The organism is Brevibacillus sp. NL20B1 (assembly GCF_018195675.1).
Taxonomy (GTDB): domain Bacteria; phylum Bacillota; class Bacilli; order Brevibacillales; family Brevibacillaceae; genus Brevibacillus; species Brevibacillus aydinogluensis.
This window is the reverse complement of record NZ_JAGTPT010000003.1, coordinates 115,344-173,014: the sequence shown is the minus strand read 5'-3', so window position 1 is coordinate 173,014 and position 57,671 is coordinate 115,344. Positions and strand designations below refer to the sequence as shown.

Annotated in this window: 55 protein-coding genes and 2 riboswitches (2 of these 57 cut by a window edge); of the genes, 42 read left to right on the top strand and 13 right to left on the bottom strand. The window is 57.3% G+C overall.

Annotation, left to right across the window (positions count from 1 at the left end):
* Positions 1–231, bottom strand: partial view of a hypothetical protein gene (locus KDN35_RS03910; RefSeq protein ID WP_212132130.1) — the 5' portion only. 45 nt of this gene lie to the left of the window's left edge; the window shows 231 of its 276 coding nt (coding positions 1–231); its start codon is at positions 229–231; its stop codon lies off the left edge, out of view.
* 175 nt (positions 232–406) lie between these two features.
* Complete coding sequence (locus KDN35_RS03905; RefSeq protein ID WP_171567462.1) at positions 407–1,417, bottom strand: NAD(P)/FAD-dependent oxidoreductase; 1,011 nt, start codon at positions 1,415–1,417, stop codon at positions 407–409.
* A gap of 334 nt (positions 1,418–1,751) precedes the next feature.
* On the opposite strand from KDN35_RS03905, the gene KDN35_RS03900 reads away from it, so the two are divergent.
* From KDN35_RS03900 to KDN35_RS03880, 5 genes are all read left to right on the top strand, one after another.
* Positions 1,752–2,942, top strand: coding sequence for an NAD(P)/FAD-dependent oxidoreductase (locus tag KDN35_RS03900; protein WP_212132129.1), 1,191 nt, complete (start codon positions 1,752–1,754; stop codon positions 2,940–2,942).
* 9 nt (positions 2,943–2,951) lie between these two features.
* Positions 2,952–3,203 (top strand): hypothetical protein, encoded by a 252-nt coding sequence (locus KDN35_RS03895; RefSeq protein WP_171567464.1) that lies wholly within the window; start codon positions 2,952–2,954, stop codon positions 3,201–3,203.
* Positions 3,204–3,466: 263 nt separating this feature from the next.
* Positions 3,467–3,613, top strand: coding sequence for a YuiA family protein (locus tag KDN35_RS03890; RefSeq protein WP_171567465.1), 147 nt, complete (start codon positions 3,467–3,469; stop codon positions 3,611–3,613).
* Between the two features lie 349 nt (positions 3,614–3,962).
* Positions 3,963–4,223 (top strand): YuiB family protein, encoded by a 261-nt coding sequence (locus tag KDN35_RS03885; RefSeq protein ID WP_171567466.1) that lies wholly within the window; start codon positions 3,963–3,965, stop codon positions 4,221–4,223.
* Positions 4,224–4,390: 167 nt separating this feature from the next.
* Positions 4,391–5,008, top strand: coding sequence for a 3D domain-containing protein (locus tag KDN35_RS03880; protein ID WP_171567467.1), 618 nt, complete (start codon positions 4,391–4,393; stop codon positions 5,006–5,008).
* An 87-nt stretch (positions 5,009–5,095) separates the two neighbouring features.
* On the opposite strand, the gene KDN35_RS03875 is transcribed toward KDN35_RS03880, so the two are convergent.
* Together KDN35_RS03875 and KDN35_RS03870 are read right to left on the bottom strand one after the other, a co-directional pair.
* A complete protein-coding gene (locus tag KDN35_RS03875) occupies positions 5,096–5,875 on the bottom strand; it encodes a cobalamin-binding protein (protein ID WP_212132128.1) in 780 nt (259 codons plus the stop codon).
* 72 nt (positions 5,876–5,947) lie between these two features.
* A complete protein-coding gene (locus KDN35_RS03870) occupies positions 5,948–6,424 on the bottom strand; it encodes a divergent PAP2 family protein (protein ID WP_171567469.1) in 477 nt (158 codons plus the stop codon).
* A 149-nt stretch (positions 6,425–6,573) separates the two neighbouring features.
* Here KDN35_RS03870 and KDN35_RS03865 point away from each other — a divergent pair, with 149 nt between their 5' ends.
* From KDN35_RS03865 to KDN35_RS03765, 21 genes are all read left to right on the top strand, one after another.
* Positions 6,574–6,945: a DUF309 domain-containing protein gene (locus KDN35_RS03865; RefSeq protein WP_171567491.1), complete on the top strand. Its 372-nt coding sequence runs from the start codon at positions 6,574–6,576 to the stop codon at positions 6,943–6,945.
* A gap of 53 nt (positions 6,946–6,998) precedes the next feature.
* Positions 6,999–8,507 carry a leucyl aminopeptidase gene (locus KDN35_RS03860; protein WP_212132127.1) on the top strand — a complete coding sequence of 503 codons (1,509 nt, stop codon included), beginning with the start codon at positions 6,999–7,001 and terminating at the stop codon, positions 8,505–8,507.
* 15 nt (positions 8,508–8,522) lie between these two features.
* Positions 8,523–8,951 carry a CoA-binding protein gene (locus tag KDN35_RS03855; RefSeq protein WP_171567471.1) on the top strand — a complete coding sequence of 143 codons (429 nt, stop codon included), beginning with the start codon at positions 8,523–8,525 and terminating at the stop codon, positions 8,949–8,951.
* Between the two features lie 238 nt (positions 8,952–9,189).
* On the top strand, positions 9,190–9,786 hold the full coding sequence (locus KDN35_RS03850) for a sulfite oxidase-like oxidoreductase (RefSeq protein WP_171567472.1): 597 nt from the start codon (positions 9,190–9,192) through the stop codon (positions 9,784–9,786).
* 401 nt (positions 9,787–10,187) lie between these two features.
* A complete protein-coding gene (locus KDN35_RS03845; RefSeq protein WP_212132126.1) occupies positions 10,188–11,360 on the top strand; it encodes an RCC1 domain-containing protein in 1,173 nt (390 codons plus the stop codon).
* Between the two features lie 824 nt (positions 11,361–12,184).
* Positions 12,185–13,009 carry a MetQ/NlpA family ABC transporter substrate-binding protein gene (locus KDN35_RS03840; protein ID WP_212132125.1) on the top strand — a complete coding sequence of 275 codons (825 nt, stop codon included), beginning with the start codon at positions 12,185–12,187 and terminating at the stop codon, positions 13,007–13,009.
* Between the two features lie 36 nt (positions 13,010–13,045).
* Entirely contained in the window at positions 13,046–14,083 is a 1,038-nt protein-coding gene (locus KDN35_RS03835; protein WP_212132124.1) for a methionine ABC transporter ATP-binding protein, read from the top strand.
* Positions 14,083–14,745: a methionine ABC transporter permease gene (locus tag KDN35_RS03830; protein WP_212132123.1), complete on the top strand. Its 663-nt coding sequence runs from the start codon at positions 14,083–14,085 to the stop codon at positions 14,743–14,745. The genes KDN35_RS03835 and KDN35_RS03830 overlap by 1 nt, the downstream gene beginning before the upstream one ends.
* A 261-nt stretch (positions 14,746–15,006) precedes the next feature.
* Positions 15,007–15,990, top strand: a complete 984-nt coding sequence (locus KDN35_RS03825) for an acyltransferase family protein (protein WP_249178894.1) — start codon at positions 15,007–15,009, stop codon at positions 15,988–15,990.
* A 147-nt stretch (positions 15,991–16,137) separates the two neighbouring features.
* Positions 16,138–16,860, top strand: coding sequence for a stalk domain-containing protein (locus tag KDN35_RS03820; RefSeq protein WP_212132122.1), 723 nt, complete (start codon positions 16,138–16,140; stop codon positions 16,858–16,860).
* A gap of 214 nt (positions 16,861–17,074) precedes the next feature.
* A complete protein-coding gene (locus KDN35_RS03815) occupies positions 17,075–17,869 on the top strand; it encodes a hypothetical protein (RefSeq protein ID WP_212132121.1) in 795 nt (264 codons plus the stop codon).
* 204 nt (positions 17,870–18,073) lie between these two features.
* On the top strand, positions 18,074–18,760 hold the full coding sequence (locus KDN35_RS03810) for a response regulator transcription factor (RefSeq protein WP_171567480.1): 687 nt from the start codon (positions 18,074–18,076) through the stop codon (positions 18,758–18,760).
* Complete coding sequence (locus tag KDN35_RS03805; RefSeq protein WP_212132120.1) at positions 18,753–20,024, top strand: sensor histidine kinase; 1,272 nt, start codon at positions 18,753–18,755, stop codon at positions 20,022–20,024. Before KDN35_RS03810 ends, KDN35_RS03805 begins: the two co-directional genes overlap by 8 nt.
* A 206-nt stretch (positions 20,025–20,230) precedes the next feature.
* The gene (locus KDN35_RS03800) at positions 20,231–20,650 is read left to right on the top strand and encodes a tripartite tricarboxylate transporter TctB family protein (protein ID WP_230077842.1); all 420 of its coding nucleotides are present in this window, start codon (positions 20,231–20,233) and stop codon (positions 20,648–20,650) included.
* Positions 20,651–20,665: 15 nt separating this feature from the next.
* Positions 20,666–22,183, top strand: coding sequence for a tripartite tricarboxylate transporter permease (locus KDN35_RS03795; protein WP_212132118.1), 1,518 nt, complete (start codon positions 20,666–20,668; stop codon positions 22,181–22,183).
* 39 nt (positions 22,184–22,222) lie between these two features.
* On the top strand, positions 22,223–23,263 hold the full coding sequence (locus KDN35_RS03790) for a tripartite tricarboxylate transporter substrate binding protein (RefSeq protein WP_171567483.1): 1,041 nt from the start codon (positions 22,223–22,225) through the stop codon (positions 23,261–23,263).
* A gap of 314 nt (positions 23,264–23,577) precedes the next feature.
* Positions 23,578–24,597: a sulfonate ABC transporter substrate-binding protein gene (locus KDN35_RS03785; protein WP_212132117.1), complete on the top strand. Its 1,020-nt coding sequence runs from the start codon at positions 23,578–23,580 to the stop codon at positions 24,595–24,597.
* Between the two features lie 18 nt (positions 24,598–24,615).
* Positions 24,616–25,761 carry an FMNH2-dependent alkanesulfonate monooxygenase gene (gene ssuD, locus KDN35_RS03780; protein ID WP_171567485.1) on the top strand — a complete coding sequence of 382 codons (1,146 nt, stop codon included), beginning with the start codon at positions 24,616–24,618 and terminating at the stop codon, positions 25,759–25,761.
* Between the two features lie 30 nt (positions 25,762–25,791).
* Positions 25,792–26,574, top strand: coding sequence for an aliphatic sulfonate ABC transporter permease SsuC (gene ssuC, locus KDN35_RS03775; protein ID WP_212132116.1), 783 nt, complete (start codon positions 25,792–25,794; stop codon positions 26,572–26,574).
* A gap of 20 nt (positions 26,575–26,594) precedes the next feature.
* Complete coding sequence (locus tag KDN35_RS03770; RefSeq protein WP_212132115.1) at positions 26,595–27,368, top strand: ATP-binding cassette domain-containing protein; 774 nt, start codon at positions 26,595–26,597, stop codon at positions 27,366–27,368.
* Between the two features lie 289 nt (positions 27,369–27,657).
* On the top strand, positions 27,658–28,308 hold the full coding sequence (locus KDN35_RS03765) for a hypothetical protein (RefSeq protein ID WP_212132114.1): 651 nt from the start codon (positions 27,658–27,660) through the stop codon (positions 28,306–28,308).
* A 169-nt stretch (positions 28,309–28,477) separates the two neighbouring features.
* Here the strand turns inward: KDN35_RS03765 and KDN35_RS03760 are convergent, their stop codons facing one another.
* Positions 28,478–28,771, bottom strand: a complete 294-nt coding sequence (locus tag KDN35_RS03760; RefSeq protein ID WP_212132146.1) for a L,D-transpeptidase — start codon at positions 28,769–28,771, stop codon at positions 28,478–28,480.
* A gap of 172 nt (positions 28,772–28,943) precedes the next feature.
* Here KDN35_RS03760 and KDN35_RS03755 point away from each other — a divergent pair, with 172 nt between their 5' ends.
* Positions 28,944–30,173, top strand: a complete 1,230-nt coding sequence (locus KDN35_RS03755) for a branched-chain amino acid ABC transporter substrate-binding protein (protein WP_171567489.1) — start codon at positions 28,944–28,946, stop codon at positions 30,171–30,173.
* A gap of 113 nt (positions 30,174–30,286) precedes the next feature.
* Here KDN35_RS03755 and KDN35_RS03750 read toward each other — a convergent pair whose 3' ends face one another.
* A complete protein-coding gene (locus KDN35_RS03750) occupies positions 30,287–30,661 on the bottom strand; it encodes a DUF779 domain-containing protein (RefSeq protein ID WP_171565876.1) in 375 nt (124 codons plus the stop codon).
* A 7-nt stretch (positions 30,662–30,668) separates the two neighbouring features.
* Positions 30,669–32,189, bottom strand: a complete 1,521-nt coding sequence (gene adh, locus KDN35_RS03745; protein WP_212132113.1) for an aldehyde dehydrogenase — start codon at positions 32,187–32,189, stop codon at positions 30,669–30,671.
* A gap of 234 nt (positions 32,190–32,423) precedes the next feature.
* Here adh and KDN35_RS03740 point away from each other — a divergent pair, with 234 nt between their 5' ends.
* The 3 genes from KDN35_RS03740 to KDN35_RS03730 all read left to right on the top strand — a co-directional run bounded on the left by KDN35_RS03740 (position 32,424) and on the right by KDN35_RS03730 (position 38,498).
* On the top strand, positions 32,424–34,211 hold the full coding sequence (locus KDN35_RS03740) for a sigma-54-dependent Fis family transcriptional regulator (protein ID WP_212132112.1): 1,788 nt from the start codon (positions 32,424–32,426) through the stop codon (positions 34,209–34,211).
* 192 nt (positions 34,212–34,403) lie between these two features.
* Positions 34,404–35,342 (top strand): NAD(P)-dependent oxidoreductase, encoded by a 939-nt coding sequence (locus tag KDN35_RS03735; protein WP_268255219.1) that lies wholly within the window; start codon positions 34,404–34,406, stop codon positions 35,340–35,342.
* Between the two features lie 270 nt (positions 35,343–35,612).
* Positions 35,613–38,498, top strand: coding sequence for a WG repeat-containing protein (locus KDN35_RS03730; RefSeq protein ID WP_212132110.1), 2,886 nt, complete (start codon positions 35,613–35,615; stop codon positions 38,496–38,498).
* 168 nt (positions 38,499–38,666) lie between these two features.
* On the opposite strand, the gene queF is transcribed toward KDN35_RS03730, so the two are convergent.
* Genes queF through queC form a run of 4 tightly spaced genes read right to left on the bottom strand, consistent with a single transcriptional unit; the run spans position 38,667 to position 41,088 of the window.
* The gene (queF, locus tag KDN35_RS03725; RefSeq protein WP_171565881.1) at positions 38,667–39,164 is read right to left on the bottom strand and encodes a preQ(1) synthase; all 498 of its coding nucleotides are present in this window, start codon (positions 39,162–39,164) and stop codon (positions 38,667–38,669) included.
* Between the two features lie 39 nt (positions 39,165–39,203).
* Complete coding sequence (queE, locus tag KDN35_RS03720) at positions 39,204–39,932, bottom strand: 7-carboxy-7-deazaguanine synthase QueE (RefSeq protein ID WP_212132109.1); 729 nt, start codon at positions 39,930–39,932, stop codon at positions 39,204–39,206.
* Positions 39,929–40,417 carry a 6-carboxytetrahydropterin synthase QueD gene (gene queD, locus KDN35_RS03715; RefSeq protein WP_212132108.1) on the bottom strand — a complete coding sequence of 163 codons (489 nt, stop codon included), beginning with the start codon at positions 40,415–40,417 and terminating at the stop codon, positions 39,929–39,931. Before queD ends, queE begins: the two co-directional genes overlap by 4 nt.
* Positions 40,417–41,088, bottom strand: a complete 672-nt coding sequence (gene queC, locus KDN35_RS03710; RefSeq protein ID WP_268255203.1) for a 7-cyano-7-deazaguanine synthase QueC — start codon at positions 41,086–41,088, stop codon at positions 40,417–40,419. Before queC ends, queD begins: the two co-directional genes overlap by 1 nt.
* An 82-nt stretch (positions 41,089–41,170) precedes the next feature.
* A riboswitch (PreQ1 riboswitch) is annotated at positions 41,171–41,214 on the bottom strand.
* A gap of 169 nt (positions 41,215–41,383) precedes the next feature.
* Between queC and KDN35_RS03705 the strand changes: the two genes are divergently transcribed.
* The 9 genes from KDN35_RS03705 to KDN35_RS03665 all read left to right on the top strand — a co-directional run bounded on the left by KDN35_RS03705 (position 41,384) and on the right by KDN35_RS03665 (position 51,961).
* Positions 41,384–42,094, top strand: coding sequence for a copper homeostasis protein CutC (locus KDN35_RS03705; protein ID WP_171565885.1), 711 nt, complete (start codon positions 41,384–41,386; stop codon positions 42,092–42,094).
* A 129-nt stretch (positions 42,095–42,223) separates the two neighbouring features.
* The gene (locus KDN35_RS03700) at positions 42,224–42,565 is read left to right on the top strand and encodes a hypothetical protein (RefSeq protein WP_171565886.1); all 342 of its coding nucleotides are present in this window, start codon (positions 42,224–42,226) and stop codon (positions 42,563–42,565) included.
* Positions 42,566–42,769: 204 nt separating this feature from the next.
* Positions 42,770–43,966: a galactokinase gene (locus tag KDN35_RS03695; RefSeq protein ID WP_212132106.1), complete on the top strand. Its 1,197-nt coding sequence runs from the start codon at positions 42,770–42,772 to the stop codon at positions 43,964–43,966.
* 54 nt (positions 43,967–44,020) lie between these two features.
* Positions 44,021–45,019, top strand: a complete 999-nt coding sequence (galT, locus tag KDN35_RS03690; protein WP_212132105.1) for a galactose-1-phosphate uridylyltransferase — start codon at positions 44,021–44,023, stop codon at positions 45,017–45,019.
* Entirely contained in the window at positions 45,019–46,014 is a 996-nt protein-coding gene (galE, locus tag KDN35_RS03685; RefSeq protein WP_171565888.1) for a UDP-glucose 4-epimerase GalE, read from the top strand. Before galT ends, galE begins: the two co-directional genes overlap by 1 nt.
* Before the next feature lie 24 nt (positions 46,015–46,038).
* Entirely contained in the window at positions 46,039–47,754 is a 1,716-nt protein-coding gene (locus KDN35_RS03680; protein WP_212132104.1) for a phospho-sugar mutase, read from the top strand.
* Entirely contained in the window at positions 47,744–48,826 is a 1,083-nt protein-coding gene (locus KDN35_RS03675; protein ID WP_171565890.1) for a M24 family metallopeptidase, read from the top strand. The genes KDN35_RS03680 and KDN35_RS03675 overlap by 11 nt, the downstream gene beginning before the upstream one ends.
* Positions 48,827–48,937: 111 nt before the next feature.
* A complete protein-coding gene (locus KDN35_RS03670; RefSeq protein ID WP_171565891.1) occupies positions 48,938–50,158 on the top strand; it encodes an ROK family transcriptional regulator in 1,221 nt (406 codons plus the stop codon).
* 174 nt (positions 50,159–50,332) lie between these two features.
* Positions 50,333–51,961: a long-chain fatty acid--CoA ligase gene (locus KDN35_RS03665; RefSeq protein ID WP_171565892.1), complete on the top strand. Its 1,629-nt coding sequence runs from the start codon at positions 50,333–50,335 to the stop codon at positions 51,959–51,961.
* A gap of 71 nt (positions 51,962–52,032) precedes the next feature.
* On the opposite strand, the gene KDN35_RS03660 is transcribed toward KDN35_RS03665, so the two are convergent.
* Together KDN35_RS03660 and KDN35_RS03655 are read right to left on the bottom strand one after the other, a co-directional pair.
* On the bottom strand, positions 52,033–53,061 hold the full coding sequence (locus KDN35_RS03660) for a ribonucleotide-diphosphate reductase subunit beta (protein ID WP_212132144.1): 1,029 nt from the start codon (positions 53,059–53,061) through the stop codon (positions 52,033–52,035).
* A gap of 23 nt (positions 53,062–53,084) precedes the next feature.
* Positions 53,085–55,304 (bottom strand): ribonucleoside-diphosphate reductase subunit alpha, encoded by a 2,220-nt coding sequence (locus tag KDN35_RS03655; RefSeq protein WP_371808899.1) that lies wholly within the window; start codon positions 55,302–55,304, stop codon positions 53,085–53,087.
* A 191-nt stretch (positions 55,305–55,495) separates the two neighbouring features.
* Positions 55,496–55,695, bottom strand: a riboswitch (cobalamin riboswitch).
* Between the two features lie 197 nt (positions 55,696–55,892).
* Between KDN35_RS03655 and KDN35_RS03650 the strand changes: the two genes are divergently transcribed.
* The 3 genes from KDN35_RS03650 to nagB all read left to right on the top strand — a co-directional run.
* Positions 55,893–56,246, top strand: coding sequence for a YisL family protein (locus tag KDN35_RS03650; protein WP_230077342.1), 354 nt, complete (start codon positions 55,893–55,895; stop codon positions 56,244–56,246).
* 273 nt (positions 56,247–56,519) lie between these two features.
* Entirely contained in the window at positions 56,520–57,416 is an 897-nt protein-coding gene (locus tag KDN35_RS03645; protein ID WP_171565895.1) for a MurR/RpiR family transcriptional regulator, read from the top strand.
* Between the two features lie 23 nt (positions 57,417–57,439).
* On the top strand, positions 57,440–57,671 hold the beginning of the coding sequence (nagB, locus tag KDN35_RS03640) for a glucosamine-6-phosphate deaminase (protein ID WP_212132101.1). 527 nt of this gene lie beyond the right edge of the window; only the first 232 of its 759 coding nucleotides appear in the window; it begins with the start codon at positions 57,440–57,442; its stop codon lies off the right edge, out of view.

The following is a 57,671-nucleotide window of genomic DNA, read 5'->3' as shown; positions in this document are numbered from 1 at the left end:
GACCGACAGATGCTCCTGCCGGCAGGCGGGACACCAGCCCACATGCAGACAGTGGTGGTGGAGCCGATCGGGAAAGCCGTTGCTCAGCTTGGCGTCGTCGATCTCCCGGTACGGGCTGTAATCGCCGTAGTAGTCATACAGCCGTCCGGCATCGTCCAACGGGCGGCCGCAGCGGGGGCACGTCTCCTGGTAGGGCACGAGGCCATTGCAGATAGGGCAGAGGTGGTCCATGGCCTGTTGTATCCCTCCTTCTCTTGTGGTGTGGTTCTTTCCCTACTGTGCGCCGGGGCCGCATCCCCTATGCAGACCGGCTGGAGCTGCAGCACAGGCAGTCCCGCGCAGATGGATGACAAAAAAGCCCTGTCCAGCCGAAGATGACGGCTGACAGGGCGCTTTTGGCCATGGATTACGATTTGAAATTGTCCATGCTGGAGGAGTGGCCGGGCTGCAGTTTCGCATCCGGATTAATGTAGGCGACCGCGTTGTTTACAGCGGTAGGCGCTTCGCCGAAGCCGACGGCGATCAGTTTGACCTTACCCGGATAGGTGGCGATGTCGCCGGCCGCGTAGATTCCCGGGATGTTGGTCTCCATGCGGGAGTTGACGAGGATGGCTCCCTTTTCCAGTTCCAGTCCCCAGTTCTTGATCGGTCCCAACGAAGAGATGAAGCCGAAGTTGACGATGACGGCGTCCACTTCCAGCTCGCGTTCTTCCTTGGTGACGTTGTTGACGATCGTGAGCCGTTCAATGCGTTCGTCGCCGTGCAGGGCGGCGATTTCATACGGCGTGGTGACTTTTACGCTGGAGGACATCAGCATTTCGACACTGTGTTCGTGAGCGCGGAACTTGTCGCGGCGGTGGATGAGGGTGACTTCCTTGGCAATCGGTTCGAGCATCAGCGCCCAGTCCACGGCGGAGTCTCCGCCGCCGACGACTGCGACGCGCTGTCCCTTGAAGGAGTTCAGATCGGTGACGAAATAGTGCAGGTTGGCATTTTCGTACTTGGCTGCGTCAGGATGTTCCAGTTTGCGGGGCTCAAACGCGCCCACGCCGGCGGTAATGATGACCGCCCGCGAGTAGTGAATGCCTTTGTCGGTGGTAATTTCAAAAATGTCATTCGGTTTCTTCTCGACGTTTTCCACCTTTTCCTCCAGGCAGACAGTCGGTTGAAACCGGGAGAGTTGTTCTTTCAGATTGTTGATCAGGTCTTGGGCAAGCACTTTCGGAAACCCGGCCACATCGTATATGTATTTCTCCGGGTACAGAGCAGAAAGCTGTCCGCCAAGCTGCGGCATGCTTTCGATGATCTTCACGCTAACTTGTCGCATCCCGCCGTAAAATGCGGTAAACAAACCGGCAGGTCCGCCGCCGATAATGGTAATGTCATACACCTGCTCGTCCTTTTGCAGAAGATTCAATCTCAAGCACCTCCGAAATATTCTGAAAGCATCTTTTCCTATTATAACCATACCTGTAAACGAAAAAAAGAAGGGAAAAAAGTGGGATAGGTCAGAAATCACTTGAAAATCTTGTCGACTCCTTTTAATATGAGTGTGAATGTAACGAATTTGACAAAATTTTTTGTTTCCTGGATTGTGCATTTTTTCACAGATTGGGGCAGCAGATCTGACAGGGCAATTATTCCGTTCATACTGGAGCAGCCGCATAGGGCATCTTAAGAGTATCCAATCACGTGAAATTTCGCACAAACTTCCAGGAAATGACTATCACCACACGAATGGAAGGGATACCATGAGCACACCCAAAATTCTCATCCTCGGCGCCGGGTACGGAGGCCTGCTGACCACGCTGAAGCTGCAGAAAAAGCTGAATTACAACGAAGCGGAAATCACGCTGGTCAACAAGCACAATTACCACTACATCACCACCTGGCTGCACGAGCCGGCTGCTGGCACCGCCTCTGCTGACCACGCCCGCGTCAACCTGGATCAGATCATCGACATGAACAAGGTGAACTTTGTAAAAGGCACCGTTCAGTCCATCCAGCCGGAAGAACAAACTGTCACCCTGGAAAGCGGTGAAGTGCTCAGCTACGACTACCTGGTGATTGGTCTGGGCAGCGAACCGGAAACGTTCGGCATCCAGGGCTTGAAAGAACACGCGTTCAGCATCCGCAGCATCAACGCTGTGCGCCAGATCCGCGAGCACATCGAGTACATGTTCGCCAAGTACAAAAATGAGCCGGAGCGCACCGATTACCTCACCTTTGTGGTGGGCGGCGCAGGCTTCACCGGCATCGAGTTCTGCGGCGAGCTGGCCGACCGCGTTCCGGAGTTGTGCCAAGAGTTTGACGTCGATCCGGAACTGGTCAAAATCTACTGCATCGAAGCGGCACCGACCGCCCTGCCTGGCTTTGATCCGGAATTGGTCAACTACGCGATGGACGTCCTGAGCCGCAAAGGCATCGAATTCAAGATCGGCACGCCGATCAAGGAATGCACCGAAAATGGCGTCCTGCTGGCGAACGGCGAAGAGATCAAGTCGAAAACCGTCGTCTGGGCGGCGGGTGTGCGCGGCAACAGCATCGTGGAGAAATCCGGCTTTGAAGTTATGCGCGGCCGCGTGAAGGTTGACGAGTACCTGCGCGCGCCGGGTTACGAAAACGTGTTTGTCGTCGGCGACTGCGCGCTGATCTTTAACGCTGAGGGTCGTCCGTATCCGCCGACCGCCCAGATCGCTGTCCAGGAAGGTGAATGCTTGGGCGACAACCTGGCGGCCCTGATTCGCGGTGAAGTGATGCAGCCGTTCGTTCCTGCGCTGCAGGGTACCCTCGCATCGCTCGGCAAAGGCGAAGGCATCGGCATGGTCGGTTCGAAAAAGCTGTTCGGCAGCACCGCCGCCCTGATGAAGAAGGCGAGCGACCTCCGCTACCTGTGGAAGATCGGCGGAGTTGGCCTGGCCATGAAAAAAGTGCGGTTGTAAGAGGCAGCCATGCGTCACGCCAGTGTTCAGGTCAGAGGACTGCTGACGAGGGATGAACTGGAGCGCTACAACGCGCTGATGGAAGTAGGCGCCTATCTGGAGGAACAGGGCCGCTACGATCTGTCCAAGCACGTGCAGCGCGAAGTCGACATCCTGATCCTGCCCGCGATTGAGCGTCTGAAAGAAAAAGGGCGGGAGCGGGACAGGGAAAACCTCCGCTACATGATCGACAACGGACTGCTCGACGCAGACGACGAGTAGCGCGAAAACAAGAGCGAAGAAACGCGGGCAGTGTAAAATGCGGGGCAGACGTGCACGCTGCCACGCCCGCGCTATCCATCTTCACGCATTTGTGAGAATGAGCAAGAAAAACCGGGATGCAGCCGCTTACATCCCGGTTTTTTTCTGTTTTCCGAGTGATTTTCCCGTTGTCGAGGCTGCGAATTCTCTGCTATAGTAAGACACATCAAAAAAATCAGAAAATACAATTTATTTCCCGAATGGATGGGAAAGGAGAGATCACCATGAGAAGCGAACAAGAACAATGCCCGTACTGCAAGGGACAGGGGTATTTCCAACTGCTGCTGGGCGGCACTGAGAACTGTCCGGGCTGTGACGGCACCGGGACTCTATCTGCACCGATGCCGACCGCTTCTGCCGTCAAGGCATAGCTGAGCCGACCAAAGTCGGCTCTCAGCATGCAGACAAAGTCCGAGGTGCATGGGAGATCGGGCCCGCTCGCTCGCTTGACGCCCAGCATAGAAAAGGAGCGCCACCTCTAAATGGGCTGCGTAGCGATGCGGCTTTGGCGATCCCCGCAATCGATGCGGAGCGTGCAGTTTGTGCTTCCCTGCTGGGCGAGCACGGGCCGCGCCGAACGCGAGCGTTAGAGCCAACCATAGTGGTTCCGCCGCTTTTCCAATTGACCTCATCCTGCGATTGGGCTACACTAAAAAACGGAAACGGACGTGTTTGAGATGAAATCCCGATACGTCAGAAGGCTGGAGGATTGAACGGTCAATGGATTTGCTGCAATTTATGGTGTCAATTGTGCTGTTTGCCGTGCTCGGCTTTGGCATCGGCTTTATCATAAACATGATATTGCGGACGACCTGGCTGCCTGTGGTGCTCGTCGGCGGCGTAGTGGTCGGGGCGTTGGTGTACAAAAAAATCGTTCCCGGCCCCTGGGACGCGATCATTCTGGGATGCGGCATGGCGGGAACCGTGCTCAGCGGTTGGACGATTCAAACGCTGCGCAAAAAAGGATATCGTATGTTTTAACCGTTGGTTTGGCGGGCCTGTTGCGGGCCTGCCTTTTTTAATGCGTCTCCTGAACAGGCCGGCTGATTGTGCCGCAAGATGCAGAATATTTTTGTAATCAGGTCATTTTGTGTATAGTTTCCTTCTCTTCGGGACAAGACTAGTACCGAGAGGAGGTTTATATCAGAATGATTGGTAAGCGATTGGTGAGTATGATCGTCCTGGGCGTTACCGTACTGACCGGATTCGCGACCGACGGATTGGGGTACAATGTGATGGCAGACCATTCTGTTAAGACAGTGTTCGGCGTCTCGGAGATGAGAGATGGCCGGCAGGTCGTCAAGAAACGGACGGTTTCCACCAGCTCCTTCACCCCGATGACCGACAAGAACGAACTGATGCTGGAGCAGTATCCCAAGGTGCGCGTCGTGGCGACCGGGTATTACGCCGGGTATGAGTCGACTGGCAAACACCCGTCCCATCCGTCTTACGGGATTACGTACTCGGGCGTAAGGGTTCGCCGGGATGAATACTCCACCATTGCCGCCGACCTGCGCGTGTTTCCGCTGGGAACGGTCCTCTACATACCCGGTTACGGTTACGGCGTAGTTGCGGACAAAGGCGGGGCCATTCGCGGCCACAAGATCGACCTCTATTTTGAGACAAAACAGGATGTGTACAAGCAGTGGGGCAAAAAAGCCCTGGACGTGTACGTCATCCGCCGCGGCGACGGCAAGGTGACGGAAGCGATGATGACCCAACTCAACGAAAAAGGAATCGCGGCAATGGCCGACCCCATCAACTGACTGCAGCGGGTTGGAAACACAAAAAGGATTTGCCCCGGAGTGAGCCGGCGGCAAATCCTTTGCTTGTGTACAGGAGAAATCATACGGTCAGGTGCGATCGTCCGGGTACAGCAGTTTGACCAGGTGTTCCAATCCGTCGAGAATACGGGGGGACGGGCGGCAATAGAGTCCTTCTTCCAGCAGATGGACGTGCCCATGGCGGATGGCGTCCATCTCTCCCCACCCGGGCCGATCGGTGATCATTGCCGGTTTGATTCGGCGCAGCTCGATGCCGCACCAGACGACGCAGACGTGATCAGGATTCCGCTCCCGCACCATGTCAGGGGTTGCTTTGACATTGGCACAGGGAAAGTCGGCGAACACATTGACGCCCCCGACAATTTCGCTTACATCGGTCAGCCAGTTGTCCCGTCCTGGGGTGTAGATTGGATTGGGCCACCATTCCCAATACAGCTTCGGCCGGGTGCTCTGCTTCGCTGCCGTCTGACGGATTATTTCCACTCTTTCGGCAAATTGCTGCGCCAGCCGTTCGGCGGCTTGTATCGTACCGGTGGCTTCGCCCACCAGCAGGATGTCGCGGGGAATGTCGGCGATCCGCGACGGATTCAGCACGATGTGGGGAATCCGACGAGCCGCCAGTTCCTCCACGTTTTTTTCCATACCGGGAACGCTGAGCGAGGCGACAACCAGATCGGGCTGCAGCGCCTCCACTTTCTGCATGTCAATTGACAAGTCGGGGCCGACGCGCGGCAGGTGCTGCCATTCATCTGGCCAGTCGGAGTGGTCGTCCAGACCGACCACCTGATCGCCCAGTCCCAGGTAATAGAGGATTTCCGTATTGCTCGGACAAATGGAAACGATGCGCATGCTCTCCCTCCCCGAAACGTCGCTGTCCGGCTCCGTTTCCGGTGCGGGACAACTCTGTCCGTCTCTTTTCGTCTACAGCAGCCGATGCGTAATCAGCGCGACCATGACACCCAGCCATCCGCCGACGAATACCTCGATCGGCTGGTGGCCGAGCAGTTCTTTCAGCTTTTGGGCCTTTTCCTGCTTGGGACGCACCTTAAAGGTCTTCATCCCCTCCAGCAGATGGTTGAATTCGTCTACCAGCTTGTTCAGCACGACAGCCTGCATGCCGGCATGGCGGCGGACGCCGGCCGCGTCAAACATGACGATGACCCCGATAATCGCGGAGATGGCGAACATGCTGCTGCTGAACCCTTCCCGGATGCCCACGGCCGTCGAAAGGGCAGTTACTGCGGACGAATGAGAACTGGGCATGCCGCCCGTGCTGAACATCAGCGACCACTGCCAGGTCCGGGTGGCGATGTAGTGAAGCGGGATTTTGATCAATTGGGCAATTCCTATGGCAATCAGAGCCGCCCATAACGGAAAGTTGTCAAGTATTGCTGCCATAGAAAGATCCATTCCTTTCTGATCTGATGCGTCTGCGTATGTATATTGTAACAGAACAGCGTTTCGGGCATCCGTAAAGTTTTCGTCAGGATTTCGAGACCGGGCAAACTGTGTTACGATGGAAAGCGGAAGGACGGTGGCGGTTGACCATGCGATACCCCGAGCAGTACATACGGTTTATCGAGAAGTTCAACGCCGGCGAGTACTACGAATGCCACGACCTGCTTGAGGAAATCTGGATGGAAGACAAAGCGAACAAGTTTCTCCAGGGTTTGCTGCAAATGGCGGTCGGACTGTACCACTTTTCCAGCGGCAACGTCAAGGGTGCGCGACTGATGCTGGCCAATGCCCGCAAATATCTGGCCAGGTATGGTCCGCGCCACTGGGATCTCGATGTCGACGCAATTCTCCGGTTTCTCGACGACTGCATGGACGCACTGCCGCAGGCGGACGTCATTCCGTATACGGAAGCGAAAGCCATTCCGTTTCCTTCCCTCCATCTGAGTCTGGATAGGCCCTAAGGCATTCATGTGCCCGTAGCTTTATCCTATCACAGAGAAAGAAGGAAAGGTATATGAACGTCACTGTGGAAAAACGGAGCGCATGGTGGACCGTTGCGTGCGATGAGCTGGTGCTCCCGCTGTGGAAAGAGGAAGAACTGGCGCAGGTGTATCCGGAATTGGATCAACGGTTTGCAGGCGGGTTGGCCGCGCTGCAGCAGGACAAGGAAATCAGCGGAGAGGCCAAGTCGGTGGCTGTCGTTCACACGATGGGCCGGCTTCAGGCCAAAAAGTTGATTGTCATCGGCATGGGTGACCGGGAGAAGGCCGACTTCGTCTCGATCCGTGCTGCCTGGGGGCGTGCTGCCAAGACGGTCGGCGGCAAAGGCAGCGGCAAAACCGTGGCCGTGGATCTGCGCGGCGGACGGGAGTTGTCGACCAGCCGCTTCGCACAGGCGGTGACAGAGGCGTTTTGCCTGGCGTCGTATCACTACGAAGGCTATCGGCAAAAGCCGAAGCGGGAGGCGGAGCCGCTCGGGACGGTGAAGCTGCTCGTCGGCAGCGACGAGGAAGCGGCCAGCGCCATGCTGGGCGTGATGCGCGGTGAAGCGCTGGCGCAGGGGACCAACCTGGCGCGGACACTGGTCAACGAACCGGGCAATTACCTGACGCCGCGCGCCCTGAAAGACGCAGCGGTGGCTGTGGCCAAACGCTACGGTATGGCGTACGAGGTGCTGACAAAAGATAAGCTGGAGGAAATGGGCATGGGCGGCCTGCTTGCCGTTGCCAAGGGCAGCGTCGAGGAGCCGTATGTCGTCGTGGTGAAATACCAGGGAACAGAGACCTGGGAAGACGTGATCGGCCTGATCGGCAAAGGCGTCACGTTTGATACGGGCGGTATTTCCATCAAGCCGGTTGCCGGTATGGAAGCCATGAAGTCCGACATGGGCGGCGCGGCAGCGGTGATCGGGGCGTTGGAAGCGCTGGGACAGATCAAACCCCGGGCGAACGTGCTCGCGGTCATCGGCTGCGTGGAAAACATGCCATCGGGAACAGCCTTCAAGCCGGGCGACGTGATTACCACGATGAGCGGCAAGACCGTGGAAATCATCACGACCGACGCCGAGGGACGGATGGTCCTGGCCGATTGCATCACCTACGCCAGAAAGCAGGGTGTCTCGTGCCTGGTGGATGCCGCCACCCTGACCGGCGGAGTCGTCGTCGCTCTGGGCCACTACTGCTCTGCCGCACTGACCAACGACGAGGCGCTCGTCAGCGAACTCCTGTCCGCAGCCGCACAGGCCGGGGAACGCCTCTGGCAGCTGCCGCTGTTTGAGGAGTATTGCGAATTGAACAAAAGCCGCTATGCCGACCTGAAAAACTCGGGCGGCCGTTACGGCCACTGCATCATCGGCGGCGCCTTCTTGCGGGAATTCGCGGAGGATACCCCGTGGGTCCACCTGGACATTGCCGGCACGGCGTACACCAGCAGCGCGAAAGACATGCAGCCGGCGGGCGGTACGGGCGTCATGGTCCGTACGCTTGCCCAGTTTGTGATGAATCGCAATCAATCCAATGCGTAAAGGAGTTGGTAAACCATGTTTCAAAATCCGAGTGACGAACGCCGCCGCCAATTGCTGGAGGAAGCGAAAACCATCGCGGTGGTCGGCCTTTCCAACAAGCCTGAGCGCACCAGCCACATGGTCGCCGCTGCCATGCAAAACGCCGGTTATCGCATCATTCCGGTAAACCCGACGATTGCCGGCGAGACAGTCCTGGGGGAAAAAGCGGTCGCTTCCCTGAGCGAGATCGACGAGCCCGTGGACATCGTCAACGTATTTCGCCGCAGTGAAGACGTGCCGCCGGTCGCAGAAGAAGCGGTCAAACTGAAACCCAAAGCCCTCTGGCTGCAGCAGGGGATCGTCAATGAAGAGGCGGCCGCGCTGGCGAAACAGCACGGCATCGAGGTCATCATGGACCTGTGCATCAAGGTGGATCACGCCCTCCTGCGCGTGGGGAAAAAGTAAACCGGCGGACGCCGCCGTCCGTCAGCGGACGGCAGGCGGATTTGTCCCGCATTGCGAAGGACGCCCCCTGCACATTGGCGGGGGTGTTTTTCTTGCAGTGATCTGCAGGATATGGTAAGAAGGTGGTATACCTCAATGAGTCGGTTCCGTATGGCCGGCCGCTCTCCGCATATACTACACGGGACGGCATTGTGCCCGGGAATCGATCACGCCTGTCGGAACAAAGGAGTGAAGCCCCATGGTTACCAACAAGCCCCTGGAAAGCAGGCATGACCGCGTGCCCCCCAATCAGAAAGTGACGACCGGCTTTCCCGTCCTGCACTACGGCGATGTACCGGAGTACACCGATTTGGCAACCCAGTGGAGCTTTCGCATTTTCGGCCTGGTCGAGCAGGAAGTGACGCTTACCTATGAGCAGATCATGGCCCTGCCCAAAACCCAGGTGACCAACGACATTCACTGCGTCACCGGCTGGAGCAAGCTGGACAACGTCTGGGAAGGCATTCCCGTGGAAGAAATTGTGAAGCTGGTCAAGGTGAAGCCGGAGGCCAAATACGTGATGCTGCACGCCGAATTTGGCTGGACGGCCAACATGCCGCTGGACGATTTCCTCAGGCCGGGCAACCTGTTTGCCTACAAGCACAACGGACAGGACCTCACCCCGGAACACGGCTGGCCGCTCCGCTTCGTCATCCCGCACCTGTACTTCTGGAAAAGCGCCAAATGGGTGCGCGGCGTCGAGTTTTTGGAGAAAGACAAGCAGGGATTCTGGGAGAAGAACGGCTATCACATGTACGGAGACCCGTGGAAAGAGCAGCGGTTTGCGTGGGATTAATGTGAAAAAGAGGCGGAAAATCCGCCTCTATTTATTTAGAAGAAAGTATCATGTTATTTAGAAGAAAGTATCATGTTATTTAGAAGAAAGTATCATGTTATTTAGAAGAAAGTATCATGTTGAGAATGTGCATTCGGCCAACTAACTTATTGATCCGCTTCAAGTAAGAACCAGTAATCGTTCATGCACTAACAAACAAATTGGCGTTCGTAATAAAAGGCATACCTCCTTCAACAAATTCCTCGCGGCTGCGGGATTTTTTTATTCCCAAAGACGTTACGCAAGCTAAGACACGTTCAATAATTTTTCCATTGGTATCTAACAAAATTTAAAAAATGCTAAAATAAAAAACATTTTTATCCGATTTTAAAAATATATAACAATTTTACGGAGGGTATAGTATGAACAGAAAGAAAAAAAGTCTCTTCTGGTCGGCCGCTCTTTCACTGCTTCTGACGGCAACTTTTTCTCCCGTAGGAGTTCAGACTGTTGGCGCATGCGAATCACATCCAACCCCAGTACAAATTAGTGCGTGGAATCATGCTCTTGTTCTTGGAATGGATGGAAGCGTTTGGGCTTGGGGGGATAATGCACAGGGAAATGTTGGCGACGGTACGAAAACCCATAGGTATGAACCTGTCAAAGTGCTGGATGATGCTAAAGATATTAGCGCTTCTAAAAATTATTTTTCAGTAGCACTAAAAAATGATGGGACTGTCTGGGCATGGGGTAGTAACTATGGGGGACAAATCGGGCTGACAACTTCAGATCCGGTTACAACACCTACCCAAGTCAATGGACTTACTGATGTTGTTGACGTAGAAGCAGGGGGGAACTTTGGCGTAGCCCTGAAAAATGATGGTACGGTATGGGCTTGGGGGTCAAATGCAGGTGGAGCTCTTGGGAATGGTTCAACTGTAGTAAAGTCAATAGTGCCTGTCCAGGTTTCTGGCCTTGAGAATGTCAAGCAAATTGGAGCGGGTGTGTTTACAGGATATGCCCTGAAAAATGACGGCACGGTATGGGCATGGGGGTTAAACACCAAAGGAGAATTAGGAAATGGCGGGAACGGATCGCAGTCCAATGTTCCGGTTCAGGTCGAGAATTTGACTGACATTGTAGAAATATCAGCTGGCCTTGATTATGCAATGGCTCTAAAAAGTGATGGAACTGTCTGGGTTTGGGGTTCCAATAGTGATGGACAGCTTGGGATCGGTAATCACACAAGGCAACTGTCTCCGGTGCAGATTCCAACATTGAGCAGCATCAAAGACATTGAAGCCAGCCGATTCGGTTCCTTTGCTATTGATTCTGAGGGTACCGTTTGGGCTTGGGGACGTGATGTGGCTAATATTCTTGCGGATGGCACTAATACTTCAGAAACATATTTAGAGCCAATCAAGATCGAAAATTTGTCTGAATTTATTTCTCTCGCTCCCGGTAACAGCTTTGCCCTTGGAATTAAAAATGACGGTACGCTTTGGGCGTGGGGGTCTAATTTATACGGTGGGTTGGGAACTGGAAAAAACAACCCTGATTATACATCTGTTCCTGTAAGAGTCCCAATCTTTTAGTTACGATCACTTCGCCATGTGGCGGTAGGTGGTCAGACCAATTACCATAATTTATGCATGAATTTGTCCGCTTGGCCATCCGATAAACATGGTGAAGAGGCAATTCCTCGACAAATGTTCTTGGGAATAAATTTGAGGCAGTCAAATTGTGCAGGAGACTGCCTCCTTTTTTTCGCAAAAGCACCAAATGAGGAGATACTTCACTTAGCTACCATGATTTATATAAGGAAATTATTATATTGATCAATTATAATGACATCGTTCACGTACTACTTCTCCGATCATCTAAAGACTAGATGGTCGGAGCTTTTTATCAAACAACCGCCTGCTCCAGGTTCGTCCGCTTCGTGCATGGAACGGCATGGACGATTTCAAGCTCCGGAAGCATGGCAGAAGACGTAGATCATTTGTTTTCGATGAACGATAAGGCAATGTGACAATCTCTAATTATACACCGTCATAGCGAGTATCTCAATTCACCGCTGTTGAGTCAGCCAAACATATTTGCTCCAGCTGACCCCCGATTTGCTGTCCCCCAGCATGATCCTCAAATCTCTCCCGGTTTTTGTCCGCATTCACGATCCTGCACATCATTTCTTCGCACATTCAGGTTCCACTCCCTTCGGCACGTATTTGACAAATCATCTGCATCGTTGACATTCGTGCTTGATATGTTCGCAATTCTCTGATTATTGGTGGTCATTGACAGACATTGGGAGACACGCTATAATCCAACTAATCATATCGGAATTATAAACACAAAGATATGATGTTCACTTATGCAAAAATCATCGTGTGATCGGAGAAAAGGAGAGAAACACAACATGAAAAAAACACGTTTGTTGATGATCATGCTGCTCGTGATCGGCACGCTGCTTTCCGCTTGCGGAGGTAACTCGTCGGACGATTCGGCCGCATCTGCTGGGGAGAAAACGTCGATCAAGGTGGGTGTGACGGCCGGCCCGCACGAAGAAATCATGAACAAGGTAAAAGAAGTGGCCGCGAAAGAAGGATTGGACATCGAAGTCGTCGTGTTCAACGACTACGTTCTTCCCAATCAGGCGTTGGATAAAGGAAACATTGACGTAAACAGCTTTCAAACCATTCCGTTTTTAGAGAAATTTAATGAAGATCACAAAACACAGATCGTCGAGATTGGCAAAACCGTTACCTTCCCGATGGGGATTTACTCCACCAAGTACAAGAAGGTGGAAGACATCCCGGAAGGCGGCACGGTCGGCATCCAAAACGACCCGACCAACCGGGCGCGTGCTTTGCTGCTTTATCAGGCGGCGGGATTGATCAAGCTGAAAGACGGCGTCGGCGACAAAGCAACGCCGCAGGACATCATCGAAAATCCGAAAAAACTGGTCTTTAAAGAACTGGAGGCAGCCCTGCTCGCCCGGACGCTGAAGAGCCTGGATGCGGCAAGCATCAACACCAACTTTGCCATGGAAGCGGGGTACAACCCGAAAAAAGACGCGATTTTTGCCGAAGGTGCGGACTCCCCGTACGTCAACATTCTCGCAGTCAACGCAAAGGACAAGGACAACCCGCTCTATCAAAAACTGGTCACGCTCTATCGGTCGGAAGAAGTCAAGAAGTTCATCGAAGAAGAGTTTTCCGGATCGGTGCTCCCTTCTTGGTAAGGAGGGGAGCGTCCCAACAGGGAGGAGCATGGGCAGATGATACAGCTGACGAATATTCACAAGACATACAAGGTTGGCAGCAAACAGGTAGACGCATTAAAGGGCGTAACGCTCCACGTCAACAAAGGAGAAATATTTGGCGTGATCGGATTCAGCGGAGCAGGGAAGAGCACCCTGCTGCGAACGATCAACCTGCTGGAAAAGCCGACAAGCGGATCGGTCGTGGTCAACGGGCAGGACATGCTGAAGCTGTCCGAAAAGGAACTGCGCCAGGCCCGCAAGAAGATTGGCGTCATTTTTCAGCATTTTAACCTGCTGTCGTCGTACAACGTGTTTGACAACGTCGCCGAAATTCTCAGGATGAATCGGGTGCAGAAAGAGCAGATTCGTAAAAAAGTGGAGGAACTGCTGCGCCTGGTAGGTTTGGAAGACAAGGCAAACGCCTACCCCTCCCAATTGTCGGGCGGGCAGAAACAGCGGGTGGGGATCGCCCGGGCGCTGGCCATGGACCCGGAAATCCTGCTATGCGACGAGGCGACCTCGGCGCTTGACCCGCAAACCACAGAGTCGATTCTTGACCTGCTGTTGGACATCAACCAAAAGTTTGGCCTGACGATTGTGCTGATCACCCACGAGATGCAGGTCATTAAAAAAATCTGCGACCGCGTCGCGATTATGGAAAACGGGGTCATCATCGAGCAGGGAACGGTACTGGATGTCTTCAGCAATCCGCAGCAGCCGACGACGCGCAACTTTATCAAGACGGTTTTTGATGACAAGGTCCCGAAAGAGATGCTGGCCAAAATCAAGAACGCCGGTCCCAGTGCGTACATCCTGCGCGTCGCGTTCCGCGGCGATGCGGCGCTCGATCCTGTGTTGGGAACGCTTGCCTCCCGCTATCCGGTCAAAACAAACCTGCTGTACGGATCGATCAGCTCGATAAAAGGTACCGCGCTCGGCATTCTGCTGCTGCATATTTCCGGTGAAGACAAGGCGGTGCAGGAGGGAATTGCGTATCTGCGCCAGTCCGTGTACCGGGTGGATGTCGTATCACAAGCGGAGGTGGGGGTATAATGGATCGACTGGTGGAACTGCTGCCGTTGTTTTCCCAATCGTTTGAAGAAACGGTGATCATGGTCGGGGTCTCCCTGTTCATCGCCACGCTCTTGGGCATCCCGCTGGGCGTGCTGCTGGTCATTACCCGTCCGGATCACCTTGCCCCCAACAAATGGGTCTACCACAGTCTCAACGTCATCATCAACGTGATTCGTTCGCTTCCCTTCATCATTTTGATGGTGGCGATCATTCCATTCACAGAGTTTGTCGTCGGCACCTCCATCGGTGTCGAGGGCGCGATCGTGCCGCTTATCGTGTACACCACGCCGTATATCGCCCGCCTGATGGAAACTGCACTGCTCGAAGTGGACCGGGGCGTAATCGAGGCGTATCAGGCGATGGGCGCGTCCCGCTCGCAAATCATTTTTCGCATCATGATTCGCGAAGCCCGACCGGGCATCGTCTTGTGCCTGACCATCGCGACCATCGGCCTGATCGGGGCGACGGCGATGGCGGGAGCGGTCGGCGCGGGCGGCCTGGGCGATTTGGCGTTGCGCTACGGCTATCAGCAGTGGGACATTGAAGTGATGATCATGACGGTGATCATTCTGATCTGCCTGGTGCAGGCAATCCAATCGCTCGGCAACTGGGCAGCCAAAAAACTGAAGAAAACCGCGTAAGCCAACTGCTGGCTGGCGGCACACATCTCCACCCGCGTCAATGACTGGCGCGGGTCTTTTCATTTGGCGAAAAAGGCTGTGGCTGCCAGGTCCAGAGAGCAGACCGTGTAGCCATCGCCGTTTCAAATCTGAATCAAAAATTGTTATTTTATATTAAAAACATTACCCAAAAGAGGATCGGGCAGCTTGGGACCGGCAATCCCTATACAAAGGAGCGTTGAAATGGGTAAAGAGTCGCGGTTGTTTAAAACGCTTTTTCTTATGCAGTTGTTGTCATCCTTTCTTGTATTTTCGGGTCATTACACGGCCTTGGTGCTTCAGTACGACAGTGCTTTCTGGGCCACTGCCCTGAATCAGCTGAGCCGGTACGGCACTGTTCTGCTGGCGATGATCAGCGGGTTTTTTACGGCCCACACCTTTGATGTCAAACGGCCAACGGCGCGGCAGTTCTTTTCCGGAAAGCTGCTGTATGTAGTTGTGCCGTTCCTGTGCGCCGGAGTGGTGTATCATTATTTGCTCTACGACGAATGGCCGCATACGAAAGCAGCGTTTGTCTCGATTCTCTTGGGCAAGACGGGCGATCAGCTCTACTTTCTGTTTATGCTGTGCCAGTATTACGTCTTTGCCTACCTGTTTCGAAACATGATCACCAAGCAAAACATCACGGTCCTGATCTGGCTGTTCATGGGACTTCAATACGTGTACATTCACTACCTGCATCACGGATGGCTGGGGTTGACGACGCGCCATTTCTTTCCCGCCTGGATCTTCACCTTTTACCTGGGCCATCTGCTGTATTGGTACCGGCATGAGATGATGCACTTCCTGCGAACGCATCGGGGGCTGCTGCTCGCCTGTGCGCTGCTGTCCGTCGTTAGCGCGGTCCTGTTTATTCTGTCTGACACCATTTATGTGGCGGTTCACCTGCGATTCGTGCTGGCTGCGTTTGTCTCCCTGATCGTGCTGATCATGGTGCTGGAGCGCTGGGCAGATTCCATTCCGATCCGGTTCCGAAAAGGGCTCACGCTGTTTATCTATTTGACCCATTCGGCCGTCATGATCTGCTGCAACCTCGCGCTGATCAAGCTGACGGGGGATCTGTCGTGGATTTTCGCCAACATTGGGTTGACACTGCTCTACCTGCTGGTGATCTACGCGGGCACTGTGTTCCTGTCGTGGGGACTGTCCCGGATCATGTACACCGTGGAGGGCATGACGCGAAACATGCGCCAGTTGAGCGGGTGAGGATTTGTGCAAAAAATGTCCGATTTCAAAGAGAATTCAAAAAAAGAAACGATACACTGTGCTTGTACCGGGAAGGGTACCAGAATCAGGAATTGGCTGAAGGGGTGAGACATGGTGTTGAAAAATACCAAGGGGAAGAGAGCGGGCATGTGGAAAAAGTCGTCGGCCGTTGTCCTTTCTTCCGTACTGCTGGCAGGCGTTCTGGCGTCCAGTTCCGATGCCGCGGTCGCGACCAAAAACGTGCAGGTTAAATACAACAATGTGAAAGTGACGTACAACGGCCAGCTTGTTCCCACCGACATCGAACCGTTTTTGATCAACGGCACGACCTACATTCCTCTGCGGATGATGGCCGGTGTGTTTAACAAGAATGTGGCGTGGGACGGGAACACGTATACCGTGAGCGTCACGGACAAGGAAGACCCCCGCATTGCCACCCTGCAGGCGGAAATTGCGCTAAAAGATGCCCGGATTGCCGAGCTGGAGAAGAAATTGAAGGATGCGGAGGACAAGCTGGCAAAAGCCGAAGACGATGACGTCGATGACCGGATCGAAGAGCTGGAAGATGACCTGAACTACGACTATGGAGATTATGAGGATCTGGAATGGTCGATTTTCTTGAGCGGCGACGAGGATGAGATTGAGGTGGAGATTGAAGTCGACCTTGACGAGTATCAGGATGAATACGACGATCTTTCTACCAGAGACATCGAGAGACTGGTGGAAAATATCTGCAACGATATCTGGGATGAATTCGAGGATGCCGATATCGACGGGGTCATCATTGACATCGCCGACGACGATGAACTGCACGACTTCTACGGTGATGCCGACAGCGGCGACATTGAATTGGACGGAAAAGAAATCTGAATGAATCCCCGGGGGAAACATCGGGGGACACTTGCGACAGGGAACTCGCTGAAAACAGCGGGTTCCTTTTTTCATGCGTTCACCCGACACACAACTCTTCCACGATCATTCCTAGAGTTTTCCACAGTTCTCTAAGGCGAATCAAAGATTGAAACCCTACACTAAAGCTGTACCTGGGTACAAGTTTAAAATATTGGAAAGGATGATGGAGATCATGTTCAGCAAAGCAAAAATCGGAATGCTGTTGGGAGCAATGGCTACGGCGTTGAGCATTGGCAGCATCGGAAGCGTCTACGCCGCTGCCGACAATCAGCAGCCTGTGGATAAAGGCGTCAAGTTCGAACATAAGGGCTGGTTCAACGCGGAGAAACTCGGAAAAGGTAAAGTATTCGTAAAAGGGCCGTCCCTCTGGGATAACGATGAGCTGCTGGATCTGCTGAAGCTGGATAAGGAACAACTGCAAAGCAAGCTGAAAGACGGCAAATCGCTGGCCGACGTGGCCAAGGAGCAGGGCGTGTCCACGGATGAGCTGGTCAGCCTCTTGACCAAGCAGGAGGAAGAACGCCTGGCAGCAGCGGTGAAGGAAGGCAAGCTGACAGAGGAGCAGGCGGATAAACTGAAGGAGAACATTGCCGAGCGAGTGCAGCACTTCGTGGAAAACACTCATCCGGGAAAAGGCTTCGTGAAGTTCCGGGCACTGTTCCCGGGATTCGGCGACAATGAAGAGCTGCTGGATCTGCTGAAGCTGGATAAGGAACAACTGCAAAGCGAGCTGAAAGACGGCAAATCACTGGCCGACGTGGCCAAGGAGCAGGGCGTGTCCACGGATGAGCTGGTCAGCCTCTTGACCAAGCAGGAGGAAGAACGCCTGGCAGCAGCAGTGAAGGAAGGCAAGCTGACACAGGAGCAGGCGGACAAGCGAAAAGCAGAGATCGAGAACGTGGTGAAGAAGCTGATCGAGCGGACCTTTCCCGCCGGTCACGCTGAAAAGACCGTGGTAGAACAGTAATTGTTGAAACAGCGAAACTGAGGCAGGTGAGCAATCACCTGCCTTTTTCAAATCTGTTTCAAAAAAACGGATGGTTTACTAATAGATTGGGAGCGTACGGCCACAGGCACAATTGGTGTAGTATATAAACATAGAAATGCGCTCTTCCCTGCCGTCGCCCGCAACGCAGAAGGCAGGGGACAGGAGCAGGAAAGAGGGGTGGGTATGCGAATTCTCGTAGTAGAGGATGAACGTCATTTGCTTCAGGCGATTAGCGCCGTGTTTAAGGAAGAAGGATATCAGGTAGACTGTGCCGACCGGGGAGATGAAGGCCTGCTGCTGGCGGAACGAGGCATTTACGATCTGCTGGTGCTGGATATCATGATGCCTGGTTTGGACGGCTTGTCGATGATAAGAACGTTGCGGTCAAAAGGCAATTTGACACCGGTTTTGTTTCTTACCGCCAAAGACAGCGTGGAAGCCCGGGTCGAAGGCTTGGACGCCGGAGCCGACGATTACCTGGTCAAACCGTTTGCGGTGGAAGAACTGCTGGCGCGAACGAGAGCGCTGCTGCGGCGCAACGGGAAGTTTGCCAAGGAAGGCGAGCTGAGCTATGGCCCGATTTGCCTGAAGGAGTACGAGCACGACGGGTATGTGGGACCCCATCCGCTGCGGTTGACCAGCAAGGAGTACGATCTGCTCAAGTATTTTCTCTACAACCGGGAACAGATTTTATCGCGCGACCAGATTTTCGACCGGGTCTGGGGCATCGAATCCGAGGCGAACTACGGCATTGTGGACCTGTATGTCCATTATCTGCGCAAAAAACTGGCCGATCACGGGTGCGACCACTATATCCGCACGATTCGGAACGTCGGCTACATCCTGAAGGGAAACAATGAGCATGTTTAGAAAGACGCGAATCCGCCTGGTCACGCTGAATGTGATCGTGTTCGTCCTGCTGTTGAACGGTCTGGGGGGCGCGCTGTACGCCTCCATGCAGTATCGGCTGTATGCTCAGGTGGACGCAGAATTGAAGCAGATCGGAAAACGTCTGCTGTTTGATCCGTTTCCGTTTTTTCGGGCAGAGAAAAGGCGGATGCTCGACGTGGACAGGCGGATGGTCTTCCTGCTCTGGGACGATCGGGGAGAGCTGATTCGCAAGGAATACGGCGACTCCATCGACCCGGCAGAACTGCTGAAGTTCCGGCCGGACGGAGTGGCGGATGGCATTGAAACCTTGACGGTGGACGGGCAGACCTACCGCGTCTACACCTTGTCCATCGACAAGCGGGTGTTTGCGGAGGGACGGGTGTGGAAGGTGAAACGGATCCAGATGGTGGTCAACCTGGAACCGGAAGAAAAAATGCTGAACACCCTCCTGTACGTGTTGGGAATCGGCGGTGTGGTCAGCATCGTGATCGCTGTCTTCGCGGGGCTGTTCCTTGCCAAGAGGGCACTGATTCCCATTCAACTGTCGTGGGAGAAGCAGCAGCGTTTTATCGCGGACGCCTCCCACGAACTGCGCACGCCGCTGTCGGTCATTCTCGTTCATCTCGAACGGCTGTTCCGCAATCCCGACCATACGATTGAACAGGAAAGCGAAAATATTTGGGTCAGCATACAAGAGACGAAGCGGTTGAACAAGCTGGTATCCGATTTGCTCACCCTGGCCCGCTCTGATTCCAACGAACTGCAGATTATGAAGCAGCACGTCCGACTGGACGAGCTGGCGTGGAAAGCGGTGCAGTCCTTTCAGCAGCTTGCCGAGCTGAAGGAGATTGACGTGCAGGCAAACATCGAGCAGCCGCTGGACATGTGCGGAGATGGGGAACGGCTGTACCAACTGCTGGTGATTCTCCTGGACAACGCTTTGAAATACACGAAAGAAAAAGGAACGATCAAGGTCACGTGCAGACGGGACAACCATTGGGTCACGATGGTCGTGGCCGATACCGGCATCGGCATTGCCAAGGAGGATCTTCCCTTCATCTTCGACCGGTTTTACCGCGGGGACAAAATGCGTTCCCGAAAGATGGAAGGCACCGGCTTGGGCCTGTCCATCGCGAAGTGGATCGTGGATGCCCACGGCGGCCGGATTCGCGTGGAAAGCGAGGAGGGCGCAGGTTCCAGCTTTACCGTCATGCTGCCCTCCCGGGTCAAGGACGCGGGCTGATTTTGCATCAGGGGAATAGAAGAAATCCGAGGTGTACGAGCGCCTCGGATTTTTGTTGTGCCGGCACACATTGGGCGCCTGTGCCATAGGCTGTGGTATGACTTGCGGCCGTCGCTGAAAGTCAGGGACGTGCAGCAAGAAGGGCTACCGCATGGCGAGGTGATGACGTGAGACTTCCGTACAACGTACCTGACTTTCTGGGGGCCGTGTTGTCTATCATTGCGGGCGTTGTGGTCATTCTGGAGGCGTATCGGCTGCGGGCCTACGCCCTGTCCCCATATGTGGGCGATCATACGCTGCCGGCCATTCTGGGGCTCGGATTTCTGCTGTTGGGTGCGGTCCTGCTGGTTCGCTCGTTCCGGGATCAGGAGCGGGACAAAGAACCGCCGTCGCCCCACCGAACGAGCATATTCCGCTGCCTGGCTCTATTGGGAGCGTACTGCCTTTTGATTGACATCGTCGGCTACCTGACAGCGACGATGATCGTGTCGGCGATTCTATTCCGCGTCGTCGGCAGGTACGGATGGGGGACGGCCATCGCCTCGGCTGCGGTCCTGACTGGATGCCTGTACGTGGTTTTCATCATGTGGCTGCAGATGTCGTTTCCTGCTGGATTTTTTCTGTGAAAGGGACGCGGTAACATGGACACCTTACACCTGTTGTTGGCTGGATTCGCACAGGCGATTACGCCGGAAAACCTGCTTGTGGCCGCACTTGGCGCACTGGTTGGCACGTTTGTGGGGGTGCTGCCAGGATTGGGGCCCACGTCCGCCATCTCCATCCTGCTGCCCGTCACCGCCGTAATGGAACCGACGCAGGGGATCATCATGCTGGCCGGCATTTACTACGGCGCCATGTACGGCGGATCGACCACGGCGATTCTCCTCAACATCCCCGGAGAGATTTCGTCGGTCCCCACCTGTTTGGACGGCTATCCGCTGGCGAAGAAGGGAAAAGGGGGGGCGGCCCTCGGCATTTCGGCCATCGCCTCCTTTGCGGCCGGGATCATGGGCGTCGTCGGATTGGTCTGTTTTGCGCCCGTCCTGGCAGACCAGGCATTGAAGTTTGGTCCTCCCGAATACTTTGCCCTGATGATCCTGGCCCTGACGCTGATGGTCAGCTTGTCGGGAGGCTCCTTGATCAAGGGGTTTTTGATGGGGGCCTTCGGATATACGCTGTCGCTGGTGGGACTGGGGCCGTCTTCCGGGATGCCCCGGTTTGACTACGGCATCCCTCTGCTGAGCGGCGGGTTTGACATGATCAGCATTATTATCGGCCTGTTTGCGATTGCCGAAGTGCTGAAGGGAATCGGGGAAAAGCGGATTGCCACCGTCATCGGCGCGCGCGGCAGCGTTTACCCGTCAAAAAATGATGTGAAAAAGTGCGCCGCGCCCACGATCAGAGGAGGGTTGGTTGGGTTTTTCCTCGGGCTGCTGCCGGGCTGTTCCGCCGCGATCACCTCGTTTCTCGCCTACGATCTGGAGAAAAAAGTGTCGAAGCATCCGGAGCAGTTTGGTAAGGGTGCAATCGAGGGCGTGGCTGCACCGGAAGCGGCCAACAACGCCACCAGCAGCGCCGGGTTTATTCCCCTGTTTTCCCTGGGCATTCCCTCTTCCCCGCCGCTGGCCATCCTGCTGGCCGGATTCATGATCTACGGTTTGACGCCCGGTCCCGTGCTGTTTGAGCAGCACCCGCTCTTTGTCTGGACGGTCATCGCGTCCATGTTCGTCGGCAATGCGATGCTGCTGGTACTCAATCTGCCGCTGGTCTGGGGGTGGGTCAAACTGACGAAGGTTCCGTACGGCATCATGGCGCCCGTCATTCTGATGCTGTGCACCATCGGGGCGTACAGCGTGCGAAACAGCCTGTTTGACGTGGCGGTGGCCTTTGCGTTCGGCGGGCTGGGCTACCTGTTTCACACCTACCGCTGGCCGGTCGTGCCGCTGGTGTTGTGCTTTATTCTCGGACCGCTGCTGGAGGAGTCGTTTATCCAGACGATGGTCATGTCGTCCGGCGATGTGGCAATCGTGCTGGAGCGCCCCATCTCGCTGGTCATCCTGTTGGCGGCAGCCGCTCTGATGCTGATCTCCCTCGCGCTCAACAGGCGGACGCAAAAGCGGGTGCGGGAAGAGCATCAACACGGCGCGGACGTGGCCTAGCATCATTGAGAGCAGCTTGTTGTACAGGAGGAGTGTTGTTTGAAAGCATATGGGAAATGGATCGGCGGGATCGTCTCCTGCCTGGCAGCCGTGGCGGTGACGGCCTGCGGGGCGGACGTTGCCCAACCCGATGTCGGTTCTGAGACGCAGGCCATTGCCGGTCAGGCGGCTCCCGTCTATCCCGACAGACAGATTGAGTACGTGGTTCCCTATTCCGCCGGGGGCGGGGTAGATCTGGTTGCCCGGGCTGCGGCAGATTATTTGAGCAAAGAGTGGGGGCAGCCGGTCGTCGTCGTCAACAAACCGGGGGGCGGCGGCACGGTCGGGGCGCAGTACGCTCTGAAACAGGCGAAAAACGACGGCTACACGGCGCTGGCCGTCAACGTTTCCAACACGTCCATGCTGTCGGCGGGGATGAAACAGCCCCTGATCACCAATGAGGACCAGGTGTACGCCGCCCGGATCGGAAAAGGGACGCTGGCGTTCGCGGTCAAGGCAGATGCGCCGTGGAAGGACTTCGCCGAATTCTCCCAATGGGTGAAACAGCACCCGGAACAGTTGACCTGGACCTCCGTCGGACCTGCCGGATTTTCCGCATTCGGTGTGGCGGAATGGATGGACGCGATCGGGGCTGATTTTACCAAGACCCGGATGATTGTGACGAAGGGCGCGTCCGATTCACTGCCCAAAGTGGCGGGCGGACACGCGATCCTCGCTGTCCATACTGTCGGCGAGATCAATCCCATGCTCCAGGCAAAGAAAGTGAGGATTCTCGCGGTGTCCGGCAGCGAGCGCAGCCCGTTTCTCCCCGACGTTCCCACCGCCGAAGAGCAGGGAGTAAAGGGGCTGACCGTGTTCTGGTGGACCGGGGTCTCTTTTCCCAAGGGGACACCCGACTACGTGATCAACAAGTGGGAAGAAGCCGTGGCGAAAATGGTGAACGACCCCGCATTTGTGAAAAAGCTGCACGGCATACAGGTGGAGCCGGACTATGCCGACTCGGCCCAGTTTACGCAGGATGTGGCGAAGGAAACCGGGTATTACGTCGAGCTGGCTGAAAAGCGCAATATGCGAAAATGATGATGGGCCACATGGCAGTTTCGTCCCCGTGCTGCGGGGCCGGTCCCATCCCGGGTGGCCAGCGCCATGCCGGAGTGCAGGGAATGAGCTGTTACGGCAACAGCCATATCCCTCACTCCCTTTGCTCGTGCCAAAAACATACTTGACAGGTATGAATAGTTGGAATAGACTGTATCGTAAGCAACGACACCAGGTTCAAAAAATAAAACATCCGCAGCCGATCAGTCAACTGAAGGCTCCTGCCTGTTTGCTCTGATGCAAGCATGTGGGAGCCTTTTTGTTGATACTCCACATTTGATGAGAGGAGGAAACCCGTGCTGACACTCACAGATTCACGGAAAAACCCGCGGACCCGTGCTGCTGCCGCTTTTCTCGCAGGACTGTTTCTGGCGGCCGCCTTTCTGACCGGCTGCTCCGGGGACAGCCGCGAAAGCGCGGGGCAGGCCGCTGCCCAATCGGAAGAAACGGCGAAGGTCCTGCGCATTGGCTACCAGAAAGGGGATCCGCTGAACATCGTTAAAGAGCGCGGCACCCTGGAAAAACAATTGAAGGAACGGGGATACGACGTGACCTGGCACGTGTTTCCGGCCGGTCCTCCGCTGCTGGAAGCGCTGAGCTCGGGCAATCTTGACGTCGGGCGAACAGGCGATTCTCCTCCCGTGTTTGCCCAGGCGGCAGGCTCTCCCCTGGTGTACGTGGCTGCGGGCAAGGCAAAGTCCGAAGGCTCTGCGATCCTCGTCAAACATGAGTCCAGCATACGCACGCTGGCCGACTTGAAAGGGAAGAACATCGGCCTGGCCAAGGGGTCCAGCGCTCATTACCTGCTGGTGAAGGCGCTGGAAAAGGCCAACCTCCAGTACAGCGACGTGACCCTGTCGTTTTTGTCCCCGGCCGATGCACGCATTGCGTTTGAGCAGGGAAAAATCGACGCGTGGGTAGTGTGGGACCCCTATTACGCCGACATCGAGATCACCGGCAAGGTTCGGGTGCTGGCCAACGGCGTAGGCCTGGCGGAGGACCGCGATTTCTACCTCGCCTCCAAACGCTTTGCCGAGGAGCATGGCGACATAATCCACGTATTGCTCGAAGAAGTGGAGCACGTGAGCGCGTGGGCCAACGAACATCCCAAGGAAGTGGCCCAGCTGCTGGCGCCGCTGTTGAAAATCGACGCAGCCGCGCTGGAGAAGGCGGCGAAACGCAGAGAGTACGGGCTTCAGCCGATTGACGACGTCATTGTAAAAGGGCAGCAGGAAATAGCTGATACGTATTTCGCCCTGAAGCTGATTCCGCAAAACATTTCCGTCCAGGAAGCAATTTATCGACCAGCACGGTAAGAGAAAGGGAGTGGGCTCATGGAAGTCTTTTGGTTTATACCGACTCACGGGGATGGCCGTTATCTGGGAACATCCGTAGGGGGGCGTCCCGTCACGTTCAACTATTTGCGTCAGATCGCCCAGGCGGCGGATGAGCTGGGGTTCAGCGGTGCCCTGCTGCCTACGGGACGGTCATGCGAGGACGCGTGGGTGGTGGCATCTTCCCTGATCGCGGCCACCCGGCAGATGAAGTTTCTCGTGGCAGTTCGGCCCGGGATTGTTTCTCCTGCGGCGGCAGCCCGCATGGCGGCCACCCTCGACCGCTTTTCCGACGGCCGTCTGTTAATCAACGTGGTGACGGGCGGCGACCCGGTCGAGCTGGCCGGGGACGGTCTCCATCTGTCCCATGATGACCGTTACGCATTGACGGATGAATTTCTCACCATTTGGCGCTCGTTGTTAAGAGGAGAACAGGTCAATTTTCAAGGTGAGTATCTGCATGTGAAAAATGGGCGTCTGCTGTTTCCCCCGTTCCAAAAACCGTATCCGCCGCTGTACTTTGGCGGTTCGTCCGAGGCGGCGCTCAAAGTGGCGGCCGAACACGTGGATGTGTATCTCACATGGGGAGAGCCGCCGCAGCAGGTGGCGGAAAAAATCAGGAAGGTGCGCGCGCTGGCGGAAGCAAACGGGCGTACCGTCCGATTTGGCATCCGCCTGCACGTGATCGTCCGGGAAACGGAACGGGAAGCGTGGGACGCCGCCGAACAGCTGATCAAGCACCTGGATGAAGAAACGATCCGCACGGCGCAGCAAGCGCTCGCCAACTACGACTCCGAAGGTCAAAAGCGGATGATTCGGCTGCACAACGGCAACCGCAGCGATCTGGAGATCAGCCCCAACCTGTGGGCCGGCATCGGTCTGGTCAGAGGCGGGGCGGGGACCGCGCTCGTGGGCGACCCGCAGACTGTCGCCGCCCGCATGTTGGAGTACGCCGAGCTTGGCATCGAGACGTTTATCTTTTCCGGCTATCCCCACCTGGAAGAGGCGTATCGAGTAGCGGAACTGCTGTTTCCGCATCTGCCGCTGGCGAATCGAACGCCGGAAGCTCCGGCTGGTGAAATCATCGGCAATGACCGTTTTCCCGAGAAAAAAGTCTCGTCCCGGAGCGTGGTCGCCCATGGCTGACATCATCTTGGGCCCGGGAGGAGATTCGCCATGCGTTTGACGTTGAAAACACGCGGCCTGGCGCACGTAATTCCCTGGAGCATTCCGCTTCTGGTCATTCTCGTGTGGCAGGTGCTCGGCGACTGGGGGATCATCTCTACGCGCGTTCTGCCGACGCCCGTCCATGTAGTGGAGGCGGCGGTGCAATTGGTTCAGGACGGGGAACTGTTTGACTATATAGCAGCCAGTGCCAAGCGGGCTCTGATCGGCTTTTTGATCGGCGGCGGCCTCGGCTTTTTCCTGGGGTTGCTCAACGGGGTGTTTCCCCCTGCCGAAAAGCTGCTGGACACATCGGTGCAGATGGTGCGCACGATTCCTCATCTGGCCTTGATCCCGCTGGTGATCCTGTGGTTCGGGATCGGAGAGGAAGCAAAACTGTTTCTCGTCGCGCTGGGCGTCTTGTTTCCCATTTACGTCAACACCTTTCACGGCATCCGCACAGTAGATCACGGTCTGCTGGAAATGGGCAGGGTATACGGGCTGAGCGGATTCGCTCTGTTCTGGAACGTCATCCTGCCGGGGGCGCTTCCCTCCATCCTGGTAGGGGTCCGCTACGCACTCGGAGTCATGTGGATGTCGCTGATCGTGGCGGAAACGATCGCCTCCGATTCCGGCATCGGCTACATGGCCACCAATGCCCGTGAGTTCATGCAGATGGATGTCGTCGTGCTGAGCATACTCTTGTACGCGCTGTTGGGCAAACTGTCCGACAGCATCGCAAAGGCGATCGAAGGAAGGTGGCTGCAGTGGCATCCGAGCTACAGCAAGCGGTGATCCGGCGTGGGGGTGATGGTATGAATGCGAATTACGGCATGTCACTCGATGTGCAGGATGTGGGCAAGGCTTTTGGCGCCACCCGGGTGCTGCGGCAGGTGCGGCTTGCGATGCAGCCCGGCGAATTCGTCGCCGTCGTCGGGCGGAGCGGATGCGGAAAAAGCACGTTGCTGCGGATGATTGCCGGCCTGGACCAGCCGACGGAAGGACAGATTTACGTGGATCGCCAGCCCCTCTACGGCCTGTACCCGGAGGTGCGCATCATGTTTCAGGACTCCAGACTGCTCCCCTGGAAAAAGGTCATCGACAACGTGGCGCTCGGGATCAGGGCGGGAGCGAAGCGGACAGCGGAAGAAGCGCTGCGTCTTGTCGGTCTGTCCGAACGCGCCGGCGAATGGCCCCGCGTCCTGTCCGGCGGGCAGCGGCAGCGCGTCGCACTGGCCCGCGCCTTGGCGGGAGAGCCCCGGCTGCTTCTGTTGGATGAGCCGTTGGGCGCGCTGGATGCGCTGACCCGGATCGAGATGCAGCGGTTGATCGAAAAGCTGTGGCTGGAACAGGGATTCTCCGCCATTTTGGTGACGCACGACGTGAGCGAAGCAGTCGCCCTGGCCGACCGTGTGGTTCTCCTGGAAGAGGGAAAGGTGGCGATGGACATCAAGATCAACCTGGCCCGGCCCCGGGTGAAGGACAACGGTTTTGCCCACTATGAGCGGGTGATTCTGGACAGAATCCTGGGTGCGCGGGTAGAGGAGCCGTTTTTCGCCAACAATCAAGCGCATGCCTACTCCATCTGAGCATGATCCGGTGCGGATCGGACGCGGTCCGGTGCGAACAGCCGGATTCGCCCAAAGCGTTGCCGCGCTTTTGGCCCTGTACAACAGACGTTTCCGTTCCTGCTAGGGGGAGGCGCAACTGCAAAAATGAGCAGATCACCAAGCTGCCAGGCTTCAAGGTGATCTGCTTTTTTTATGGGATTGCGGCGATATTGCCTTTGCTGCAAGAAAACCTCGAAGATTAGGAAACATTTTCTAACACAAAGGCGTTACAATATATGGGAGTAATTAGTGGGGGGGGGAAAAGCCGATGAAAAAGCTGGTGATTTCTCTGTCCGCAGTGGTTCTGGCATGCTCTGCATGGGTGTTTTATTCTTTCGCAACGGAAGAGAAATCTGACATATTTCGTTCACTCAGCGCAGAGCTGAAGGAGATCCAAGCCACAAAAGACAGATACATTGCCCAGGTTGAACATATCGGCATCACGAGCGGGGAGTTTCAGACCTACAAGGCGTACATGCGGGCCAATCAACAACTCAATAACCGTAAAGATGAATTGTCCGACAGTGAGTTGTTAAAAGATTTGATCATCGAAAAGTTGCTGCTGCTGGAGGCTGAAAAGCAAGGGGTAGCGGTCAGTCTGGAGCAGGCCAGAGCGTATTCTGACGAGATGAGACACATTCTGGAAAGTACAGCCGATGAAAAAGCAAAAGCGTTTCAGCAGCAGGTCATAGCCCTGACCGGTCTGCGTGAAGATGAATACTGGGAGAAGCATGCTCCGGAAGCGTACAAAAGCCAGCTCAGCATCGAACATTTGCTGAATAAACTCGTCCAAGACGGGGTACTGCCAAATGCCTCTGGAGACCCTGAGTCCTATCAAACAGCATTGAAAGATTACAAGGAACAATTGTATGAGAGCCGCTCGGAACAGGTGAAGATTTTTATCGATGACCTCCATTGAAACGGCCAGATTTCCCTGCCCGCGCGTTTTGAAGCGGACACTGCCACCTTCTTTGCTGGTCGTCAAGAGAGCGAGCGGGCCCGATGACCCATGCGCGACGGACTTTGTCTACACGCTGAGGCACAGCATCCAAACAGGAAGCTGTGCCTTTTGTCTGTCCGGCGTCCGGCTACGGGCGGATTTTCACCGGCGTTCCGATCGGCACCCGTTTGGCCAGGTACTCCACGTCCCGGTTGTGCATGCGGATGCAGCCGCGGGAGACGTACTTGCCGATCGAGGCCGGGTTGTTGGTGCCGTGGATGCCGTAATGAGGCTTGCTCAGCCCCAGCCAGTAGGTGCCGAACACGCTGAGCGGGCCGCCCGGGTAGGAGTTTGGGTACGGGACTTTGTTGATGATGGTAAAGTCGCCGCGCGGCGTGGCGGTGGCGATTTTGCCCAACCCGACGGGAAACGAGCGGACCAGGCGCTGACCGCCAGATGCGCATGTACCCCAATACGAATGTTCATTTCAAGAGATGTTTTGTCAGATTTTTTGCACAAATGATTGGACAGGTTGTCAGAACATAAAGTCTATATTTTCTCATATATTTAAATTCATAGAATTATTAGACATATTAACCGAGGGGGTACACATCATGAGACGTAAAAAGCGCGCGTCCATCCTCATCCCGCTGCTTCTCGCTGCCGTTTCCATCGCCGGCTGCAGCCCGCAAAGCTCACCGTCCGGACAAGCCGGTCAAACTGGACAAGCCGGGGAAGCGGCTGGCGCGGGGAGCGGGTCGTCCGCCAACAGGATTTTGATTGCGACGCAAAGCCCCCTGTCCGGCTCTCAGTCAGCAGTCGGCGACTCGATCAAGACAGGGGCGGAGTACGCCCTGCGCTTGCAGCAGGACGAGTTCAAGCAGATGGGATTTGACCTGCAGTTGTATCCGCAGGACGACCAGGCCGATCCGAAAATTGGCGTGACCAATGCGGAGATGCTGGTCTCCAACCCGGATGTGCTCGGCGTGGTCGGCCATTTCAACACCGGTGTAGCCATCCCCGCCTCCGTGAAGTACGAGACGGGCAGCCTGGTGATGGTCTCACCCGCCAACAGCGGCGTGCAGCTGACGGAGGAAGGCAAAAAGACCGTACACCGGATCTGTGCCCGCGACGACGCGCAGGGGCCCAAAGGCGCCAAATACGCCAAGGAAACGCTCGGCGTCAAATCCGTCTTCCTGCTGCACGACAAAACGGCGTACGGGCAGGGGCTCGTCGACCAGGTGAAGGCCCAGTTTGAAAAGGACGGCGTGCAGGTGTTGGGCTATGAAGGTGTCAATCAGGGGGAGAAGGACTACAACTTTGTGATTAACCAGGTGGTGGCGAAAAACCCTGACATGATCTATTTTGGCGGCATTTATCCGGAGGCCGGAATCCTCGTCAAGCAGGCGCGGGAAAAAGGCTTCAAGGGGATCTTTATGGGCGGCGACGGCATCGACTCCCCCGATCTGATCAAGATCGCGGGACCGGAGGCGGCTGAAGGCGTGGTGTTCACCTCGCTGGCAGGGGACGTGAAGCAGACGGAAGAGGGGCGAAAATGGGCGGAGGAGTACGAAAAGGCGATGGGGAAAAAGCCGGAAACCTACTCCGTATACGCCTTTGACTCCATGAATGTGATCCTCAACGGCATCAAGCAGGCGATCAAGGCCAACGGCGGGAAAAAGCCGACCCGCGAGCAGGTGCTGGAGGCGGTCCACAACACAAAGGATTTTCAGGGGCAGTTCGTCAAGGTCTCGTTTGACGACAAAGGGGACAACGTATTTGCCGATGTGTTCATTTACAAATACGAGAAGGACAAGACGACCTTCCTGGGCAAGATCGAGTAGTGAGGAAAGCAAGCCGATGTTCATTTGGAACATCGGCTTTTTTTCTGCCCGGGGGCGCTCCTGCTCCCGGAGGATGGCGAACAGCCCGGATCACGGCGATCCGGGCTGCGTATTCAGCGGTTCCATTCGTCTTGAAGCTGTTGATACTCTTCCGGGGTAAACAGGCTGGAGCGGGTGAGAAAGCGCACTCCTTCCGGCCCTTCCAGGGAAAACATGCCGCCGCGGCCTTCGACGACGTCGATCACGAGCCGTGTGTGCTTCCAGTATTCGTACTGGGCCCGGCTCATGTAGAAGGGACATCCGCCGATTTCACCCAACAGCACGTCACTGTCGCCAATGAGAAACTCTCCTGCCGGGTAGCACATCGGCGAACTGCCGTCGCAGCAGCCGCCCGATTGATGAAACATCAGCGGGCCGTACTTGGCTTTTAGCCGTTCGATCAGCGCCAGCGCGGCGTCGGTAGCCAGCACCTTCTGCACGTTGGCCATGGTCTTCTCAAAAGAAGCCCAGTGCGTCGGGGCTGTAGCTGACCAACAGGTTTTTCGTCTGCTGGTAGTGCTCCAGCATCATCTTGTGCGTTTCCCGTCCGATGCCGGACTGCTTGTACCCGCCGAACGCGGCGTGGGCGGGGTAAGCGTGGTAGCAGTTGGTCCAGACGCGACCGGCCTGAATGCCCCGGCCCATGCGGAAGGCTGTGCTGATGTCCCGCGTCCAGACACCGGCACCGAGGCCGTACAGCGTGTCATTGGCGATGGACAGCGCCTCTTCTTCGCTGGCAAACGTGGTCACAGCCACCACCGGACCGAAGATTTCCTCTTGGAAAATGCGCATCTTGTTGTGCCCCTTGAAGACGGTCGGCTGGATGTAGTAGCCGTTTTCCAGACCGCCGCCGAGCAACTGCCGTTCACCGCCGGTCAGCAGTTCCGCGCCTTCCTGCTTGCCGATGTCGATGTAGGAGAGGATTTTTTCCATCTGTTCGGTAGAGGCCTGCGCGCCGATCATCGTCTCCGTGTCCAGCGGATTGCCCTGCTTGATCGCCTTGACACGGGCCAGCGCTCTTTCCATGAACGGCTCGTAGATCGATTCGTGGATCAGGGCGCGGGACGGGCATGTGCACACTTCCCCCTGGTTGAGCGCAAACAGCACGAATCCTTCGATCGCCTTGTTCAAAAACGCGTCGTCCTTGGCAAACACGTCGGGGAAGAAGATGTTGGGCGACTTGCCACCCAGCTCCAGCGTGACGGGGATGATGTTCTGGGATGCGTACTGCATGATCAGGCGGCCCGTCGTCGTCTCTCCGGTGAAGGCGATCTTGGCGATGCGGCTGCTGGATGCGAGCGGCTTCCCGGCTTCCAGTCCGAAGCCGTTGACGACGTTCAGCACGCCCGGGGGCAACAGATCGCCGATCAACTCCAGAAGGACCAGGATGGAGGCGGGCGTCTGTTCAGCGGGCTTGATGACGACGCAGTTGCCTGCGGCCAGCGCCGGAGCCAGCTTCCAGGCGGCCATCAGCAGCGGGAAGTTCCACGGAATGATCTGGCCGACGACGCCGAGCGGCTCGTGGAAATGGTAGGCGACGGTATTGGCGTCGATCTCCGCCAGCGTTCCCTCCTGGGCGCGGATGCAGCCGGCGAAGTAGCGGAAATGGTCGATCGCCAGCGGCAAGTCGGCAGCCAGGGTCTCGCGGATGGGCTTGCCGTTGTCCCAGGTCTCCGCCACCGCCAGCATCTCCAGGTTGGCTTCCATCCGGTCGGCGATTTGGTTGAGCACGCGGGCGCGCTCCGCTGTAGACGTCCGGCCCCACGCGGCTTTGGCGGCATGGGCGGCATCCAGCGCCAGTTCGATGTCTTCGGCGGTGGAGCGGGGCACTTCGCAAAAGACCGCGCCGTTGACGGGGGAAACGTTTTCAAAATACTCCCCTTTTACAGGCGGGACCCACTGACCGCCAATGTAGTTTTCGTAGCGTTTCTTGAACGTCACCTTCGCGCCGTCCTGTCCGGGTTGCGCATAGATCATGGAATACCCCTCCTCATGAAAAATGTTGATGAATTTGTTGATGGCAGCTGCCTCTATCCATGTGCAAGGAAGATGCCAACTCCGTAATCTGCGTCGTTTTCAGGCGAAATGTGGAACATTGCTCCGGCTGCCTGTGCCATAATGGAACAGCGGTGCTCCAAAACGGAACATTTATAAAATTCGGACGATTATGGTACCATAGAAGTACGTAATGATCGGAAAGGAGGCCTATTGATGTTCGATCAGGTGTCTCTGTCAGACTTCCCGCCTGATGTTGCCTTGTCGTGGAAGCGCTCTCATGAACGCGGGCTCAAACCGGATGACAAGGCGGATGACCAGATTATTACCGGCACGCTGATCAAGGAACTGATCGACCGGCACCGCTCTCTGGTCAGCCATGCCGAAACGGTCTTTTCCAAGCTGTATCCGGTCATCCGGCAGTTTGGCTGCGTGGTCTTTTTGACCGACCGGGAGGGGACGATCCTGTATGCCAGCGGCGATGCTGAATTTGCCAACCGCGCCGCTCAGGTGCAGCTTCAGGTGGGCGCCAACTGGCACGAATCGAGAAAAGGAACGAACGCCATCGGAGTGGCGATCGAGGAGAAAAAGCCGGCGTTCGTAAGGGGAAGCGAGCATTATTTTGTGGAAAACCGCTTCCTCACCTGCGCTTCGGCCCCCTTGTACGGCAAAAACGGGGACTTTCTCGGGGTCATCAACATCAGCGGTCTGCACGACCGGTTCCACCCGGTGATTGCGACTTTTGCGCCGCTTGCCGCCGAACTGCTGCAAAACCGCTTCATGATCGAAGAGATGGAAAAGGAGCAGCTGATTACGCTGCGGCAGCTGGAAGCAGTGTCTGACCACCATCCGCTGCCGCTGCTGACGCTGGACGCCGACCGGCGCGTGACCGGCGCCAACCGGGCTGCCCTCCGCCTCCTGGGAGAAGATTGCCTCGGTCAAACCTTTTCGCCCAAATCCCACTTCCAGGTGATCCCGATCAAGGACGAGACACAGCGAGTCTACCGCTCTGTTGCGATCGGGACAAGCCATTCCAGGGAAAAGGCATCCCGGCAGGAGCGGGGCCCGTATACCTTTGCCGACATCTACGGAGAGTGTCCGGCCATCCTCCGGGCCAAGGAGCTGGCCCGAAAAGCGGCAGGGAGCTCGCTGGCCGTCCTGATCACCGGGGAGAGCGGGACCGGGAAGGAGCTGTTCGCCCAGGCGATCCATGCGGCCAGCGGACGGGGGCCGTTTGTGGCGGTCAACTGCAGTGCCATTCCTGACACCCTGATCGAGAGCGAACTGTTCGGATACGAGAAAGGAGCGTTTACCGGCGCGCAAAAAGAAGGGAGTCCGGGCAAGTTTGTCGCGGCCAACGGGGGAACGATCTTTCTCGACGAGATCGGAGACATGTCCCTCCGTGCACAGGCTGCGCTGCTCCGGGTGCTGCAGGAAAAAACGGTCACGCCCGTGGGCAGTGCCGTGGCCAGACGGGTGGACGTCCGCGTCATCGCCGCCACGCACCGGAACCTGCCGGCTGAGGTGCAGGCGGGCCGTTTTCGGGCTGATCTGTACTACCGGCTAAAAGGCATTATTCTGCATTTGCCCGCGCTGCGAGAGCGCAGTGATCTTCGACAATTGGCCGGACACCTTCTGCGCAAGCATGCAGACACGCCGGCAGAGCTGTCCCCGGAAGCGCTGGACAAGCTGTGCAGGCACTCCTGGCCCGGCAATATCCGGGAGCTGTTGGCCGTGCTTCAGCAAGCGTCGTTTCTGGCGGAGGGAGCAGTCATCAGGCCGGAGCACGTGATCATAGACGAGCCCGCCATGCGGGATGATGCGCCGACTTCGCTGCGCTGTCACGAACAAAAAGCGATCGAGGAGGCGCTGCTGGCGACCGGGGGTAACATCTCCCAGGCTGCCCGGCTGCTGCACATCGGCCGCAACACGCTGTACCGGAAGATCAAAAGCTACGGCATCCGGCTGGGCCCGGAAGCGGACAAAGGACACTTGCGGATGTGACAGCATTGTGGAGGCCGGCCGTAGTGCCGAAAATCAGGCAGGAAGCGAGGCAGCCGTGCGACCCGGCGCATGTGTATTCGAAATATTCAGTATAATCCATAGTCAACCACGCGCTGATTCCGGCAATTATGGCATTGCCACGCTGTTGGCGCTGGCGTGCAGGATTTTGGACGGCGGCAGGAGAAGTTCCCTCTGTGTGAAACAAGCCATCAGCGGAAGGGAGCGGAAACGATGACAGTACAGAACAAAGATGTGGTGATCGGATTTGTCGGCACCGGCGTGATGGGGAAAAGCATGGCGTCCCATTTGATAAAGGCGGGGTACCGCGTACTCGTGTACAACCGGACCAAAGCAAAGGCGGAGGAGTTGATCGCCCAGGGAGCGACGTGGATGGACCGGGTGTCCGACCTGGCTAAAGCGGCGCAGGTGATCATCACCATGGTCGGCTATCCGAAAGACGTGGAAGAGATTTATCTGGAGGCGGATGGTATCGTGCATCATGCCAAGCCTGGCGCCTACCTGATTGACATGACCACGTCCAAGCCGTCGCTCGCCCGAACGATTTACGAAGAGGCGAAAAAGCGCGGGCTCTTTGCCTTGGACGCACCGGTCTCCGGCGGTGACGTGGGAGCTCGGGAAGCGCGTCTGACGATCATGGTGGGTGGCGATGAGGACGCCTATGCGGCGGTGGAGCCGATCCTGCGGGTGATGGGCACCAACGTGATTCGGCAGGGCGGCCCCGGCGCCGGCCAGCACACCAAGATGTGCAACCAGATCGCCATCGCCACCAACATGATCGGCGTCTGCGAAGCGATCGCGTACGCGAAACGAGCCGGACTGGACCCCACCCGCGTGCTGCAGAGCATCGAGGCGGGAGCGGCGGGAAGCTGGTCGCTCAGCAACCTGGCGCCGCGGATGATCGCCGGCAACTTCGCGCCCGGCTTTTACGTGAAGCATTTCATCAAAGACATGACCATCGCGCTGGAAGCGGCCAAGGAGATGGGGCTGATGACCCCCGGGTTGGAGCTCTCCAAATCGCTGTACGAGGAACTGGCCGCGCAGGGTGAGGAAGACAGCGGCACCCAGGCGCTGATCAAATGGTTTGACAAGCAGTTCGCGTCATCCGTGTGACAAGGCGAGAGCCGACGTGATGTATCGGCACAAAAAGCAGGACCGGTCCGTCCCGGGAGCAGTCCCCGGCGGGCGCGGTCCTGTATCGCTTTTGGCACCCCCATTCTCGTGTCGCTGCTTATCAGCATGTGAAGGCAGACCGATGTGCCGAAACTGCCTGCCGTCGTCATAAGCGGAGCGCAGCAGAGCGAATACGGAAAACCGGAAACGCAACCATTTTGGTCCGGAAACGTCTTACAATTGACAGCCAAAACAGAAGGGAGACCCAACGTGAACAAACGAATCGCAGCCCTGGTCACGTCCGTCGCGCTGGTATGGAGCGCGATGATGCCGACCGGGCAGGCTGCCGGCCAGGGCACTGTTCATCCGTATATAACCGATTACAAAATCGGCTTCACCGACGGCAGCTCGCTGGTCACCAACGCGGTTTTCGACGATGCTGCCAAGCGGGGAGATTATTATGTCGTGACCAAAGGCGGCAAAAAAGGGATTCTCGACGGTCGCACCGGCAAGGAGATTACGCCGTCTGTCTGGGATGATGCCGACATCCCCGACGGGAAAAACATCGCCGTCGTCCGCAAAGGCGGCTGGTTTCATTACATTGATCTGCCGAAACGGGCCCTTTCCCCAAGCAAATTTGCCGGCGCCCACACATATTTTCTGTCCCGGACATACCCCACGGTGATTGCGATGGGCGGCAGCACCTCCATGCTGCTGGACCCGTCCGGCAAGGTGCTGCTGCCGCCGTTCCAGGGGAAAATCGAAATGGTGGACGTGGCGGTACGGGGAACGGATGATGAAGACGAAAGCGTCCGTTATCTGGTGGCGACCACTGCCCAAAAACTGACCGTGTACGATCCGGTTACCCTCAAGCCCTTGTTTTCTCTGCCCCGCGCCTCGCTGGTTCCGAACAACGGGTTGAAACCGGCGTACATCCGGATCGCATCCGGCGGCAAGCAGGGATTGGTCGACCTGAACGGGCGATACCTCCTGGAGCCCAAGTACAAGGCGCTGGTTCCACTGGAAAACGGCTTCTTCCGCGTGGAAGCTGAGGAGGGCGTCGGCCTGTGGAAAGACGGCATGCTGGCTCCCCCCAGCTTTACTGATGTCGGTGTCCTGCGTGATGTGCCGGACGCCTATTACACCGTGTCTGGGGGAGGCATCACGTACCATTCGACGGCCGGGGGAACCTCCTTTGCGCTCAAGCAGTCGGAGTACCTGCACGGCGGTTATGTGTTGGGACAGGACCCGTCCACCGGGTTGTACGGCGTCAAAAACGTCCGGGGTGAAACGGTTGTGCCGTTTGTCTACCCGCGCGTGGAACGGGTGTCGGGGATACGGCTTTTGGTCCGCTCCGACGGCAAGAAAGGCATCCTGCGGGGCGAGTGGGGCAGGCCCGTACAGGAGCCGGACGCCTGGTTTGACGCCGTGACCACGATCGGCGATTACAATATGGTGAGCGTGCAGGACGGGACAAAGGTGGGGCTGTATTCGCAGAAGGCGGGTCTGCTCGTGCCGCCTGCGGAACACACGCTGATCAGCTACGATTCGTACGCGGGAACGGCCACCGTCACCGGACCAGACGGCAAGCAGCGGATCTATCGATCGGACGGCTCATCCCAGGATGCGAACGAGCCGACCATCTACCCACTTACGGACACGTTGTCCGCGTCTGTCAACAAGGAAGGGGACGTGGTCATTATCGAAAAGGAGACCAGGCAGCCAATCAGCAAGCCATACCAGTCCGTGTACACTGATCACGAGCTCGTGGTCGCTGTTGACGGTGATGCCGCAGACCTGTACACGCCCGATGGCAATATGCTGACGACAGACGTGAAGATCGCGGCTCGGTATAAAAGCATCGAGCGGCCGATCATGTTGATCGACATTGGCGAAGCCATCTACACGGCCGGGACAAAAAACGACACGGGCGAACTGGCGCTGGTAAAGATCGCAAACGACTCCCTGCAGGTGGAAAGCGACTTTCGCTATCACAGCTTTACCGCCTGGCAGGTAAACGAGCGCGCGCTGTTCGTGTTTGTACAGAAGGACGGCAGACGCGATCTGTGGTTCGCAGGGGGAGACGGGGCCGCCCGCAGGTTGGAGGGGATCAGCGGCTATCGTGTCGATAGCAATAGCGGACTAGTCTTCGTTCAGGGTAATGGCGGTTGGGATGTCTACGCGGCAGACGGAAACCGGCTGACAAACGGCGGATACCGCTCGCTGGAAGTGATCAAAACCGTCGGCGGGCAGCGGTTCGTCGCCTACCAGGACCAGCGCACCGGTTTGTACGGCCTGTTGGGGACAGACCTCCGCGTGTTGACACCGCCGAAATACGAAAGCGTAAAGCCGGCAGACAAGGTATTCAGCCAGTTCGGCCTGTCACCCGACCAGGCACCGCCGTTCGTATTTACCGCAGGGGGCCATTTTGGCTACCTGAACAGCAGCGGACAGGAGGTGTTCCGCACGGCGCTATTCACGAAAAAGCCTGCGGTCTCGTATCGTCCGCTGACGCCGCAGGCGTTTGCAGCCTACAGGGAGCTGTTGCGAAACAATCCGCTTGAGCTGGCGGACTTCGGCAAACCGTACCGATGGCCGGAGGCGGACAACAGCGAGCGCGTGTTTTTCGCCAACCTGGCGCTCTACTTTAACTTGCCGGTCAATTCCGGGAAGCGCGAAGTCCTGCAAGCGCTGATCGCCAAAGGGATCATCAAGGACGATCCCCGCCGCGCTGTCCTGTCGGATGACGACTTCTTCGCGCTGATGTATTACGTCGTGAATGGAAAGACGAGCCAGTCTCTGACCCAGCAGCAGTTGCGGGACTGGGCGGAAAAACGGGGGCTGGTGCGGGAGAGATGGATAAAAGGTGTTGAGCAGTCGATAGACAGCTACTACACCGAATACCTGCAGTCCTTTTTTCAGGAGCTGCTGCGGACACAGGCGGCGGCCGTCAAGCCGAAACCGCTGTCCTTCGCCACGCTCAGCGAAGCGCAGCAACAAATGCTGCGATCCCTCATCGTGGTGAACGGCCGGGAGTATGACCAACTGCCGCTTCCGCTTCCGCAGGCTGAGGTAAAACGGCACCTCGAACAGCTTGTCCGCCAGTACAATAAACAGGCGCCGCTGCTGCTGAAAGCGGCCCAGGCGGCACGCTAGCGGGAGACGAAGCGGCGGCCCGCGTCTCATTGTGTCTCCGGATGGCAACACGCCCATTCTTTTCAGGACGTTTTTTACAGGCAAAATGCCAGACGATCGGCTCGTCTGGCATTTTTTTGAGGTGGGCCGGTGGCGGTGTATGCGCCGCGGCTTCACCTGTCCGTTCTGTCAGCGGTTGTCCACCTTCTCCGGGTACATGTCGTGGTTCATCAGGCGGTACTCCGCCATCTTCTCGTACTTGGTGCCCGGTCTGCCGTAGTTGCAGTACGGATCGATGGAGATCCCGCCACGCGGGGTGAACTTGCCCCACACCTCGATGTATTTCGGGTCCATCAGCTTGATCAGGTCGTTCATGATGATGTTGACACAATCCTCGTGGAAGTCGCCGTGGTTGCGGAAACTGAACAGGTACAGCTTCAGCGACTTGCTCTCCACCATTTTCTTGTCCGGGATGTAGCTGATGTAGATGGTGGCAAAGTCGGGCTGTCCGGTAATCGGACACAGGCTGGTGAACTCCGGACAGTTGAATTTGACAAAGTAGTCGCGGTACGGATGCTTGTTGTCAAACGTCTCCAGCACATCGGGATCGTAGGTGTAGCTGTATTTCGTCTGCTTGTTGCCCAGCAGCGTGAGCGAAGAAAGATCTCGTTCCTGATGGTTATCCATGCAATATTCCCCCGTTTCGTTTGAAAAACGCGCCATTTGTCAGACGCCCCGCTTGTTGCCCCACACCAGCGCGTGAAGCTGGGGCAGCACTTTGACGTCGTTCATGTCGGCTGCGGTCATCGTCCGCTCGATCAGCCATTCGTAGGCCGCCAGCAAGCGCTCCCGCAGACCGGCGAGATCGGCCTGCGCCTCGTCGTCGTTCCCTGCCTGCAGATAAAAGGGAACGCGCGGATACCGCAGATGCACCTGGCGGGCGTAGTCAAAATCGGCTTCGTCAAACACGACCACCTTCAGACTGGTGCGCACATCGCCGGCTCGGCCGGACAGCGCGTGCACCATCGCATCCAGCGCGGTGAAGTCGGTGGTCATCCCGGAACTGGGCGGTTTGGGCGAGATCGTCACGTCGTCAACCTGCAGCAGCCAATCCTGCCACCGGCTGCCCTGCGTCTCGACCGCCGTCCGGATGTTTTGCTCCCGCAGCAGCCGGACGAGCTGCCCGACGTTGGCAATCAGCGCCGGATTGCCGCCCGAGATGGTGACGTGGCCAAAGCGGTCCTGCCCGATGCGGCGCAGCTCTCCCCAGATTTCCTCGGGCGTCATCTGCCGGATTTCGCCTGCGGCCGAGCCGTCCCAGGTAAAGGCGGAGTCGCACCAGCGGCAGCGGTAGTCGCAGCCGGCGGTGCGCACAAACATCGTTTTCTGGCCGATCACCATGCCTTCTCCCTGAATGGTGGGGCCGAAGATTTCCAGCACCGGAATGGTGTTCACTCGTACATCCACTCCCGTCTCACTTCGGCGTAGCTGGTCGGCGTCTCGTACAGGCGGACAAATTCCACGCGGGCACCGTCATATCGGTCGCGGTACGCTTCCGAGCTCAGCTGCGCCTCCATCTGCTCGAACAGCCAGACCACCATGTTTTCCGCCGTGGTGTTCATCGGCGGAAGCATCTCGTTCAGGTAGCGGTGGTCCAGGTACACTTCGATGTGCCGCTTCCAGATCTCCTTGATGTCGCCGAAATCAATGACGATGCCGATCTCATTCGGATAGCCGCTGATGCCGAAGACCACCTTGTAGGTGTGGCCGTGCAGGTTTTTGCACTTTCCTTCGTAGGCGTGCAGGTGGTGAGCGGCGTCAAAGGTAAACTCCTTGCTGACCAGCACCCGCTTGCGGTGATAGCGAAGCTGTTCTTTTTGAATCTCTTTGCCCAGCGTTTGCAGCCGGTCGACAATGCGGAAGTCAAAAAAGCCGCTCATCAGGCCTTCACCTCCCCGCGTTCCCGCAGGTAGGCCTCCAGGCCGGCTTTCCGCAACTTGCAGGCGGGGCATTCGCCGCAGCCGTCTCCCTTGATGCCGTTGTAGCAAGTGAGTGTTTTTTCGCGGATATAGTCAAACGCGCCCAATTCGTCGGCCAGTTTCCAGGTCTCCGCCTTGTTCAGCCACATGAGCGGCGTGTGGATGACGAACGGATAATCCATCGCCAGGTTGAGCGTGACGTTCAGCGACTTGATAAACGCGTCGCGGCAGTCGGGATACCCGCTGAAGTCCGTTTCGCACACGCCGGTGACCAGATGGCGGGCCCCCCGCTGTTTCGCAAAGACGGCGGCAAACGACAAGAACAGCAGATTGCGGCCGTCCACGAATGTGGAGGGAAGCTGGCCGTCTTCCTGGGCGATCGGAATGTCGGTTCGGGTCAGCGCGTTGGGTGCCAGCTGATTAAGCAAGCTCATGTCCAATACCGTGTGTTCTACACCCAATTCCTCGGCGATTTGCCGGGCGCATTCGATCTCCAGATTGTGCCGTTGCTGATAGTCAAACGTAATCGCGGCCACGTCGCCAAACTGCTTGCGCGCCCAGTACAGGCAGGTCGTGCTGTCCTGGCCGCCGCTGAAGACGACGACGGCTTTTTCCTGTTTCATGCTCTCCATCTCCTTTGCGTTGTGGTGGAAGAAAGAGAGTTCTTGAACTGAATCCTGCAAAAAAAACAAAACAATACCAAGGGTACTGTTTTTCACCTTAGTTTTTTATAGAGGGAGTTCGCGAACCTCTCCCATGCGTGCGCATGGATTTTCCAGTATGCAGTTGTCAGTCGGTATGGGCATGGCTATTCTGATTATACACTATTTTTGCCGTCAGCGCGGACTGCCGTTATTTGGCTTGCTACATCAGTCCGATCGGCTGCGGCCAGTTACCTATGCAAGACACGAGAACGGAGGAAGTGCGATGGTATTGGAAGTGATAGCGACGACAGTGGAGGACGCCAAACGGGCAGAGCGGGGAGGGGCGGATCGGATTGAGCTGATCAGCGGCATCCTGGAAGGGGGCGTGACGCCCAGCTGCGGTTTGATCGACGCGGTGGTCAAAGCCGTCTCCATCCCGGTCAACGTCATGGTACGGCCGCACAGCCAGTCGTTTTGCTACACGGCCGACGATCTGCGGGTAATGCGCGAAGACATCCGCGTCATCCGCGAGAGCGGTGCGGCGGGCATCGTCCTCGGCGCCCTGACGCCGCAGGGTGAGGTGGATACGGCAGCGCTGGAAGAGCTTTTGGCCGAAGCGGAAGGGCTGGACGTCACGTTCCACCGCGCCTTTGACGAAGCCGCCGACCAATTGGGAGCGGCAAGCGTGCTGCTTCACTATCCGCAGGTGCGGCGGATTCTCACATCCGGGGGACAAAAAAGCGCGCTGGACGGAGCGGAGCGGATCGCCGACCTGGTGCGGTTGACCGCGGGGACGCATCTGTCCATCATGGCCGGCAGCGGACTGACGCTGACGACGATGGCTGATGTGATCCGCTCTACCGGCGCGACGGAAGTCCATTTCGGCACCGGCGTCCGCGAAGACGGCCAGGCGCAAAAGCCCGTGGACGAGGCGAAGGTGGCGGCGGTAAAAGCGGCGCTACATACGCTGATGTTGGAACGGCCCGGCCATTGAGCCGGGAGCAAAATGACGGCAGCGGCGGATGCGTAATGATTGGGCCACGAAAAGAGAGGGTACGACTCCATCCGCCGGAGTTGCCCGCAAGTAAAACGTTAATTGCTGCCAAGGAGCTGATGAGGATATATGAAGGGAAAAATCTTTATCATTTGTGCATTTTTTATCATCCTATTGCTCGTAAGCCTTAATATTTACAAGCTGCTCAACGTCCCCACATATTCGTTAGAACGCAACGTACAAGTGGTGGTTTTTAATGGCACTGAATATTCCATCAGTAAGGTAACGATCAATGGTGATGTTTACTACTGGGATATTTCTGCTGATCCGGCAGCCTTTACGTTTGGCAAACTGATCGGGCAAACACAACATGGCGAACGCATATATGAAGTGAAGAATGACAAATCAAAAGTAATGATTACGTCGTTCATGAGTCCGCAGTTTATCTACACGAAAGACAAAAGGTACTGAGAAGGGCGTCCTTAACTAAAAAATCAATGATTGAGAATCAATTTCGAACATTGTATTATTTAATTAATTTAATAAAGTATGTTTCCCACTCTCCACGGCCCTGCCGGTTGGCAGCCGGAAAAGCAGGGGTTGACGTTGGCAAGCACCTGGAATCGAAAGGGCTGCCGCCGACATCATGCCGGCGAGAGGAGAAAGGAAAGGGTGATGTCTGTGGAGATCTACGCACAGCTGCACGCGAGATTTCGCGAGGAGTTTGGCATACGGGAAGACGTCCGCGTCTTCTTTGCGCCGGGGCGGGTCAATCTGATCGGGGAGCATACCGATTACAACGGGGGTTATGTGTTTCCCGCCGCCCTCACGTACGGTACCTGGGCGCTGGCCGCTCCCCGGCAGGACGGGGTGTACCGGTTTGCTTCCGTCAATTTTCCCGGGAAAACCTCGTGTGAAGCGTCCCGCATCGTCTACCGGGCAGAAGACGGATGGGCCAATTATCCCAAGGGCGTTGTACATGAACTGACGGCGCTGCCGGAATGCGCTCCGCTGCTGAAGGGGGCCGATTTGCTGTTTTTCGGAAACATTCCCAACGGGGCGGGCCTGTCGTCTTCGGCTTCCGTGGAATTGGCGGCCGCTGTGGCCGTGACCGCCCTGGCGGGGATCGATATGCCGATGATGGAACTGGTCAAACTGGCGCAGCGGGCGGAAAACCGCTTTGTCGGGGTGCGCTGCGGGATCATGGATCAATTCGCGGTCGGGATGGGGAAAAAGGAGCATGCAATCATGCTGAAATGCGACACGCTGACTTACGAATACGTGCCGTTTCGCATCGACGGATACAAGCTGGTGATTACCAACTCCAACAAGCGGCGGTCCTTGACCGACTCCACGTACAACGAACGCCGCCGGGAGTGCGAGGAAGGATTAAGCGAACTGCAGAAGCGTCTGCCGCATCTCCGCTCGCTGGGCGATCTTTCCGGCAACGAGTGGCGGCAGGTCAGCACGTCCCTCTCCAACGAGGTGATTCGCAGGCGGGTGGAGCATGTAGTCGCCGAAAACGAGCGGGTCATCCAGGCGGCGCAATGCCTGGCAGCCGGTGATCTGCACGCGTTCGGCCGCCTGATGAAAGCTTCGCATGAATCGCTGCGCGACCTGTACGAAGTGACCGGGGGCGAACTGGATGCGCTGTTTGAAGCGGCGGCACAGGCTGACGGCTGCATCGGCACCCGCATGACGGGGGCAGGGTTCGGCGGCTGCACGGTCAGTCTGGTGCAGGCGGACGCCGTGGACGCGTTCAAGCGTCAGGTTGCCGGACGTTACACGCAAGCCACAGGGCTGGTACCCGACTTTTACGTGTGCGAGCTCGGAGACGGAGCGGGCGAAATCGTCCTGCCTCCTTCCGCGTAACCTCTGCAAGCATCCTGAAAACGAAACGAACGAGAGCAAGGAGGAATCTGGCCAATGGCTGAACTGCGCTACAATCCCCTGCTGCGCGACTGGACGATGGTGGCGTCCAACAGGCAGCACCGTCCGCACATGCCCAAGGATTACTGCCCGTTTTGCCCGGGCTCGGGCAAGGTGCCGGACCACTACGACGTGTACAAGTACGACAACGATTTTCCCGTGCTGACGCCCGATCCGCCGGAACCGGACCCGGTGCAGACCTCCCTGTACCGAACGGCGAAGTCGTACGGGAAGTGCGAGGTGATTTTGTACTCGCCCGATCACACGAAAACATTGCCGGAACTTTCTGTTGATCATATCGTCAAGCTGGTCGACCTGTGGGCGGAGCGTTTTGCTGAACTGGAAAAAGACCCTCGCCACCAGTACGTGCTGATTTTTGAAAACCGGGGCGAAGAATGTGGGGTCACCATGCCCCATCCGCACGGACAGATTTACGCCTACTCCAAAATGCCGCTGAAAATCAGGCAGGAGCTGGAAAGCTGCAAGCTGCACTATCAAGAGACGGGCAAGTGCCTGCTGTGCCAGATGAATGACGAGGAGAAGAACTTCCAACAGCGGGTCATCATCGAGAACGACCACTTTCTCGCCTACCTGCCCTTTTTTACGGATTACCCGTACGGCGTGTTTATCGTCAGCAAACAGCACAAAACGGCGATCACCGATTTTACTGCGGAGGAAAAACGCAGCCTGGCCGCGATCCTTCGCGACACCACCGGAGCGATGGATCAACTGTTCGATAGGCTGTTCCCGTACATGATGGTCATGCACCAACGCCCCGTCAACGGCGACGACGTGGAGGACTATTACCATTTCCACATCGAGTTTTACACGCCGCTGCGGGATCGGGACAAAATCAAGTTCTACGCCTCTTCGGAGATGGGAGCGTGGGCGGCGACCAATCCGCAGTCCGTGGAAGAGACGGCGCCCCGGCTGCGGGAAGCGTATCGGCGGTTTTTGCAAAAAGATGGGCGATTGCCCGAGGGAGGCGGCGCATAATGGCGATTCTGGTGACAGGTGGAACAGGGTATATCGGCAGTCACACCGTGGCGGAGCTGCTCGCCCACGGCGAAGAGGTCGTCGTGGTGGATAACCTCCGCACAGGACACGAGCGGGCCGTGCTTGGCGGCACGCTGTACCGCGGAGACATCCGGGACCGGCGGTTTCTGGACGAGGTGTTCCGCGCCCATGAGATCGAAGCGGTGATTCACTTCGCGGCCAAATCGCTCGTCGGGGAGAGCGTCCGCGATCCGCTTGGCTATTACGACAACAACGTGATCGGCACTCATACCCTGGTGTCGGCGATGCTGGAGCACGGCGTCCGCAAGGTGGTCTTTTCATCGACAGCGGCCGTCTACGGCGAACCTGAGCGCATCCCGATCCGGGAAGAAGACCCGACGGTGCCCACCAATCCGTACGGCGAGACCAAGCTGGCCATGGAAAAGATGTTTCGCTGGTGCGACCAGGCGTACGGACTGAAGTCGATCTCACTGCGCTACTTCAACGCGGCCGGCGCCCACCCGGATGCGCTGATCGGGGAAGACCACGAGCCGGAGAGCCACCTGATTCCGCTCGTCCTGCAGGTAGCGCTGGGGCGGCGGGAGCAGATCGAGATGTTTGGCGACGATTACCCGACCGAAGACGGGACCTGCATTCGCGATTACGTGCACGTCATGGACCTGGCGAACGCACACCGGCTCGCCCTGAACTACCTCCGCACGCACAACCGGAGCGATGTGTTCAACCTGGGCAACGGCACGGGCTTTTCCGTGAAACAGGTGATCGACACCGCGCGGAAGGTGACGGGCCATCCGATTCCCGCCAAAGTTAGCCCCCGGCGGGCGGGCGACCCGGCCGTGCTGGTCGCTTCCGCCGATAAGGCGAAACGGCTGCTCAACTGGCAGCCGCGCTGCCCTGAGCTGGAGACGATCATCGCGAGCGCGTGGAACTGGCACCGCCGCCACCCGCACGGCTACGCCAGTGTGGACCGGTAAAGAGAGAGGAGGGGCAGATGTGAAATGAACGCGCAGGCAGAATACGAACGATGGCTTCGGCATGAGGAGCTGGACCCGGACCTGAGACGGGAACTGTTCCAAATCGAAGGAGACGAGCGTGAAATCGAAGATCGGTTTTACCAGTCGCTGACGTTTGGCACCGGCGGACTGCGCGGCGTTCTGGGAGCCGGCACCAACCGGATGAACCGCTACACGGTCCGCAAGGTGACGCAGTCCCTGGCTCGTTTCCTCGTCCGGCAGGGGGACGCTGCGATGCGGCGGGGTGTGGTCATCGCGTACGACTCCCGGCGACAGTCTTCCGCATTTGCCCGGGAGGCGGCGCTGGTCCTGGCGGCCAACCAGGTAAAGGCGTATTTGTTTGAAGGTGTGCGTCCCACGCCGGAACTCTCCTTTGCCGTTCGCCATCTGGGGGCGGCCGCCGGGATCATGATCACGGCGAGTCACAATCCGCCCGAATACAACGGCTGCAAGCTGTACGGAGCCGACGGTGCCCAGCTTACCGCGGACGCGGCGGAGGCAATCGCAGCGGAATTGGCGGACGTGGACGAACTGGCGGTGCCGCTGGCGGACGCGGAGGATGCTGCGGCACAGGGGCTGCTGGAAGAGATAGGCGCAGCGATGGACGAGGCCTATGCCGCCCGGCTGCGCACGTTGGCATTCCAATCCCGGGAGAACAACGCAGACTACCGCGTCGTCTACACGCCGCTGCACGGAACGGGCAGCGCGCCGGTGCAGAGGGCGCTGCTCGACATCGGCTTCCGGCATGTGACCGTCGTGCCGGAGCAGGAGCGGCCCGATGCCGATTTTCCGACAGTGGCCTCTCCCAATCCGGAAGACCCGGCGGCGTTCGCCTTGGCGATCGAGACGGCCGAAAAGACGGAAGCCGACCTGGCCATGGCCACCGACCCCGATGCCGACCGCGTTGGCGTCGCGGTGCGGGACGGCAGCGGCGCATTTGTCCGCCTGACCGGCAACCAGTTGGGAGCGCTGCTGCTCGACTACATCCTGTCCCAGCGTGCAAAACGACAAGCGCTGCCCGGCAACGGGGCGATCGTGAAGACGATCGTCACATCGGAGATGGGCGCCGCGATTGCCGCCCGGTACGGCGTGGAAACAGTGGAGACGCTGACCGGCTTCAAGCATATCGCGGAAGCCATCCGGCAGTGGGAGAAGACGGGAGAGAAGACGTTTCTCTTTGGCTACGAGGAGAGCTGCGGCTATCTGATCGGCGATTTTTGCCGCGACAAGGACGGGGTGCAGGCGTGCATGTTGACGGCGGAGATGGCAGCCTACTACGCCAAGCAGGGGAAAAGCCTGCATCAGGTGCTGCTGGCGCTGTATGAACAGGTAGGGTTTTATCAGGAAGCGCTGGTATCGTTCACGTGGACTGGCCGGGAGGGTGCCAAGCGAATCCAGCAGCTGATGGAGCGCCTGCGCAAAGAGCCGCCTGAACGGGTGGGTGATGCTGCGGTGACCGCACGCAAGGATTATCTGCCCGGAATTGATGGGCTGCCGCCGGCCGACGTAATCAAAGTCCTGCTCGCGGACGGTTCGTGGTTTGCGGCCCGTCCTTCCGGCACGGAGCCGAAGATCAAGTTTTACTTTGGCGTAAAGGGAACGGATGCGGCTGATGCGAGCGAACGGCTCAACCGCTTGAAAACGGACGTTTTGCAGTTTATCGGAATGACGAAAGGAAGTGACCTGTGCCATGCCCACTGAGGCAGTAACGAAAATACGGGCGTTTTTGAACGCGCAAAATCTGGACGGGGTGCTGCTCCGCACACGGTCCAATTTCGCCTGGGCGACCGGAGGAGGGGACAACCACATCGTCAACACGACGGAGTTGGGCGTGGCGGACCTGCTGATCCTGTCCGACCGCATGTACTGCATTACAACGCGGATGGAAGCCGCCCGCATTCGTGACGAGGAACTGGCCGGCTTTGGCTGCGAGTTCGTCACGCCTGAATGGTATGAAGGAACCGATGAAGCGATCCTGCAGTTGTGCGCGGGAAAAGCTGTGGGTGCCGACGTCTGGTTCCATCACCTGCCCAATGTGGCCAGTGAACTGGCGCAGATCAGGTCCACGCTGACAGGCGAGGAGATGGAGCGCTACCGCCAGCTGGGGCAAACGGCGGCCAAGGCGCTCGAAGCCACCTGCCGGGAGCTCCAGCGGGGGTGGACGGAGCACGAAATCGCCGCCCATCTCGCGGCCAAGCTGCTGAGAGAAGGAATCAACCCGCAGGTGCTGTTGGTCGCCACGGACGAGCGGATTTTCCGTTATCGCCATCCAATTCCGACGGAGAAGCAGCTGGATCGCTACGCCATGCTCGTGTTGTGTGCGGAAAAAGGGGGACTGGTGGCAAACGCCACCCGCTTCGTCCATTTCGGGGACCTTGCGCCCGAGTTGGAAGAAAACAAGCGGAAGCTGGCGGAGATCGAGGTGGCGATGATTGCGGCGACGCGACCGGGGGCGAAGCTGGCGGACATCCTGCAGCGGGGGATTGAAGCGTACAAACGGGCGGGATACCCTGACGACTGGCAGCTGCTGCATCAGGGAGGGCCAAGCGGATACGTCCCCCGCGAATTTCTCGTCGGTCCGGGCGAAACAGGCGTCGTCCGGGCGCAGCAGGCCTACGCCTGGAATCCGTCGATTCGCGGCATCAAGATGGAAGATACCTTCCTCGTTCACGAGGAAGAGATTGAATTCATCACGCACACGGGCGAATGGGTGTACATGGAGGCGGCAAGCGAAGGGCGGACGTACCTGCGGCCGGACATCCTGATCCGCTAGGTCTAAAGACAGCGGAACAAATGACCGGACTGGCACCGGACAGCGGCTTGTGGTATCACTGGTGTGTGGATTGTGCACATCGGGCACGCTGACGTGAAAGGAGGGATATGCATGGTCCGAGGCATGGCAGGCAGCTTTCAGCTGATGAAATCGCTGAACAAGTCGCTGATCCTGAACGTCATCCGCACCGAAGGGCCCATTTCCCGCGCCGACATTGCAAAACGGACGCAGTTGACCGCTCCGACGGTTACGAATATCGTCGGCGAACTGCTGGAATCCGGTCTGGTGATCGAAAGCGATCTGGGCGTCTCCAGCGGCGGCCGCAAACCCATTTTGCTGCGCATTCATGCTCAGGCATTTCAGGTAATCGGCATCGACGTGGGAACGCAAGACATCAAACTGGTGCTGACCAATTTGGATGCGGAGATGCTCGACTCGCTTAGGGTCAGCATGCCCGCCGGCCTGACCGGCGAACGGCTGCTGGCACTGCTGACAGAGGCTGTCCGCAGCATCATGGACCGGAATCGGTTGAACAAAGCGTCCGTGATCGGGATTGGCGTAGGGATGCACGGATTGGTCAATCCGGCCGAAGGGGTGTCGATCTACGCCCCCAACCTGAACCTGCGCAACGTTCCGATTCGTGAGAGCCTGCAGACTGCGTTTGGACTGCCGGTGGAAGTGGAAAATGACGTGCGGGCCATGGCGCTGGGCGAAAGCTGGTTCGGCAGCGGCCAGAATATCGATCACTTCGTCTGCGTCAATGTAGGACGGGGGGTCGGGGCCGGGATCATCATCGACCGAAAGCTGTTTGACGGAACCACCCACACGGCCGGCGAGTTGGGTCACATCACTGTCGATCCCGCAGGGCCGCAGTGCAGTTGCGGAAACTACGGCTGTCTGCAAGCCCTCGCCTCCGGTCCGGCGATCGCCGGCAGGGCCAAGGCGGAGCTGCAGCGGGGCCGAACAAGCATCATCGCCGAACTGGCGGGCGGAGACTTGGATGCGGTCACTGGCGAAACCGTCCATGCAGCCGCGCTGCAGGGGGATGCGCTGGCCATTGAGGTGCTGCAGGCTGCGGGACGTTACCTGGGCATCGGGATCGCCGCTGTAATCAACGTCCTTAATCCGGCACGGGTGATCATCGGCGGAGGAGTGGCCAAAGCGGGAGATTTTCTGCTGCAGGCGGTCAACGAGACGGTGCGCAACCGGGCGCTGCAGACGCCCGCAGAAGCCGCGTCCATCACACTCTCCAGGCTGGGCGATCACGCCACGGCGATCGGCGCGGTCACGCTGGTGCTGAAAAAACTGTTCGCTCCTGATTATGCGACATAGATGTGACAGGCGTTTAGGCACGTACCCCGAAACAAATGTGAGCCCTGGGTTTTGCAGGCAGGCAAAGCCCAGGGCTCGTTTCTCGTTTGCAGAAGGATTTCGGACGGCAATATAGTATAAAATAGTATGTATTTTCAAAATAATAATTGTACTTGTACAGGGGGTGGTTGGCGCATGATGAATGTCCAGTTGACCATCGCGCCTATGATGGAGAGGGCGGAACAATACTTTTCCAGGAAACAGGTGATCTCCCGAACGGCGACCGGGATTCATCGGTTGACGTATGGAGAGATCGGCGAACGAACGCGCCGGCTGGCGAGTGCCCTGAAAAAATTGGGCGTCAAGCGCGGCGATCGCGTAGGGACACTGGCGTGGAATCACCATCGGCACCTTGAGGCGTATTTCGCCATCCCGGGGATGGGAGCTGTGCTGCATACGATCAACATTCGTCTTTCCCCCGACCACATCACGTACATCATCAACCACGCAGAAGATCAGGTGCTGCTGATCGACGAAGACCTGCTGCCGCTCATTGAGGGCTGCAAGGATCACCTCCATTCAGTGAAGGCGTACATCCTCATGACGGATCACGAGGAACTGCCCGCCTCCAGCCTCCAACCGCTTTACTCGTACGAAGCATTGCTGCGGGAGGGCGATCCCCATTTTGAGTACCCCATCGATATCCAGGAGAATGAACCTGCCGGCATGTGCTACACGTCAGCCACGACAGGGAAGCCGAAAGGAGTAGTGTACACGCACCGCGGCATTGTCCTGCACTGCATGGGCATTGGGCTGGTCGATTCGCTCGCGCTGTCCGAGTCCGATGTCTGCATGCCGGTCGTTCCCATGTTTCACGTGAATGCCTGGGGACTTCCGTTTGCCGCTACGTGGTTCGGGACGACCCAAGTGCTGCCCGGCCCCAGATTCACTCCGCAGCTGCTGGCCGAGTTGATCGAATCCGAAAAGGTAACCGTTGCTGCAGGTGTCCCGACGATCTGGCTGGGCCTGTACCAGGAGCTGGAAAAAGGACGTTACGACACCAGCAGCCTGCGCAACATCGTCTGCGGCGGTTCCGCTGCGCCCAGAGGGATGATCAAGGCGTACGCGGAGAAGTTCAACATCCCTGTCCTGCATGCGTATGGCATGACCGAAACCAGCCCCCTCGTTACCGTTTCCCGCCTGAAAAGCTATCAGCAGGATTTGCCGTTGGAAGCCAAACTGGATGTGTACGCCAAGCAGGGGATGGTGGTACCCGGGCTGGAAGTCAAGGTGGTCGGCCCCCATGGTGAAGTGAAATGGGATGGACAGGAAATGGGAGAACTGCTCGTCCGCGGACCGTGGATTGCTGATGAGTATTACCGGGATGAACGCTCCCAGGAGGCGTTTATCGACGGATGGCTGCATACAGGGGACGTGGCGACGATTGACGAAGAAGGGACCATCAAGCTGGTCGACCGGACGAAAGATTTGATCAAGAGCGGCGGCGAATGGATTTCTTCCGTCGATCTCGAAAACGCGCTCATGGCCCACGAGGCAGTGTTGGAAGCTGCCTGCATCGGAGTTCCCCATCCCAAGTGGGACGAGCGGCCCGTAGCCTGCGTGGTGCCAAAGGCGGGCAGCGAAGGCAAGGTGACCAAAGAAGAGCTGCTCGCGTACCTGGCTCCGCAGTTTCCCAAATGGTGGCTGCCGGATGACATCGTCTTCGTGAGCGAGATTCCCAAGACGACCGTGGGGAAATTCATGAAACGCGCCTTGCGGGAACAGTTCCAGCATCATTTCACCGCACAAACAGATGTCCGGTAAGCAACGGAAAAACCAGCGGGATATTGGCTGCCCGCTGGTTTTTTTGTTGACACAAAAGTTGTTTTTCGCCATTACAGCTCGTCAAATCCGTTTTCTTTTGTCACCTTGGCATACGTGCGGGATTTTCCTTCAAAGAAGTCCGTTTTGGTTTGATTCAGGGCTTCGTCGGAAAACGGCCGAATCCACGGCATGCAGTTATCCACGCCCTCATACGCCTTTTCCAGACCCATCATGTCCAACCGCTTGTTGACGATATAACGGATGTAGCGGTCAAATTCGTCAAAGTCAATGCCCTCGACGCCTGTCAGCACATGGCGGGCCCATTTCATCTCCAATGCAACCGCCTGATTCATCTTTTCATACACAAAGAAGCGGTTTTGTTTCGTATCCAGTTCGGGAAAATCGGCCAGCAGGAGCTGGAACACTTCCCCGAAAAAGTAGGTGTGCTGCGCCTCGTCCCGCTGAATGTAGCTGATCATCTGGCTGGTTCCCAGCATCTTTTGATGACGGGCCAGATTGTAGAAGAACGCAAACCCGGTGTAGAAGAAGACCCCTTCGAGAATCATGTCGGCGACAAGCGCCTCCAGGAAGGTCTGGGGGGTTTTGTCGTCCCGGAAGCGCTGGTACATGTCGGCGATGAACAGATTGCGCTCCAGAAGCACCTGGTCGTGTTTCCAGTATTCAAACACGTCCTTTTGCGTCTGGTAGTCGACCAGACTGGAGAGCACATAGGAGTAGGACTGGTTGTGAATCACCTCCTGCTGGTTGATAATGGCGGCAATGGCCACCAGGGACGAGTCGGTGAAGTATTGGCCGACATCGGTCACAAAGTTGGTCTGCATGCTGTCGAGCACAGCCAGCAGCCCGATAATCTTCTTGAAGGCGTCCTGTTCGATCGGCGTCAGTTCGGCAAACTGCTGCTTGTCCTTGTTCATCGAAATCTCGGACGGAATCCAGTGGTTGGCGATCAGCACCTTGTACAGCTTGTACATCGCCGGGTGGCGGATATCATCCCAGTTCAACACCCCGGAACACTCGCCGTTGATGATTTTGGTTGACCTGTTGGGCGCGCTTGTATCAAATACCTTTTGCTTCTGCAGCATATCCGTTCTCCTTTCCGCGATCAGGTGCAGGCTTCGCACTCATCAATCTCTACGGCCCGGCTGCGGACGTAGTAGGTCGTCTTCAGCCCCTGCTTCCATGCCTCCAGATGGAGCTGCAGCAGCTCTCTGGCGTGGATGTCGGGGCGGACATACAGATTGATGCTCTGCCCCTGATCGAGGTGGCGCTGGCGGGCGGCCGCCTGTCTGATCGACCAATGCTGGTCGAGGTGATAGGCTCCCTTGTAGTACCACATCGTGCGGGCAGTCAGATCGGGAGCGGGATTGGCGATTTTGTACGTCGTCTTCTCCTCGTAGGCGACCGGTTCAAACACCGGGTCGACGGAAGCGGTGGAGCCGGCGATCAGCGACGTGGAGCCGGTGGGAGCGACCGCCATCAGATACCCGTTGCGAATGCCGTGCCGGGCCACTTCTTTGGCCAGCGCCTCCCACTCGGGCGAATTGTAGCCCCTGCGGGCAAAATAGCTGCCGTTTTCCCATTCGCTGCCCGAAAAGAGCGGATAGGCGCCTTTTTCCTTCGCCAGTTCCAGGGAGGCGCGAATCGTCAAGTAATGGATGCGTTCAAACAACCGGTCGTTGAAGGCGACCGCTTCTTCGCTTTCCCATCTGATTTCCTGGAGCGCCAGCAGATGATGCAGGCCAAACGCTCCCAGCCCGATGCCCCGGTACTTTTTGTTGGTTTGCTGGGCCTGCAGGACGTCGATCCGGTTCACATCGATCACGTTGTCCAGCATCCGCACCTGGATGGGGATCAGCCGCTCCAGCACGTTGGCAGGCACGGCGCGCCCCAGGTTGATGCTGGAGAGATTGCAGACGACGAAATCGCCCGGCGTTTTCCGAATCACGATCTCTCCGTCCTGCAGCACTTCTTCTGTCACCGTGGTGGGCGACATGTTCTGCAGGATTTCCGTGCACAAATTGCTGGAGTAAATCATGCCCGCATGTTTGTTGGGGTTGGCGCGGTTGACGGTATCCCGGTAGAACATGAACGGCGTGCCCGTCTCCAGCTGGGAGATCATGATCCGCTTCATGATCTCGATGGCGGGTACCGTCACGCGGCTCAAGCGGGGATGCCGCACGCACGCCTCGTACCGTTCGCGGAACGTGCCTCGCCCGGGCTCCTCATCGTAGCAATCCTCCAGCGAAAAGCCCATGACGGTGCGCACTTCATGCGGATCAAACAAGTGAAACTCGGCCCGGTTTTCCACCGCTTCCATGAACAGATCAGGGATGCACACACCCGTAAAGATGTCATGCGCCCGCAGGCGTTCGTCCCCGTTGTTCATTTTCAAATCGAGAAACGCCAGGATGTCCTTGTGCCACACGTCGAGATACACGGCAACGCTGCCGTTGCGCGTTCCGAGCTGGTCGACGCTGACCGCCGTATTGTTCAGCTGGCGAATCCACGGGATGACCCCGCTGGATTTGTTTTCATAGCCGCGGATGGAAGAGCCGCGCGCCCGCACTTTTCCCATGTACACGCCGATGCCGCCGCCCATCTTGGACAGCCGGGCGACGTCGGTGTTGGAATCGTAGATGCCCTGCAGAGAGTCGTCGACCGTGTCGACAAAGCAGCTGGAGAGCTGTCCGCCCCGTGCTTTGCCGGCATTCGCCATGGTGGGCGTTGCCACGGTCATGTACTGATGGCTGAGCGCCCAGTAGGCTTCCTTTACCAGCGCGAGTCTTTTTTCGCGGGGTTCCTGCAGCATGAGGTGCATGGCGATGACCATAAACCGCTCCTGGGGCAGTTCATACAGGCTGCCGGTGTAATCCCTCGCCAAATACCGCTCGGCGAGAGTCACGATCCCCAAATAGGTAAACAGCTTGTCCTTTTCCGGATCAATCTCCCGTTCCAGCTCCGCAATCTCTTCCGGACGGTAGGCGGTCAGCAGTTCCTGTTTGTAAATGCCCTTTTCCACCAGCTGTTTCAACAGGTTCAAAAACGAACCGTAGGGACGCGCAGGACTAAAGGAATACGCCCGGCTGCGGGCCGCTTCGTGATACAGGGCAGCGAGGTACGCCCTGGCGGCGACGTAGGTCCATTCCGGCTCCTCTTTGGAGATCAGTTCGGCGGCCGACATGGCAACGATTTTTGCCGCTTCCTGTTCCGTGAGCGTTTTGTGTTTGGCTCTGATGGCCGCCGACTGGATGACGGCATCTGCGCGCAGCCGGGGAAAATCGGCCAGAATGTCGCCAATCAGCGATGTAATACGTTGGTCAATGCCAGAGACAACCGTTTGCAATCTATCCCTCTCCTTTGCGGTTCATGAAAAAAGCATCCTCTCCCGTCGGGTAGAGGATGCTGATGTTGCCCATGTGGAAACAAACATGCCTGTGTCAAAGCGGAACGTGCGCCAGAAAGAGCGGCACGCCGCCGGTGACCGATTCCACACCTCCCCATCCTCGTGGTTCCAACGGTGTTGTCTTTGTGGCAGGTCTCCTGGCTCATGGATCATCGCTTCTCTGAACCTTCCCGTCGATGCGATCGACAGTGGCATCTGACAGAGTCGCTCCCCATTTACAGTGGCGGGACCGCGCCGGACTTGCACCGGTCTTCCCTTTTAAGCGCTTGCCGGAATCCTGGTCAAGCGCACCACAAAGCGTACTATATATGGTTGTATGAAGGTACTATAACACAATATGTTGTGGGAGGGAAGACTGATCTTGGCTGGCCGCTTCCAAAAAAGCGGGTCCGGTCCAGTGACTAGCTGTCACAAAACCGCCAAGCATTGCGCGCCCTGCTTTTCCCTTGCCAATCTGTTATAATGAGACGAGTATGGAGATTGCACTGGGCAAGGAGTGAGCAAACGGTGAGCTATGCGTATCTTAAAGCCCACGTAGGCGGTTGGGAAGTGGCATTCATCCTGCTGATCGTCGGGTACATCCTTTTCCGTCTCGGCAAGGAAAAAGTGGGCAACATCGTTCACATGTTTCTGCGCGTGATGATGGTGATTGTGGTCGTGACAGGCGGTTGGATGTTGTTTAAGTTCCACACGGGAGACGTCCTGTACTATGTGAAGGGACTGCTGGGGATTGTCGTCTTCGGGCTGATGGAAATGGCGCTGGGACGGGCACGCCGCCAGGAAGCCAGCATCGGATTTTTCGTTGGCGCGCTCGCGCTGATGGTGCTTGTCATCCTGATCGGGTACCGCGTAATCGTGTAGGCGGCCGGTGCTTTGCACACACGTCGAAAAGCTTTCACTCGGATCAAAAGGTTCCGGGTGGAGGCTTTTTTTGTTGTTGTTCGCTAAGACAAGCGGCGCCAAGAGCGGCGGATGCTCGCGGAAGCGGAGTGCGCCGCGAATCAGAACGGTCTGATATAGAATGGAGAACTTCTCCACATATATCAATCAATATGGCGGAATGCTCCGCTTTTGCATATAATGGCGGTAGGAATAAAGCTGTTTTCTTTTGGTGATAAACGGAGGAGGACGCCGATGACGGTAAATCAGAAAGAGCAGACGGCCGGCGCGTCCGGCGGCGCGGCCAAAACCAATGCCACCCTGCTGGGCATTCAGAGTTTGCGGCCGTCGTTTACCAAATCTGAGCAAAAAGTGGCGGAGATCGTACTGAGCCAGACGGAGAGCGTAATTTACTCTTCCGTCATCGACCTGGCGGAAAAAGCGGGCGTGGGCGAAACCACCGTGCTGCGCTTCTGCCGCAAGATCGGTTTTCGCAGCTACCAGGAGTTCAAGCTGGCGCTGGCCCAGGAGCTGGTCCATCCGGTGAAAAACCTGCACGGTGAGGTAACGGAGGAGGATTCGCTGACGACCATCGCGCAAAAGGTGACGGCCACCAACATGCAGGCGGTTGGTGACACCAGCTCGCTCATCGACCCGGTCGAGCTGGAGCGGTGTGTCGACCTGCTGCAAGCCGCCAACACGATCCACTTTTACGGCGTGGGAACATCCGGGGTGACGGCCCAGGATGCCAAATACACGTGCTTGCGCCTGGGGCTGAAAGTGGACGCCTTTTACGAGGCACACCTGCAGGCGATGGCTGCCGCCACGCTGGGGCCCGGCGACGTCGCCGTGGGCATCTCCGTGTCGGGCAGCACCAAGGATACGATCGATTCGCTGAAAGTGGCGAAGGAAGCAGGGGCAACAGTGCTGTGCATCACCCACTACCGCCGCTCGCCGATCACGAACGTGGCTGATGTCACGCTTTTGACGGCAGCAAAGGAAGGGCCGCTGCAGGGCGGTTCGCTCGCGGCCAAAATCGCCCAACTGCACGTCATCGACATCCTGTGTACGGCACTGGCCATGCGCATCCAGGAGAAAGCGCTGACCTACAAGGAAAAGACGGCAAAAGCGGTGCTGGACAAAAAATACTGAAGCGGCTGACGGAGGGAGAGCGCATGAAACTGCTGATTGCGGAGAATTACGAGTCGTTGGGCAAAGCTGCGGCGCACATCGTGGCGCAGGTGGTGACAGCCAAACCCACTGCCGTACTGGGACTGGCTACGGGCAGCACACCGATCGGCATGTACCGGGAACTGGCGCGGCTGCACCGCGAGGAGGGAGTTGACTTCTCCCGCGTGACGACGTTTAACCTGGATGAATACGTCGGACTGCCGCCGCATCATCCGC

Excerpts from the sequence above, each read along its gene's own strand:
- KDN35_RS03900 (WP_212132129.1), top strand. The coding sequence starts at position 1,752 with ATGAGCACACCCAAAATTCTCATCCTCGGCGCCGGGTACGGAGGCCTG.
- KDN35_RS03895 (WP_171567464.1), top strand. The coding sequence starts at position 2,952 with ATGCGTCACGCCAGTGTTCAGGTCAGAGGACTGCTGACGAGGGATGAA.
- KDN35_RS03890 (WP_171567465.1), top strand. The coding sequence starts at position 3,467 with ATGAGAAGCGAACAAGAACAATGCCCGTACTGCAAGGGACAGGGGTAT.
- KDN35_RS03885 (WP_171567466.1), top strand. The coding sequence starts at position 3,963 with ATGGATTTGCTGCAATTTATGGTGTCAATTGTGCTGTTTGCCGTGCTC.
- KDN35_RS03880 (WP_171567467.1), top strand. The coding sequence starts at position 4,391 with ATGATTGGTAAGCGATTGGTGAGTATGATCGTCCTGGGCGTTACCGTA.
- KDN35_RS03875 (WP_212132128.1), bottom strand. The coding sequence starts at position 5,875 with ATGCGCATCGTTTCCATTTGTCCGAGCAATACGGAAATCCTCTATTAC.
- KDN35_RS03870 (WP_171567469.1), bottom strand. The coding sequence starts at position 6,424 with ATGGCAGCAATACTTGACAACTTTCCGTTATGGGCGGCTCTGATTGCC.
- KDN35_RS03865 (WP_171567491.1), top strand. The coding sequence starts at position 6,574 with ATGCGATACCCCGAGCAGTACATACGGTTTATCGAGAAGTTCAACGCC.
- KDN35_RS03860 (WP_212132127.1), top strand. The coding sequence starts at position 6,999 with ATGAACGTCACTGTGGAAAAACGGAGCGCATGGTGGACCGTTGCGTGC.
- KDN35_RS03855 (WP_171567471.1), top strand. The coding sequence starts at position 8,523 with ATGTTTCAAAATCCGAGTGACGAACGCCGCCGCCAATTGCTGGAGGAA.
- KDN35_RS03850 (WP_171567472.1), top strand. The coding sequence starts at position 9,190 with ATGGTTACCAACAAGCCCCTGGAAAGCAGGCATGACCGCGTGCCCCCC.
- KDN35_RS03845 (WP_212132126.1), top strand. The coding sequence starts at position 10,188 with ATGAACAGAAAGAAAAAAAGTCTCTTCTGGTCGGCCGCTCTTTCACTG.
- KDN35_RS03840 (WP_212132125.1), top strand. The coding sequence starts at position 12,185 with ATGAAAAAAACACGTTTGTTGATGATCATGCTGCTCGTGATCGGCACG.
- KDN35_RS03835 (WP_212132124.1), top strand. The coding sequence starts at position 13,046 with ATGATACAGCTGACGAATATTCACAAGACATACAAGGTTGGCAGCAAA.
- KDN35_RS03830 (WP_212132123.1), top strand. The coding sequence starts at position 14,083 with ATGGATCGACTGGTGGAACTGCTGCCGTTGTTTTCCCAATCGTTTGAA.
- KDN35_RS03825 (WP_249178894.1), top strand. The coding sequence starts at position 15,007 with ATGCAGTTGTTGTCATCCTTTCTTGTATTTTCGGGTCATTACACGGCC.
- KDN35_RS03820 (WP_212132122.1), top strand. The coding sequence starts at position 16,138 with ATGTGGAAAAAGTCGTCGGCCGTTGTCCTTTCTTCCGTACTGCTGGCA.
- KDN35_RS03815 (WP_212132121.1), top strand. The coding sequence starts at position 17,075 with ATGTTCAGCAAAGCAAAAATCGGAATGCTGTTGGGAGCAATGGCTACG.
- KDN35_RS03810 (WP_171567480.1), top strand. The coding sequence starts at position 18,074 with ATGCGAATTCTCGTAGTAGAGGATGAACGTCATTTGCTTCAGGCGATT.
- KDN35_RS03805 (WP_212132120.1), top strand. The coding sequence starts at position 18,753 with ATGTTTAGAAAGACGCGAATCCGCCTGGTCACGCTGAATGTGATCGTG.
- KDN35_RS03795 (WP_212132118.1), top strand. The coding sequence starts at position 20,666 with ATGGACACCTTACACCTGTTGTTGGCTGGATTCGCACAGGCGATTACG.
- ssuD (WP_171567485.1), top strand. The coding sequence starts at position 24,616 with ATGGAAGTCTTTTGGTTTATACCGACTCACGGGGATGGCCGTTATCTG.
- ssuC (WP_212132116.1), top strand. The coding sequence starts at position 25,792 with ATGCGTTTGACGTTGAAAACACGCGGCCTGGCGCACGTAATTCCCTGG.
- KDN35_RS03770 (WP_212132115.1), top strand. The coding sequence starts at position 26,595 with ATGAATGCGAATTACGGCATGTCACTCGATGTGCAGGATGTGGGCAAG.
- KDN35_RS03765 (WP_212132114.1), top strand. The coding sequence starts at position 27,658 with ATGAAAAAGCTGGTGATTTCTCTGTCCGCAGTGGTTCTGGCATGCTCT.
- KDN35_RS03755 (WP_171567489.1), top strand. The coding sequence starts at position 28,944 with ATGAGACGTAAAAAGCGCGCGTCCATCCTCATCCCGCTGCTTCTCGCT.
- KDN35_RS03750 (WP_171565876.1), bottom strand. The coding sequence starts at position 30,661 with ATGGCCAACGTGCAGAAGGTGCTGGCTACCGACGCCGCGCTGGCGCTG.
- adh (WP_212132113.1), bottom strand. The coding sequence starts at position 32,189 with ATGATCTATGCGCAACCCGGACAGGACGGCGCGAAGGTGACGTTCAAG.
- KDN35_RS03740 (WP_212132112.1), top strand. The coding sequence starts at position 32,424 with ATGTTCGATCAGGTGTCTCTGTCAGACTTCCCGCCTGATGTTGCCTTG.
- queF (WP_171565881.1), bottom strand. The coding sequence starts at position 39,164 with ATGGATAACCATCAGGAACGAGATCTTTCTTCGCTCACGCTGCTGGGC.
- queD (WP_212132108.1), bottom strand. The coding sequence starts at position 40,417 with ATGAGCGGCTTTTTTGACTTCCGCATTGTCGACCGGCTGCAAACGCTG.
- queC (WP_268255203.1), bottom strand. The coding sequence starts at position 41,088 with ATGGAGAGCATGAAACAGGAAAAAGCCGTCGTCGTCTTCAGCGGCGGC.
- KDN35_RS03705 (WP_171565885.1), top strand. The coding sequence starts at position 41,384 with ATGGTATTGGAAGTGATAGCGACGACAGTGGAGGACGCCAAACGGGCA.
- KDN35_RS03700 (WP_171565886.1), top strand. The coding sequence starts at position 42,224 with ATGAAGGGAAAAATCTTTATCATTTGTGCATTTTTTATCATCCTATTG.
- KDN35_RS03695 (WP_212132106.1), top strand. The coding sequence starts at position 42,770 with ATGTCTGTGGAGATCTACGCACAGCTGCACGCGAGATTTCGCGAGGAG.
- galT (WP_212132105.1), top strand. The coding sequence starts at position 44,021 with ATGGCTGAACTGCGCTACAATCCCCTGCTGCGCGACTGGACGATGGTG.
- galE (WP_171565888.1), top strand. The coding sequence starts at position 45,019 with ATGGCGATTCTGGTGACAGGTGGAACAGGGTATATCGGCAGTCACACC.
- KDN35_RS03680 (WP_212132104.1), top strand. The coding sequence starts at position 46,039 with ATGAACGCGCAGGCAGAATACGAACGATGGCTTCGGCATGAGGAGCTG.
- KDN35_RS03675 (WP_171565890.1), top strand. The coding sequence starts at position 47,744 with ATGCCCACTGAGGCAGTAACGAAAATACGGGCGTTTTTGAACGCGCAA.
- KDN35_RS03670 (WP_171565891.1), top strand. The coding sequence starts at position 48,938 with ATGGTCCGAGGCATGGCAGGCAGCTTTCAGCTGATGAAATCGCTGAAC.
- KDN35_RS03665 (WP_171565892.1), top strand. The coding sequence starts at position 50,333 with ATGATGAATGTCCAGTTGACCATCGCGCCTATGATGGAGAGGGCGGAA.
- KDN35_RS03645 (WP_171565895.1), top strand. The coding sequence starts at position 56,520 with ATGACGGTAAATCAGAAAGAGCAGACGGCCGGCGCGTCCGGCGGCGCG.